This window comes from Globicatella sulfidifaciens DSM 15739, assembly GCF_900167405.1.
Classification (GTDB): domain Bacteria; phylum Bacillota; class Bacilli; order Lactobacillales; family Aerococcaceae; genus Globicatella; species Globicatella sulfidifaciens.
Genome location: NZ_FUWO01000012.1, coordinates 1 through 50516, shown reverse-complemented (window position 1 = coordinate 50516; position 50516 = coordinate 1). Strand labels below are relative to the sequence as shown.

At 35.0% G+C, this 50516-nt stretch carries 37 protein-coding genes, 1 pseudogene and 1 riboswitch; of the genes and pseudogenes, 27 read left to right on the top strand and 11 right to left on the bottom strand.

Going from position 1 to position 50516, the window contains the following annotated elements; genetic code table 11:
* The 4 genes and pseudogenes from B5D12_RS10200 to B5D12_RS10655 all read left to right on the top strand — a co-directional run.
* Positions 1-255: LPXTG cell wall anchor domain-containing protein (locus B5D12_RS10200; protein ID WP_159443888.1), on the top strand; the 255-nt coding region annotated here is incomplete at its 5' end.
* A gap of 185 nt (positions 256-440) precedes the next feature.
* A complete protein-coding gene (locus tag B5D12_RS07140) occupies positions 441-1106 on the top strand; it encodes a DNA alkylation repair protein (protein WP_078756175.1) in 666 nt (221 codons plus the stop codon).
* A 210-nt stretch (positions 1107-1316) separates the two neighbouring features.
* Positions 1317-1484, top strand: a complete 168-nt coding sequence (locus tag B5D12_RS10280; protein WP_200803010.1) for a VOC family protein — start codon at positions 1317-1319, stop codon at positions 1482-1484.
* Between the two features lie 24 nt (positions 1485-1508).
* Positions 1509-1613: pseudogene (locus B5D12_RS10655) on the top strand (VOC family protein); the annotation flags it as partial.
* Positions 1614-1990: 377 nt separating this feature from the next.
* On the opposite strand, the gene B5D12_RS07130 reads toward B5D12_RS10655, so the two are convergent.
* On the bottom strand, positions 1991-2908 hold the full coding sequence (locus tag B5D12_RS07130) for a cation diffusion facilitator family transporter (protein ID WP_078756174.1): 918 nt from the start codon (positions 2906-2908) through the stop codon (positions 1991-1993).
* 158 nt (positions 2909-3066) lie between these two features.
* On the opposite strand from B5D12_RS07130, the gene B5D12_RS07125 reads away from it, so the two are divergent.
* The 4 genes from B5D12_RS07125 to B5D12_RS07110 all read left to right on the top strand — a co-directional run bounded on the left by B5D12_RS07125 (position 3067) and on the right by B5D12_RS07110 (position 7243).
* Positions 3067-3957 (top strand): CorA family divalent cation transporter, encoded by an 891-nt coding sequence (locus tag B5D12_RS07125; RefSeq protein WP_159443887.1) that lies wholly within the window; start codon positions 3067-3069, stop codon positions 3955-3957.
* A gap of 185 nt (positions 3958-4142) precedes the next feature.
* Positions 4143-5333: a coenzyme F420-0:L-glutamate ligase gene (locus B5D12_RS07120; RefSeq protein ID WP_078756172.1), complete on the top strand. Its 1191-nt coding sequence runs from the start codon at positions 4143-4145 to the stop codon at positions 5331-5333.
* A gap of 185 nt (positions 5334-5518) precedes the next feature.
* Complete coding sequence (locus tag B5D12_RS07115; RefSeq protein ID WP_078756171.1) at positions 5519-6178, top strand: MmcQ/YjbR family DNA-binding protein; 660 nt, start codon at positions 5519-5521, stop codon at positions 6176-6178.
* A gap of 195 nt (positions 6179-6373) precedes the next feature.
* Positions 6374-7243 (top strand): PPK2 family polyphosphate kinase, encoded by an 870-nt coding sequence (locus tag B5D12_RS07110; RefSeq protein ID WP_078756170.1) that lies wholly within the window; start codon positions 6374-6376, stop codon positions 7241-7243.
* 119 nt (positions 7244-7362) lie between these two features.
* Here B5D12_RS07110 and B5D12_RS07105 read toward each other — a convergent pair whose 3' ends face one another.
* The 3 genes from B5D12_RS07105 to B5D12_RS07095 all read right to left on the bottom strand — a co-directional run bounded on the left by B5D12_RS07105 (position 7363) and on the right by B5D12_RS07095 (position 12396).
* On the bottom strand, positions 7363-8355 hold the full coding sequence (locus B5D12_RS07105; protein ID WP_078756169.1) for a hypothetical protein: 993 nt from the start codon (positions 8353-8355) through the stop codon (positions 7363-7365).
* 232 nt (positions 8356-8587) lie between these two features.
* Entirely contained in the window at positions 8588-10567 is a 1980-nt protein-coding gene (locus tag B5D12_RS07100) for a purple acid phosphatase family protein (protein ID WP_234982934.1), read from the bottom strand.
* A 635-nt stretch (positions 10568-11202) separates the two neighbouring features.
* Positions 11203-12396 carry a cation:proton antiporter gene (locus B5D12_RS07095; RefSeq protein WP_078756168.1) on the bottom strand — a complete coding sequence of 398 codons (1194 nt, stop codon included), beginning with the start codon at positions 12394-12396 and terminating at the stop codon, positions 11203-11205.
* Positions 12397-12474: 78 nt separating this feature from the next.
* Positions 12475-12550: riboswitch (Fluoride riboswitch) on the bottom strand.
* Positions 12551-12811: 261 nt separating this feature from the next.
* Here B5D12_RS07095 and B5D12_RS07090 point away from each other — a divergent pair.
* Positions 12812-13795 carry a YhdH/YhfP family quinone oxidoreductase gene (locus B5D12_RS07090; RefSeq protein WP_078756167.1) on the top strand — a complete coding sequence of 328 codons (984 nt, stop codon included), beginning with the start codon at positions 12812-12814 and terminating at the stop codon, positions 13793-13795.
* Between the two features lie 214 nt (positions 13796-14009).
* On the top strand, positions 14010-14531 hold the full coding sequence (locus B5D12_RS07085; RefSeq protein WP_078756166.1) for a methylated-DNA--[protein]-cysteine S-methyltransferase: 522 nt from the start codon (positions 14010-14012) through the stop codon (positions 14529-14531).
* A 409-nt stretch (positions 14532-14940) separates the two neighbouring features.
* Here the strand turns inward: B5D12_RS07085 and B5D12_RS07080 are convergent, their stop codons facing one another.
* Positions 14941-15171 (bottom strand): hypothetical protein, encoded by a 231-nt coding sequence (locus B5D12_RS07080; RefSeq protein ID WP_078756165.1) that lies wholly within the window; start codon positions 15169-15171, stop codon positions 14941-14943.
* Between the two features lie 324 nt (positions 15172-15495).
* Positions 15496-16497, bottom strand: a complete 1002-nt coding sequence (locus B5D12_RS07075; protein ID WP_078756164.1) for a LacI family DNA-binding transcriptional regulator — start codon at positions 16495-16497, stop codon at positions 15496-15498.
* Between the two features lie 207 nt (positions 16498-16704).
* Between B5D12_RS07075 and B5D12_RS07070 the strand changes: the two genes are divergently transcribed.
* From B5D12_RS07070 to B5D12_RS07050, 5 genes are all read left to right on the top strand, one after another.
* Positions 16705-17979: a galactooligosaccharide ABC transporter substrate-binding protein GanS gene (locus B5D12_RS07070; protein ID WP_078756163.1), complete on the top strand. Its 1275-nt coding sequence runs from the start codon at positions 16705-16707 to the stop codon at positions 17977-17979.
* A gap of 61 nt (positions 17980-18040) precedes the next feature.
* Positions 18041-19324, top strand: a complete 1284-nt coding sequence (locus tag B5D12_RS07065; protein ID WP_078756162.1) for a galactooligosaccharide ABC transporter permease GanP — start codon at positions 18041-18043, stop codon at positions 19322-19324.
* Positions 19324-20181: a galactooligosaccharide ABC transporter permease GanQ gene (locus B5D12_RS07060; RefSeq protein ID WP_078756161.1), complete on the top strand. Its 858-nt coding sequence runs from the start codon at positions 19324-19326 to the stop codon at positions 20179-20181. The genes B5D12_RS07065 and B5D12_RS07060 overlap by 1 nt, the downstream gene beginning before the upstream one ends.
* A gap of 9 nt (positions 20182-20190) precedes the next feature.
* On the top strand, positions 20191-22233 hold the full coding sequence (locus tag B5D12_RS07055) for a beta-galactosidase (protein ID WP_078756160.1): 2043 nt from the start codon (positions 20191-20193) through the stop codon (positions 22231-22233).
* A 258-nt stretch (positions 22234-22491) separates the two neighbouring features.
* The gene (locus tag B5D12_RS07050; RefSeq protein WP_234982933.1) at positions 22492-25050 is read left to right on the top strand and encodes a glycoside hydrolase family 53 protein; all 2559 of its coding nucleotides are present in this window, start codon (positions 22492-22494) and stop codon (positions 25048-25050) included.
* Positions 25051-25526: 476 nt separating this feature from the next.
* On the opposite strand, the gene guaC is transcribed toward B5D12_RS07050, so the two are convergent.
* Together guaC and B5D12_RS07040 are read right to left on the bottom strand one after the other, a co-directional pair.
* A complete protein-coding gene (gene guaC, locus B5D12_RS07045; RefSeq protein ID WP_078756159.1) occupies positions 25527-26501 on the bottom strand; it encodes a GMP reductase in 975 nt (324 codons plus the stop codon).
* Positions 26502-26537: 36 nt separating this feature from the next.
* Complete coding sequence (locus tag B5D12_RS07040) at positions 26538-28169, bottom strand: ABC-F family ATP-binding cassette domain-containing protein (protein ID WP_078756158.1); 1632 nt, start codon at positions 28167-28169, stop codon at positions 26538-26540.
* A 185-nt stretch (positions 28170-28354) separates the two neighbouring features.
* On the opposite strand from B5D12_RS07040, the gene B5D12_RS07035 reads away from it, so the two are divergent.
* Together B5D12_RS07035 and B5D12_RS07030 are read left to right on the top strand one after the other, a co-directional pair.
* On the top strand, positions 28355-30091 hold the full coding sequence (locus B5D12_RS07035) for an LPXTG cell wall anchor domain-containing protein (protein WP_078756157.1): 1737 nt from the start codon (positions 28355-28357) through the stop codon (positions 30089-30091).
* Positions 30092-30417: 326 nt separating this feature from the next.
* The gene (locus tag B5D12_RS07030; protein ID WP_200803009.1) at positions 30418-31440 is read left to right on the top strand and encodes a glycosyltransferase family 4 protein; all 1023 of its coding nucleotides are present in this window, start codon (positions 30418-30420) and stop codon (positions 31438-31440) included.
* Positions 31441-31781: 341 nt separating this feature from the next.
* On the opposite strand, the gene B5D12_RS07025 is transcribed toward B5D12_RS07030, so the two are convergent.
* From B5D12_RS07025 to B5D12_RS07015, 3 genes are read right to left on the bottom strand one after another with little or no spacing between them, the layout of a single operon-like run.
* Positions 31782-34271: a heavy metal translocating P-type ATPase gene (locus B5D12_RS07025; protein ID WP_078756155.1), complete on the bottom strand. Its 2490-nt coding sequence runs from the start codon at positions 34269-34271 to the stop codon at positions 31782-31784.
* Positions 34272-34303: 32 nt separating this feature from the next.
* Positions 34304-34510, bottom strand: coding sequence for a heavy-metal-associated domain-containing protein (locus tag B5D12_RS07020; protein ID WP_078756154.1), 207 nt, complete (start codon positions 34508-34510; stop codon positions 34304-34306).
* A gap of 18 nt (positions 34511-34528) precedes the next feature.
* Positions 34529-34975: a CopY/TcrY family copper transport repressor gene (locus tag B5D12_RS07015; protein ID WP_078756153.1), complete on the bottom strand. Its 447-nt coding sequence runs from the start codon at positions 34973-34975 to the stop codon at positions 34529-34531.
* Between the two features lie 162 nt (positions 34976-35137).
* Here B5D12_RS07015 and B5D12_RS07010 point away from each other — a divergent pair, with 162 nt between their 5' ends.
* From B5D12_RS07010 to B5D12_RS06965, 10 genes are all read left to right on the top strand, one after another.
* Positions 35138-35599, top strand: a complete 462-nt coding sequence (locus B5D12_RS07010; RefSeq protein WP_078756152.1) for an NUDIX domain-containing protein — start codon at positions 35138-35140, stop codon at positions 35597-35599.
* A 98-nt stretch (positions 35600-35697) separates the two neighbouring features.
* Positions 35698-36081, top strand: a complete 384-nt coding sequence (gene nrdI, locus B5D12_RS07005; RefSeq protein WP_066123539.1) for a class Ib ribonucleoside-diphosphate reductase assembly flavoprotein NrdI — start codon at positions 35698-35700, stop codon at positions 36079-36081.
* Positions 36056-38233, top strand: a complete 2178-nt coding sequence (gene nrdE, locus B5D12_RS07000) for a class 1b ribonucleoside-diphosphate reductase subunit alpha (RefSeq protein ID WP_234982932.1) — start codon at positions 36056-36058, stop codon at positions 38231-38233. Before nrdI ends, nrdE begins: the two co-directional genes overlap by 26 nt.
* Before the next feature lie 100 nt (positions 38234-38333).
* A complete protein-coding gene (gene nrdF, locus B5D12_RS06995; protein ID WP_078756150.1) occupies positions 38334-39305 on the top strand; it encodes a class 1b ribonucleoside-diphosphate reductase subunit beta in 972 nt (323 codons plus the stop codon).
* Between the two features lie 355 nt (positions 39306-39660).
* Positions 39661-40809 (top strand): glycosyltransferase family 4 protein, encoded by a 1149-nt coding sequence (locus B5D12_RS06990; protein WP_078756149.1) that lies wholly within the window; start codon positions 39661-39663, stop codon positions 40807-40809.
* A 238-nt stretch (positions 40810-41047) separates the two neighbouring features.
* On the top strand, positions 41048-41743 hold the full coding sequence (locus B5D12_RS06985) for an alpha/beta family hydrolase (protein WP_078756148.1): 696 nt from the start codon (positions 41048-41050) through the stop codon (positions 41741-41743).
* 928 nt (positions 41744-42671) lie between these two features.
* Positions 42672-43724 (top strand): LysM peptidoglycan-binding domain-containing protein, encoded by a 1053-nt coding sequence (locus tag B5D12_RS06980; protein ID WP_078756147.1) that lies wholly within the window; start codon positions 42672-42674, stop codon positions 43722-43724.
* Between the two features lie 155 nt (positions 43725-43879).
* The gene (locus B5D12_RS06975) at positions 43880-46771 is read left to right on the top strand and encodes an insulinase family protein (RefSeq protein ID WP_078756146.1); all 2892 of its coding nucleotides are present in this window, start codon (positions 43880-43882) and stop codon (positions 46769-46771) included.
* A gap of 236 nt (positions 46772-47007) precedes the next feature.
* Positions 47008-48138, top strand: a complete 1131-nt coding sequence (locus tag B5D12_RS06970) for an AI-2E family transporter (RefSeq protein WP_078756145.1) — start codon at positions 47008-47010, stop codon at positions 48136-48138.
* A 159-nt stretch (positions 48139-48297) separates the two neighbouring features.
* Positions 48298-49605 (top strand): HdeD family acid-resistance protein, encoded by a 1308-nt coding sequence (locus B5D12_RS06965; RefSeq protein ID WP_078756144.1) that lies wholly within the window; start codon positions 48298-48300, stop codon positions 49603-49605.
* Positions 49606-50516: the final 911 nt, after the last annotated feature.

Sequence of the window (50516 nt, the reverse complement as noted above, 5' to 3'; positions counted from 1 at the left end):
GATCCAGAAGAACCAACTGATCCAGAAGAACCAACGGATCCAGAAGAACCAACGGATCCAGAGGAACCGACCGATCCAGAAGAGCCAGTGGACCCAGAAGAGCCAAATAACACAGATGCAGCAAATGTTACTGTAGAACCTAAAGATCAAGTTTTACCTCCAACAGGGGAAGCAAGTACAACAATAACTAGTGTTTTAGGAGCACTAGCCCTATCTATTGGTTCTGCTTTAGTTTTCAGAAAGAAAAGGAAATAGTATTTAATTGAATTTTAAGGAAGGGTCAACGTGAGTTTAAAATACGTTGACTCTTCTTTATTGTTAAAATAAAGTAAAAGAAATAGCTGAAGCAGATAAGGAAACCGTAACGATTCAATTGCGATTAAAAACCGCAGTCACAACTGATACGGGCATGCTTATCATAAATAGAAGAGGGAATGAAAATGGAAAACAAAAAATCGTTATCTAAAAATGCACAAATTATTTTAAAGTCATTCGATGATTCCACAAAATTAGGGGATTTACGTAAGATTGCTAAAGAGATAAAAAAAGATCATTTATTAGCAATGGAATTATGGTCAACGGCTTTATTTAAACCGAGACAATTAGCCATTTTAATTATGGATAATAAAGAGTTAGATAAAGCAAAAGTAAATTCTTTAGTTGAGGATATGGCGATTCATGATGAAAATGAACAAACTCAATTAATGGATTGGCTATTTGCTAATCAATTAACGAAATCAAAAAAATTAGTCCAATTGATTGAATCATGGCGTGAGAGCAAATTGCCTCTTCAACGACGCACCTATTGGTATTTTGAGGGGAGACGTCGTTGGAAAGGGAAAACTCCACCTGAAAATTCAGGCGAGCTTCTTTCGATTATTGAGCAAGCAATTATGGATGAAGAAGCTGTGGTGCAATGGGCCATGAATTTTGTTGCGGGTTGGATTGGTGTTTATGAAGATCAATACCGAGCACGATGTGTTCAACTTGGTGAAGAGACTGAACTTTATAAAGGGATGAAGGTATCAAAAGGTTGTACGCCTAATTACTTACCTGAATTTATTGAAATTGAGTATAACAAGCGACTTGCAAAGGAACCAAAATAAATTTTACAAACTACCATTCTAACTTATTTTTGAATGCTATAATGAGTTGACGTTAAGTCAACTTTAGAAAAAAGGGTAATCCCTATTGTAAAAGTAGTACCGTATTTAAATTTTAAACACTCATTAGAAGCATTAGCATTTTATGAAAAATTAGGCGCAACTGATATTCAAATTGTTAAAGCATCGGATCCGAGTTTTGCTGACTCACCAATGGCTGGAGAAGCGAATCCAGACTTCGTGATGAATGCGCAATTCAATATGTTAGGTGAACGTATTGACTGTTCAGACACTTGGGGCAATATGCCAATTGATATGTCTGGTCAAAATATTTCAATTGTATTTGATTTAAATAATGAAGATGAAGTGAATGCCGTTTAAGAATTAGAAGCTAAAGCGAAAGAATTAGGTTGCACGATTACTCTACCATTAGGAAAAACAGAATGGACTGAACTATTTGGTATGTTCGATGATCCATTTGGAGTTTCGTGGTTATTAAACGGGGAATAATTAATAAAACAGTTTAGCCTTAGATCGGAGGATATAATCCCTTGGTCTAAGATTTTTTATTTGGAAATAATTATTGTTGCTAATATTCTTATTAAAAAGCATCATAAGGCAATTCGTTTCTTTCATGCTATAAAAGATATGCCCAAAATTTTGCCATACTCACAAATAAAAGGGGATAAGTTTATCGAAGATGAATCTAGGTGAATTATAAATAACAAAAAAGAGAGGGAGTGGGCAAGAAGTAGAAAATTAAATAATCATCACTTCTCGCCAACTCTCTCTTTATTATGAGGTATTAAAAGAGTTTAATAGATTTTAAGTTGTTTCAATTATGAGGGATAATGTGCTCTTATTTTCTAAATAACTGAGCTTAAAACTTAGTGGTGGTGATGATGCCCATGGCTATGAGTATGGCCCTTGCGATTAGCGAATATTTTTTCTATATCACGTTTATGTAAATCGTGTGCTTCACAAGAAGAATCAATTTCAATCGTGACATTATAAACTTGATGGTGTTCCAATAAATCACGAATGTCATGTTTTGTTTCTTCTATCAATTGAGTATCATCGACACAAATATGTAAAGTGGCATTGTTTTCAAGACCATCCATCGACCAAAGATTTATTTGATTTATGGATCGGATATTATCGTGTTGAGCTATTTCATTTTCTAATGTTTTTAAGCAGATATCTTCAGGAACAGCATCAAGAAATATTTTCAAATTGGTCCAAAATTGTGGCAATGCTCGGCTTAAAATAAAGATTGAAATCATGAGTGAAAGCAAAGGGTCTAAGAAATACCAATTAGTAAAACGTAAGATAATTGAAACTGCCATAATAGCTAACCAGCCTAATATATCTTCTAGGAAATGTAAACTAAGAATGGCTTCATTTTTGGTTTGTCCACGGCTGACGACATAACTAGCGATAAAATTGATGATAATGGCAATGATACCTAAAATTAACATTCCGTTATAATTGACGGGTTCAGGATGAATTAATTTAGGGATATTATTAAGGGTAACAAAAAAAGAACCGATAATTAAAATAAGGGCTGTAATCATCGCACCCAGTAAACTGAATCGTTTATAACCGAGAGAAAATTTATGATCTTCCTTACGATTAGAAAAATTTTCTAAGAAAGCCGCAATCCCAATCGCTACTGCATCACCAGTATCGTGCACAGCGTCCGCTAGTATAGCACTAGAATTAAAAATCCCTCCATAGATAAATTCAATTATTGCAAAGCTCAAATTCAAAATAAAGGCAATCAGTGTATTAATATTTGATTTCATCGTGAATCCTCCTAGTCAACTGATATTTATATAAATAGTGTAAACCATCCCTTAATAGGATAGTCAAGACTTTTGTTTATCATCTCGGTTTAATTCAGTATAATAGATAATAACCATTATCACTCAAACATTATCAAACAGTAGAAATGAGGAGAATCATGGAAGGACTACCAAAACAGTTAAGCGATGTTAGCGTTGAAATAATCACCCTAAAAGAATTTCACGATAAGTATCGCCATCTTATGGAAGATAATCATTTTTTTGACTTAAGCAAGCCGGTTAAGCATACCAAAATATATTATATGTCTCATTATGCGTATGGAGCACTTTTTTTACCAAAGATTCAACAGCGCAGCGAACAATCTTGTTATTTTTATTTAGATGATGCGAAATTCATTATTATTGAAGAGCATGATTGGATGAAAGGGTTGCTTAATCAAATAGCTAATGAAATAAATAATATTGAGCTTACGAAACCGATTCAAGTATTATTAATGATTATTGAAAAAATGATATATTCACAAGAAAAGTATTTGTATGAAATTGAAGAAAAGTTAGATCAGCAAGAAGAATCTATGTTAAATAATGATGGTGAATATCAGCCTGATTTAGATCATGAATTTCATAAATATGGCAGAGATTTATTAGCATTTAAACGTTATTACCAACAATTATCTGAATTTTGCGATTTGTTAGATGAGTATTTTCAAGAAATTGTGAAGCCAATCAGTCGAAAAAAATTACAATATTTAAGCCTGTATGCGAAAAGATTAAAAGATGATGCATTGGATTTAAGAGAGTATGTAATGCAATTGCGTGAAATCTATAACGCAGATGTTTCTAATAAGCAAAATCGGACAATGCAAATATTGACAGTGGTGACGACGGTTTTTGCACCGTTAACCTTATTGACAGGATGGTATGGCATGAATTTTAAACACATCCCTGAATTAGAACCTCCTATATCCTATCCGATACTCATTATGGTCGTCATTGGAATCGTTATATTTGAAGTGTATATGATTAAGAAGAAGAAATGGCTCAATTAATTCGCTAAAACACGAATTATCAATAGCGTTTTCATAGGTGTTTTTCTAAATTTTTCTAAATATAAAAGATTTTCTTTTCTATCTTTCGTTTTTAGTGTATGATGTATCTGGACAATGAATAAGAGAACAAATGTTATAATCGTTCTATCAACGTCTAAATTCATAATGGAAAGTGTGAAAAGCTTATGGCAAGAAATGTTGGAACAGTTGCTCGTGGTATCCGTTGCCCGATTATTCGACAAGGAGACGATTTAGCAAAAATCGTTGTAGATAGTGTATTAGAGGCAGCTGCTAGTGATCATTTTGAAATTGGTGATCGTGATGTCATCGCAATGACTGAATCTATCGTTGCACGCAGTCAAGGTAATTACGCATCAGTTGAAGCAATTAGTAAAGATGTCCGTCAAAAATTAGGTGGCGAAACAGTTGGGGTTATTTTCCCAATTCTTTCACGTAACCGTTTTTCAATGATTTTAAAAGGAATTGCATTAGGTGCTAAAAAAGTTGTTTTAATGTTATCTTATCCAAGAGATGAAGTAGGAAACCAATTATTAACGGAAGATCAATTAGAAGAACATAATATTGATCCTTATGCTACCGTAATGAATTTAGAAGAATATCGTCGTTTATTTGGCGAAAACTTGCATCCATTCACTGGTGTAGATTATGTAGAGTATTATGCAGAAATTGTGACAGCAGCTGGAGCAGAGGTAGAATTTGTATTTGCGAATCATGCGAAAGAAATTTTGAACTATACTAATAAAGTTATTAACTGTGATGTGCATACCCGTCAACGCACTAAGCGTATTTTAAAAGCACAAGGTGCAACCGTTTATGGATTGGATGATTTATTAACCGAATCCATTGATGGTAGTGGTTATAACGCTGAATTTGGCTTATTAGGATCAAATAAAAGTACAGATGATAGTGTCAAGCTATTCCCACATGAATGTACCGATTTAGTTAAAGATGTTCAAGCACAAATCCTTGATAAATTAGGTAAACATGTAGAAGTGATGGTTTACGGTGATGGTGCCTTTAAAGATCCAGTAGGACAAATCTGGGAACTAGCTGATCCGGTTGTTTCACCAGCATTTACCGATGGTTTAGAAGGTACGCCAAATGAATTAAAATTAAAATATTTAGCTGATAATGAATTCAGTGAATTAACAGGTCAAGATTTAAAAGATGCGATTGCGTCGCGTATCAAAGAAAAGGATCAAAGTCTAGTAGGTCAAATGGATTCAGAAGGAACAACACCTCGTCGCATTACTGACTTATTAGGTTCTTTATGTGATTTAACGAGTGGTTCAGGCGACAAAGGAACACCGATTGTATTAGTTCAAGGATATTTTGATAATTATACACATGATTAATTGTTTTATTCTTAAATAAGAGATTAAAAGGCTCGAAAGACCCAATGGTTTTACGAGTCTTTTTTTGCGTAATAGAGCCATATTTGAAGAACCACGGATTAAATATTCCTGATAGATAACTTTATTTTTTTAGTTTTCACAATAGATGATTTATAATAGTTTAAGAAAGATTGTGGGGTGGTAACATGCGATATTTAGATAGTCTCGTACAAAAACAATTTACTCCTTCTTTAGCACTTAAGTTTGGTTTTAAAAAAACAGGACCTGAAACGTTTGAAATCAATCATCCTTTAAAAACGCCCGATTTTGAGGTTCAAATTATTATCGATCATAATGAGATAAAGTTAAAAGTGTTTGAATTACCAGAAAGATTAGAGTATTTACCTTTCAATTTAAACGAGGATGAGGGAGGTAGTTTTGTTAATCAAATTCGTTCTGATGTGGATGAAGTGGTGTATCAAGTTATTGAATCGTGTTATCAACTAAAGGATTATCGAGAAAGAGTATTTGATTTTGTTAGGGCTGAATTTAGTACAAAGTTAGAGACGCCTTGGGCTAAGCATCCAGAATTTTATGTAATGAAGACAGCTAATCGTCAAAAATGGTATGGATTGATGATGCGTATTCCATATCAATTATTGGATCCACAGCAGTCAGGTATAGTAGATGTATTAAATCTTAAAGCCCCGCCTTTGAAAATCGTTGATTTAATAGATTATCAGACTTTTTATCCAGCATATCATATGAATAAGAAGCATTGGGTGAGTGTGGTAGTGGATGAAAAGATTAATCTAGAGCAATTACAGGCATTAATCCGACAAAGTTATCAATTGGTGGAAGGTTGAGTAAATATAACTAAAAATATTATGAATCCGTTTGAAAATAGGTCGGATTTGTGTTGATACAACAGAAGCGGATAACTTACCGACCAATAGGCAGTGCTATCATATTTTCTTATGTTGATAAGGTGATATTTTTGTTAATAAGGCATTATATATTTATAATAAAAGGTAGAACGTTAATACAGAGGAGAATCTAAGATGCTAAAACAATATAAGTTTGACGGTAGCGAAAAATTAAATATAAAAAAGATTCCAACCAATGCGGTAGAGGATAAAGTAGAACGCGAAGAAATTGAGGCGAAATTTTCCGAAAATTTATTGAAAATGGAAGGACTCCAAGAAAAATTATATGCGGATGGACGTGAAGGTGTCATTGTGGTGATTCAGGCTTTAGACGCTGCCGGTAAAGATTCAACCATTAAACATGTGATGACGGGGTTTAACCCACAAGGCGTTTACGTGGAAAGTTTTAAAGTTCCGAGTGAAGAAGAAGCAGCTCATGATTTCTTATGGCGTATTCACCGACATGTGCCGGAGCGTGGCGATATTGTAATCTTCAATCGAAGCCATTATGAAGAGGTCTTAACTGTGCAAATTAATGATATTCATAAAGGCTATCGTTTAGCTGAACGTGTGAAAAATGATAGTGATCAGGAATTCTTCAAAAAACGTTATCGTCAAATTCGAGATTTTGAAGAATATTTATATGAAAATAGCTATCGAATCGTCAAAATTTACTTAAATGTTTCAAAATCAGAGCAAAAAGAACGCTTTTTAGAACGGATTGAACGCCAAGAGAAGAACTGGAAGTTTAATGCAGGTGATTTAGATGTGCGTGATCAATTTGATACTTATTTAGAAACTTATGAAAAGGTGATAAATGAAACAGCTACAAAACATAGCCCATGGTATGTTATTCCCGCCGATCAAAAGTGGTATACGCGTTACTTAGTGTCTGAAATTATGCTCGATTTATTAAAAGAAATAGATCCACAATTTCCAGAGGTGTCAAAAGAACAAATTGAAGCCATGGAAGAAAGTAAAAAACTTTTATTAGAAGAAAAATAAAGAGAATAATTGTTACCCAAAATAGAAGAGGGGGTAGGCCTACGAAGCGAAAATTATTCAATTTCCTACTTCTGGTCTACTCCCAACTGTGCGGGGTGGGCAGACTAAGCGAAAATTATTTAATTTTCTACTTCTTGTCCACTCCCATAAGCTAAACCGATACTGATGCCATTATAAGCATAATAATAATAGACTTCTTTAGCAGCCGATGTTTCTGATGTTGAAAACCATGCATTGGTGATGATGCCTGATTTTGAGTCATAGTTGATGCTATGAGGCTGGCCAAGAATGCTGAGAATTTCTTGGTGATTGAGTCCGGCTTCATGAGCCAAACGGTCCAATTGTTTTTTTGTTTGTTCAATGGGTTGCTTCATTGATGCTTGATCACCCGATAAGTAATTGATGTCCGTAATAATGTTTTCTTTAACTGTCACAGCATATTTATCATGGTTTTCACCGGGAAATTGATAGACAATGGCATCAAAAATATAAGAGACTGATTTTGGTGACTCCAAGTAGTCTGCCAATACTTCAACTTTTGTATGTTGTTTATCTTGATAATTTTCTCTTAAAAGGGATGCGAGTTCATCGAATTTATCAAATGTGACGGGCGGGGTGTCTAATTCAAATGATTGTTCACCCAGTCCTTCAAAGTAAGTCTTTTTTTCTAAATCATAAGCTAATTTCAACGCAATTTTACGTCCGCCATCTTCTAGCGTAAAAAGATGCTGTTTGATTTGGTCATTCATTTCAAACACTTCATCTGGTTCACCTAATAGTACTTGAATTTGCTCTTCGGTAATACTATTTTCAGTGTTAGCGTTAAGATAAATCGTTGAAACAATTGTATGAGCCTTTTCTTCTAAACTTAACTCGGCCCATTGTTCGTTAGTAGGGAGTGTGGTGCTAGTTGGAACAATAAACTCAGTTTCATGAGCTTGTGACGTGATTTCAGTTTCATCAGATTGAAAAGATAGTCTAGACTCATCAGCATAAGATATTTGTTGGGACGCGTTAATCGTGGTGTTTCCTGCTTCCACTAAAAGTGAATTCATTTGTGAGATTGTGATTATTATAAACAGTGCACATAATATTTTATTTACGAATTTCATTTTAAACCTTCCTCTATATAAAGCAAGGGAGTGGGCAAGAAGTTGAAAATCGGATGATTTTCGCTTCGTCTGCCCACCCCACACAGTCTCCAGTAGGTATCCAACTAGTGATTAAGACACGTTTTGATACCACTCAACCGTTGCGCGATAAATTAAATAAATAGGATCTAAAAGAGTACGAAAAGTTTTTCCCAGGTTTTGTCCTTTTTTCTTCTAGTATAGATAGGAAAGATTATTGGGCAGATGTTTCTTCAACAGTTGTTTCTTCCTCTTTAGGTTCAGTTGAATCTTCAGCAGAAGTTTCATCTTCTTTTGACTCAGCTGATTCCTCAGCAGAAGTTTCTTCTTTTGTAGATTCAGTTGATTCTTCAGCAGAAGTTTCTTCTTCTTTTGATTCAGCTGATTCTTCAGCAGAAGTTTCTTCTTTATTTGCTTCAGTTGTCTCTTCTTCAGTGTTTTCTGCTGCATCTTTCGTGATACCGAATTCGTAAACTAATTCTACTTTACGTTCTTCACCAGCTAGAATATCACCAGAAACTTGATAAATTTTAACGTGTAATGAATTCCCTTCAACAGTATAGGTTGCGAAGTTTTGAACAGAGCTATCACGCCAGTTAGAGTGAGACTCTGCAAAAGCTTCCGTTTCTTGTGGTTGGTTACCGAATGCGAATAAGCTGTTATAATAATCAACATCTTCGGCTGTCATCCAATCTAAAGCTGGACGAACTTTATGAACATGGTCGACACCTTTAGAGTAAATATCATCATATGCTTTAGTACCACCAGTATTAGGTAATACAAAAACTGTTGCTTTAGGATCTACATAGTAGTCAACACCATCTTTTTCGATTGTTTCAGCATCAGCGATGACACCATTCGAGAAGTTTTCTTCAGTTGGTGCGAAATTTAATGGATAGGTCGCTGATAATACATGGTCATGTCCTTGTAAAGCTAAATCAACATCCAATTCATCAATTTGTTGCATGAATTCTTCACGAACGGCTTGAACGTCACTATCTTGAAGTGAATGATACGATTTAGAGAAGATAGGTTTATGATAAGCTAAAATTACCCATTTGGCACCATTTGCACGTGCTTCTTCAATATCTTTACGAGCCCATTCTAATTGAGCTTTACCAAAAGCTTTTTCATCGGGATTGTCTGTATCGTCTGCTTTATTATCATTCGAATTTAATACTGTAAAATGAACACCATTGTAATCAAATGAGTAGTATGAACCGCCACTAATCGCATCATTGGCTGAGTTCACATTAACGTGCTCATTAAATTGAGTAATATCTGGATCAGGGTATTCACCAAACTGTTTCATTGTGTATTCATCGTGGTTACCAGAAGCTGAAACGAAGGCGTAATTTAAATGAGTAGCTTTTGATTGTTCCATCAGGTCTACCCACTCATCTTCTACTTCAGCTGTTTCAACAAAGTCACCTGTATGTAAAATGAAATCTACATTATCAGTACCCACTTCTTCAACGGCGCGAGCAATAGTATCGGCAGCAAATGTTGCTTCGTTACGAACGTTTTCGTTCCAGTAAGCATTTTGGGTATCGGTATATTGAATAAAAGTGAATGATTCATCCGCTTTGCCAGCTGTTTTGAATTTTCCGACCTCGGACATTTCGCCTGAAGCTGAACCCACTTGGTAGTAATAAGTTGTGCCCGGTTCTAAATCGGTAGCTTCTGCTTTATAAGCATGTTCAACAACATCAACAAGCCCCGCTTGACCTACTTTGTCACCTGAAGTCCATTCTGGTCCAGATTGATTTTCATCGGTGAAGTAACCATTAATTTTTGGTTCGCCATTTTCATCTTTTTCAATATTTCCATCTTCATCATAAGCAACGTCAGCAAAGATTAAGAAGCCATCTTCATCACGCTCTAAATAGCGATTAGTTACTTCTGTCGCTTCCGCAGTGAATTCCATCGGTTCGCTCATATCTTCAGATTTTGAAACTACTACTTTAGCATCATCAAACTTCGAAGTAGTGAACCAGTTAAAGGCCATTGAAGTTGATGGATCATTTTTAATAGTTGTAATGATACGGTTAGGAACATCATTTGACTTAACTTCAGCAACAACCGGTTTTTCTGCTAAAAGTTCCATGCCTTCTGCAAATGCAGCCATTGGAGCTAATAATTGAGTAGCAGCAAGTAACGATACAACGAATTTACTAGACTTAGATTTAAGCAATTTTACTCCTCCTAAAAAATATCAATATGCTTTACGCACTTTTTATTATGGCAAAGCAATATCAATTTTCTGTAAATATTAAGTAAAAATCTAATCAATTATATTTTAAAATAGATTTTGACAGGCAAATGCATAATCTTTGAATTTCACTATGAGTTTTTTGGTGCAATTACATCTCATAAAAAATTTAACAGATACCTTTTAAGGAGGTTAGGTCTTTTGAGTAAAAAGCGTAATGTTCGTCTAAGTCGTTAGATGATTATTTAGTATTTCTAATGCGAATAAGTAATAATCGTGCTTGCCCCAAGCAGAGAGAGAGTTGCTTTCATTTATATTTTCAAAATAAAAGGAGAGTGAACAAAAAGTGGAAAATTAGATAATTTTCACTTCGTAGGCCTACCCCCGCACAGTTGGGAGTAGACCAGAAGTAGAAAATTGAATAATTTTCGCTTCGTCTGCCCACCCCCGCACTGTTGAGTAGGCCTCAAATAAGTCGTTAAGACGCAGTTTGAGACCACTCAACCACTGCGATATAAATTAACGAACACAACGTGATTGAATTTATAAAGTTTATGCCTATCCTTGATGCCCACTCGCCAATTGTTTAATAAAGCATTGATTAACGCAATTAAAAATTAGTTTTTCTCTAATAATGAATGTTGCGTGCGATCAATTAATAATGCGCCGAGAGGTGCGGTAATGGTGATACCAATGACCGCCACAGATAAGATTAGGGGTCCTGTATTTAAGCCGACGGCTAAAGGGATAGCACCAATGGCTGCTTGCACTGTTGCTTTTGGTAAATAGGCAAAAATACAAAACACTTTTTCTTTAGCCGACAGTTTAGTGCCAAGTAAACTAAGGTAAACGCCTAAACTTCTAAAGATTAAGGCTAATAAAATAGTTAGTACAGCTTTAAATCCAGCAATACTTAAATAACGAATATCAACAGCTGCGCCCACTAACACAAATAACAATAATTCTGAGGCAATCCATATATTACCAAATTGTTTAGATAACTTTGTCGATTGAGGTATCGGACCACGCATTTTTATAACGCTCGCCATACTCATCACGGCCAGAAGACCCGAAATCGCAATCGTATTAGCTAGCCAATTTTCAAGCACTACGAGTATAAATGAAATGCCAAGAATTATAATGACTTTTTGAATCTCAGTTAAGCCAATGTGTGCATGAGCCCATTTGAAGAAAAGAAGTAACAGCCAACCTGTTAAAACACCTAAGCCAACGCCGGCGATAATTGAGATAGGAATATTAAAGAAATCTTGATAATGGATGGCGCCACCTTGTGCCATACTTAAAAAAGCAGTAAATAATATAATCACCACAATGTCATCGCATGAAGCACCCGCTAAAATGAGTTGAGGAATTTTCTGATTCGTACCGATTTTTTGTTCAATCAAATGTATCATTCTAGGTACGACCACGGCAGGAGATACAGCTGCCATGACAGCGCCCATGACAGCTGCATCAATAAGAGAAATATCTAATAACCAAGGGGCTATCAGTAAATAGCCAATAATTTCAATTGTTGCAGGCAAGAAACTCATCAGAACGGCAGGGCGTCCGACTTGTTTTAAGTCCGATAAATCTAAGGTGAGCCCAGCTTTCAGTAAAATAATGATTAATGCCATTTTTCTTAAATCTGCTGAATTTTCGAGCAAAGCAGGTTCAAAGGCGTTCAGTAGATAAGGTCCGAGTAAGACACCGGCAAGTAACATACCAATAATACGCGGCAAACCAATTTTATCAGCAATCGTTGCCATTAATAAGCCGCCTAGAAAGACGAAAGCTAAAGATGTTAACATAAATTAAGCTCCTTCATTTATAAATTTGTTTCACGAAGATATCCATAAAAAAGATGACCCCCGTGACATGCCAAATAAAGCGTCACAGAAGTCATCAGCAAATAACTGCGGTTTAGGTAACTTACCTAGGGAGAACCTCATTCCCTTTTGTTAATTAAGTATAGCAAAATCACGGTGGATGTCAATATCGGGTATCGTATAATGAATGCTCATTAAAAGCTAGACGATGATAATGAAAAAACAAGCTTTCAACGGACCAGAGTATATAAGATAGCTTTTTTAGAGGAATAGGAAACATTTTTTAAAAATAGAAAGCGAAATATTATAAAGCTATTTATTGTAAGGGATTACACTTGCTATTGTATGGGGGATTTGATATCTTTTTCTTGAATGGAAAACTTTAGGGAGGTTTATCATGGAAAAGTTTAAAGCATATGTGGTTAGAGAAACAAATGGCGAGGTTACCTATAAAGTAGAGGAACTGAACCGTCAATTTTTATATCAAGGCAATACCTTAATTAAGGCGGAATATTCTTCATTAAATTATAAGGATATGTTGGGTTTTAAAACTAAGGGAGGCGTTATTCGGCATTATCCAATGATACCTGGGATAGATGTAGCGGGTGAAATAGTCGAAGATCAATCGGGGAAATATCAAAAAGGTGATAAAGTCATCGTGATGGGAAGTAATATGGGAGTATCGACGACCGGTGGTTATTCAGAATATGTATCAGTTGATAGTGATTGGGCGGTGAAAGTACCAGAGGGCATGACGACTAAAGAGGCCATGATTTATGGAACAGCTGGCTTTACTGCTGCTTATGCCTTGTTGTCACTGATTAACCATGGGATGGATGTGAATAAACAACCTCATATTTTAGTCACGGGAGCGACAGGCGGAGTGGGCTCCGTTTCTTTAGCAATCTTGAAAAAGTTAGGTTTTGACAAGGTAACAGCTCTAGTAAGGAAAGATTATCAAGAAGAAATTGCCTTAAAATTAGGAGCCACTGAAGTAATTTGGTCAGAAGATTTAGGAACTGTTAAACCTTTAGCTTCAGCAAAATGGGATTATGTTGTAGATAATGTAGGGGGTGAACCGGCAGCAATTGCTTTAACTCAAATTGCCAATAATGGTGCGATGTCGATGTGTGGCAATGCGGCAGGTATTCAATTTAACACATCTGTTTTACCGATGATTTTAAGAGGAGTAACGATATTTGGAATTGATTCACTAGCAAGACCGGTGGCATTACGTAATCAAATTTGGGAGTTGTTAGCGAATGAATGGAATGTCATTGACTCATTATTAGTCAATGAAGTGCCGTTTGATAAGTTAGACGAACCTTTATCGAAAATACGTGAGGGACAGCATTTAGGACGAACCTTAGTTGCGTTTTAAAACTTAGGAAAAATGACTCATAGCTTTCCGTAATGATACGTACTTAAAAAGTAGGTTATAGTATAGGTCATAGCAAAAATTTTTTTGTCGAAGCTATAGGTTTCAAAGGGTGTTTGATAAAATTCCATACAGTTTTTTTCTACTTTTTAGATAGACAATATACGGAGCTGATATATAATATATGTACCTATTATTTTAGACAGGATGATCGTAAATGAGTTATTTATATAAAAGTACCTTTGAGACGCCCATTGGTACCATGACTAGTTTGGTGGCAGAAGACGGAATCTACTTTTTGCAGTTCGCTGATAGCCTGACATCAAAACAAATCAAGCGAGTTCAAAAGCATTTTCAACGGAAGATTATTGAAAAAGATCATTCGATGAATTTGAAAGTAAAACAAGAGCTATGCGAATACCTAGAAGGAACAAGAACTGAGTTTACAATTCCGACTATCATGAAGGGGACGGTTTTTCAAACAAAGGTATGGCAAGCATTAAAAAATATTCCTTACGGTACAACCTTAGATTATCAAGGGTTAGGTAAAGAAAATGGATATCCAAATGCTAGCAGAGCCATTGGTAATGCCAATAGTAGTAACCTTATTATGATTCTCATTCCTTGCCACCGTGTAATAAGGTCCGATGGCTCAATAGGCGGATATGCCGGTGGAGTGAGTAGGAAGCAATACTTATTAACTTTAGAAGAAAACTATATCGTATCAAAGAACCATTAGCCATTATAAAGTAAATTAAATAAAGAGGACAATAGTAACACCGGTTGGTGATTGACTATTGTCCTTTTTGACTGTAGACAAAACTCATTTCATTCACTTGAGGATTTCGTTCCTGAGGAGCTTCCTTTAAGAAAAATTGAGACATTGTTTATGAATTATGACTGTATTTAGATGAAAACAATAGGTCTATCATTGACAACAACGAATTGCAAGGGGGGTACCAAGAGGGTAGAGAATCAAATGAAGAAAGAAACGAGTATAAGGGATGATGAATTTTAACACTTTTCAAGATAAGTTTAATTAATTTATTAAAAAAACTTCTTATATTATATTAAAGATACCTGCATAATGATTTTTATAACTAATATGGCTTGTGTTACTAGTGTGTCATAAGGTATTACAGATGAAATTAGTCCGATTCATGTTTATTTCCTTTTTGAAAAAGTATATTATTTTCAGTAGAATCTATGTTAAACAAATTATTTAATATTTTATTCCAAGGTATAAATCTAAGGATTATAAAGACAAGGTATGGGAATAAAATGTTACCAAAAGTTAAGTTTCTAAATTTAAAAAATAGAAAGTCAAGAGTATCGATAACACCAATAGTTAAAAAAAAGTATGCAATTTTATTTTTCATAATTTGGTACCCTCCTGTTCTTTAATGAAATAATTATAACAAAAAGAGTAAGCGTTTGCAAACGTCTATTTCTTAATATATTTTAAATTATAAAATTAAGTTAGACTTTTTATCCTAAACACAACAAAGCTTTTTTCTTACTTAAACATAAAGACACAGGCAAATATGTTGGTGTTGAGCAGCTAGAAAGGCTTCGTCTTATATTATCAGGGATGTTTAATAAAAATAAAGAGCCTATTTGTTTGAAGTTAACTTAAATTGGTTTGTATTCAATTTAAGAGGACAATAGTAACACCGGTTGGTGATTGACTATTGTCCTTTTAACTATTTTTTTGGAACAAAACTTTTGCGAATGATTAATTCAGAATTAAGTAAAACGGTTTTAGTTGTTTTTCGGTTATAGACAATTTGATCAACTAACATATCAATAGTAGTCTTTGCTATCTCTTCAGCCTCGATTCTGAAAGTAGTTAATGGGGGGGAGACAAATTTTGAGATATCATTATCGTTAATGCTAATGATTTCAATATTATCCGGAATATTGATTTGCAATTCATTAAAAGCTTGCAAACAGCCGATTGCAATCGTATCAGATGCAATAAAAATCGCTTCGGGTAGATCATCTTTCCATTTTGAAATATTATTTTTTACTAGATTATAACCTTGTTCTACAGAAAAGCGTCCTTCGCTCAAAATATATTTTTCATTAAGTAGTCCCAAAGTTGAAAGATAATGACGAAAAGTTACCTCACGACTATCCATGTCAATCGTATCATTAAAATGATTGTAATAATTTCCACCGATAAAACCAATTTTTTGATAGCCTTTTTCTCTAAAATAATCAATCGCTTTGACTGTCATCCGATCGGTATCGGGCTTCACAGTATCAAAATAATCGGGTTCGGGATTAATTTCTAAAAAGACGCCATTAGTATAGCTATTTTTTAATTTTTGTATTTCTTTTTCAGAAAAAGAACCCAAAGCAATAAAACCAGAAATATTTTTGGGAATAGAATCTAGACCTTTGTCTTGCTTGATTGTAAATATTTCCATATTATTTAATTTTGCATATTTCTCTAAATTAATTTTCAGATTGCGAAAATAAACGTCTTGCAATTCTTCCTCATCACTTAACCAAGATAGTACTGCAATTTTTTCAAGTGTCGTTTTAATCTTAGAGCGATCATATCCTAAAGTTAGGGCAGTATGGATTATTTTTTGTCTGGTCTCTTCGGTTATGGATAAGTTTTCGTCTCCTTTAAGTAGGCGAGAGACTGTCGCTGAAGAATACCCAGAATGGTATGCTATATCCTTAATTGTTGTCATTTGTTACCTCAATAAAAATTATTTTTATATTAGTTAGTAAAACTATTTATTAGAATTATAACGTTTTTATCATGGTTGTGCAACTATATCCACGATAATTGGTAAAAATATTTACTAAATAAATTAAATTCTTTAAATAAAACTATTTACAAATGAAACGTTTTCTTATATACTTAGGATAATAATAGTAATAAAGGAGCCAGACAGATGAAAAAAATATCAAGTTTATTGCTTAGCAGTTTAGTCGTTTTAGGGTTAGCAGGATGTGGACCAAAAGAGAATGATGCAACAGTAACTTCAAACGATCTAAGTACAACAGAAAATTCTGAACCAACAGAACTTTTAGTTTGGGAAGATCAAGCCAAAGGTGTAGGGATTGAAGATGCAATTAAAAAATTTGAAGAAGAAAATAATGTAAAAATCACGATGGTAGAAAAATCTTACGCAGACCATATAGAGGATTTACGTTTGGACGGACCAGCAGGAACAGGCCCAGATGTGATTACTATTCCGAGTGATCAAGTAGGGACTGCTGTGACAGAAGGATTACTGAAAGAATTAACCGTAGATGATGAATTAAAAGGAATTTATACTGAAGCAGCTATGCAATCGCAAACTGTTGATGGAAAAGTATACGGACTGCCAAAAGCGGTAGAAACACAAATTTTATTTTACAATAAAGACTTAATTTCAGAAGAAGAACTACCGAATACTACTGACGAATGGTTTGAGTTTTCTAAAAACTATTCTGATGGTGAAAAATATGGTTTATTAGCACTATGGGATACACTTTACTATGCTCAAGGGGTAATGGGAGGATTTGGATCTTATGTATTCGGCGAGAAGGACGGAGAGCTTAACCCAGAAGATTTAGGTCTTGCTAACGAGGGTGCTATCGAAGGAGCTGAATATATCAAAAAGTTCTATGACGAAAAAGTATTCCCATCAGGAATTATCGGCGAACAAGGTATCAATGTGTTAGATTCATTATTTACTGAAGGAAAAGCTGTAGCGGTAATCTCTGGTCCTTGGAACGTTGAACCTTATAAAGAAGCAGGCATTAATTATGGAGTTAAAGAATTACCAATGTTACCTAATGGCGAACATATGGGCTCATTCATTGGTGTCAAAAGTTATAATGTAAGTAGTTATACAAAACACCCAGAATTAGCAGAAGCATTTGTTAAATTTATTGCGAATGAAGAAAATTCAAAAGTTCGCTATGAAAAAACAAAAGAAGTTCCAGCTGTGCTAGCGCTAGCTGAAGACCCAAGTGTTCAAGAAAGTGAAGCGGCAGCCGCGATTGCTTTACAATCACAATATGCTGAATTGATGCCAGGTATCACTGCAATGAACTCTGTATGGATACCAATTGATCAAGCACTTCAAACAATTGCAACAGGAAAAGCTGAGCCAAAAGATGCATTAGAGCAAGCAGTAGAACAAATTGCTAACGATATAGAAGCAACGACTCAACAATAATTAGAGAAATTCATGGGCGACGAATCTTTCGTCGCCTTTAATAAAGGTAGGTGTAATGATTATGAGTGATCAATCTTACTCATCAAAAAATGCAAAAAATGCCACAATTCTATCAGTAGTTCCTGGATTGGGGCAGATTTATAATCGACAATATATTAAAGGGCTTATTTTTCTCGTTATTACAGTTTCTTACTTCTTTGTATTCAAAGATTTATTGAATATGGGTATTTGGGGATTATTTACCTTAGGAACAGAGTTACCTCGTGATAATTCAATTTTCCTTTTAGCTGAAGGTTTGGTTGCGTTGATAGTCCTAATATTCGGTTTAGGATTTTATTATTTAAATTTAAAAGATGCTTTTCGTAATGGACGCAAGATAGATGAAGGCAATGCGGTGAATAACATTGTGGAGAGTTACCAGGCATTATTAAGTGAGGGATATCCTTATTTAATGAGTAGTCCCGCTTTTTTCTTATTAGTATTTTCTGTTATTTTTCCAATTTTATTTAGTATTGCATTGGCTTTTACTAATTACGATTTATATCATTCAGCGCCAGCGAATCTAGCTGATTGGGTGGGGCTTGAAACATTTGCTAAAATCTTTACTGTTGATATTTGGCGAGAGACATTTTTTAATGTATTGGGTTGGACGGTTATATGGACTTTAGTCGCTTCAACTTTACAAGTTTCAATTGGTATTTTGTTAGCCATTGTCGTTCACCAAAAGGACTTAAAATTTAAAAAATTATTCCGAACCATACTTGTTTTACCATGGGCTGTTCCAGGTTTTGTAACGATTATGGTGTTTTCCGGAATGTTTAATGATACTTTTGGAGCGATTAATAATTCCATTTTAAGTTTAATTGGAGTTTCCCCAATCCCATGGTTGATCGATGCAAATTGGACTAAAATTGCATTATTAATGATACAAGGATGGTTAGGATTTCCATATATCTTCATTGTGACGACCGGAACGTTACAATCTATTCCAAACGATTTGTATGAAGCTGCCACCATCGATGGAGCAAATGGTTTTCAAAAATTTAGAAAAATTACCTTACCATTAATTTTATATTCGATGGCACCAATCATTATTACGCAGTATACTTTTAATTTTAATAACTTTAATATTATTTATCTATTTAATTCTGGAGGACCAGCTGTTCCAGGATCAACAGCTGGTGGTACCGATATCCTTGTATCGTGGATTTATAAATTAACGATGCAAAAGAGTCAGTATGCGTTGGCAGCAGCTTTAACTATTTTACTCTCAATCTTTGTAATTGCGATTGCTTTATGGCAATTTAGAAGAACGAATTCATTTAAAGAAGGAGGTAGATCGTAGTGGAAAAAACACATTCCTTAACAAAACAACGTCGTACACGACTTCTGTCAACTTATTTATTATTAATCATTGTTTGTGTGGTTATTATTTATCCATTATTATGGACTGTTGGTGCTAGCTTTAACCCAGGAAATAGTTTAATCTCAACGAGTTTAATACCTAAAAATGCTTCATTAACCCATTATAAAAGATTGTTTGCTAATGAAGGAACTCTTTTATATAGTCGTTGGTATTTGAATTCTTTGAAAATAAGTTTCTTTACAATGATTTTGTCGTTAATTTTTGTTTCAATGACTGCGTATTCTTTTTCGAGATTTCGTTTTAAAGGTAGAAAAAATGGATTAATGCTCTTTTTACTATTACAAATGATACCCCAATTCTCAGCCCTAATTGCTATCTTTGTTTTAGCACAAATGTTAGGGTTAATAAACAGTCATTGGTTATTGATACTAATTTATGTAGGTGGACAAATTCCTATGAATACCTATTTAATGAAAGGCTATTTTGATTCGATACCAATCGATTTAGATGAGAGTGCAAAAATTGATGGCGCTAAAAATACGCGAATATTTTTACAGATTTTATTACCATTATCGCGTCCGATGTTAGCAGTAGTAGCGATGAATGGCTTTACTGGACCATTAGGTGATTTCGCATTATCATCGGTTTTACTAAGACAACCAGAATATTATACCTTACCAATAGGCTTATATAAATTGGTTACTGATAAGATGGGAGCAAGTTATACAACTTTTGCTGCTGGAGCTATTTTGATTAGTATTCCAATCGCATTAGTGTTCTTGTCATTACAAAAACATTTTGTTTCTGGGTTAACAACTGGAGGAACAAAAGGATAGGAGAATGAAATGAATAAATATATGAGTGAGAAAAGGTTTTTACATGGTGGAGACTACAATCCCGATCAATGGTTAAATTATCCAGAGATATTAGAAAAAGATATTGAATTGATGCAAAAAGCGAATACCAATACATTTTCGATAGGAATGTTTTCATGGGCGACACTTGAGCCTGAAGAAGGTCAATTTAATTTTGAATGGTTAGATAAGATTATGGATGATATTGCGGGAATAGGTGGCAATGTTATTTTATCAACTCCTAGTGGGGCTAGACCAGCTTGGATGTCGCATAAATATCCTGAGGTGTTGCGTACAAATGAACGACGTGAAAAAATGTTACATGGTGGACGTCATAATCATTGCTTTTCTTCACCGGTATATCGAGAAAAAATAGCGATTATCAATAAACTTCTAGCAGAGCGATATAAGAACCATCCGGCTCTATTAATGTGGCATATTTCAAATGAATATTCTGGTGAGTGTCACTGTGATTATTGTCAAGCGAATTTTAGACAATGGGTTAAAGATAAGTATAAAACTTTAGATGAAGTTAATTATGCTTGGTGGGGACCGTTTTGGAGTCATACAATAACAGATTGGGATCAAATAGAGTCTCCTTCACCTATTGGTGAGAATGCAGTGCATGGTTTAAATTTAGACTGGAAAAGATTTGTGACCGATCAAACAATTGATTTCTATGAACATGAGATTAAAGATATTCGTCAGATTACCCCGGATATTCCGATTACCACTAATTTTATGGCGGATACAGATGATCTTATTCCTTTCCAAAGTCTAGATTATGCTAAATTTTCTCAGCATGTCGATATTATCAGTTGGGATTGTTATCCAGCTTGGCATAATGATTGGGGAACTACTGCAGATTTAGCAAGTAAAGTTGGTTTTATTAATGATCAATATCGCAGTTTGAAACAAAAACCTTTCTTAATTATGGAGTCAACTCCAAGCGGTGTTAATTGGCATAAAGTTAATAAAACAAAGAGACCGGGAATGCATTTGTTGTCCTCTTTACAATTTATTGCACATGGGTCTGATAGTAATCTTTATTTCCAATGGCGTAAATCGCGCGGTTCAAGTGAAAAATTTCATGGCGCAGTCGTCGATCATGATAATTCTGAAAATAATCGTGTGTTCCGAGAAGTCAGTCTTGTAGGCGAAGTGCTTGAAAAAATACAAGAGGTTAAGACAAGTGATAAGCATGCAAAAGTTGCGATGATTTATGATTGGGAAAACAAATGGGCATTAGATGATGCACAAGGTTTTGGATTAGAAACAAAACGCTATCCACATACATTACAAGATCATTATCGCTATTTCTGGGATCGTGATATTGAAGTGGATGTTGTGACTAAAGAACACGATTTATCGAAATATAAGTTGGTAATCATACCAATGCTATATATGATAGATGAAAGTACTATGATCAAGTTGCAAGAATATGTGCATTCGGGCGGTATTTTAGTTTCTACTTACTTGACAGGATTAGTAAATGAATCGGATTTAACTTATTTAGGTGGTTGGCCTGAACCTTTACAAGAATTATTTGGCATTTCTGTTCTTGAAACGGATACGTATTATCCAAGTCAATATAATCAAATAACATTTTTAGATGGAACCACTGTTGAGACTAAAGACTATCAATCAGTGATTGACTTATTATCAGCTAAGACTTTGGCAAGTTATGAAAAAGATTTCTATGCAGGTACTCCAGCTGTTACTGTAAATACATTTGGAAAAGGTCAAGCGTACTTCATCGGGGCGAGAACGGAAGTATCATCTTTAAATACTATCTATGATGCGATCATCGAGGAGTTTGATTTAAGTAATCCCTTTGTTGTTAATGGAAATCCAGTTGTATCTGTTCAATCTAGAACAAAAAATAATCAAGATTATTACTTTGTGATGAACTTTTCTGAACACCCACAATCTATTACCGTAAAGGAGGAGACAGTGGATATTATTTCTGGTGAAACCCAAGGTAAAAATATTTCACTACCAGTCTATGGAGTTAAGGTCTTAAAAAGACGTTAAACACAAAGAAATCATAACAGTCTGAGCAAAAATATTAAAAATTCAATCAAGTTATGGCTCATTAATTATACGCGCAGTGGTTGAGTGGTCTCAAACAGTGCAGGAGTGGGTAGACGAAGCGAAAATCATTCGATTTTCTACTTCCTGCCCACCTACTATTCGAATAAAATGTAAGCGTTAACTCAATGTGAAAGGAGCGTGAAATATTAATTTTGAGGTAATCGCAATGACAAAAATAAGAAGGAGGCCGATGAAATAATGAGAATGAATGCAAAAAAGCTTTTATTCATGTTAGGAACATCTTTAATGATTGCAATGCCAAATGCGACGGTTTCTGCGCAAGAGGTTGATAGTAACAATCAAGTTATCTCAAGTGAATTAATTAATTTAGAATCTAGGACAAGTATAGAACTAGCAATGAAAGAGAAAGTTGATGAGGATAGTAAGGAAGTGGTAAGGGAAACTAATCATGAGGAAGCTATCGTTAGTACTCTACTAGAAAATATGCCCCCTGCAGAACAAACTGAAGACAAGAAAAATGAAGAGGTTATTGAGGAACTTACAGAAAACTCTATGAATGAAGTAGATAATATTGAAAATAATGGAGTTGAGGATGAAGATATGGCAAGTAGTTCTACAAAAGTAGTTAATGAAAGCAGTTTGGCTGAGGAAAAAATCACCGAAAATACTTTAATTGAAACAACAGTAAATGAGACACCTGATGGTGAAGAGTCAGGAGAAACGAAAGAGACCGACTTAGAAAAAGATAATAACGAAACGACTCCAGCAGTTACTATGAATGATGAACAAATTTCAGACGAACTAAATGATGTTTTACCAACTGATTTTTATGTTGAAAAGGTAGAAGACTTACCGGATGATTTCATAAAGGGAGTTGATATATCAACTTTGATAGCTCAAGAGCAAAGTGGTGTAAAATATTATGACTTAAATGGAAAAGAAGTGGATTTGATTGATTATTTAGCACAAAACAGTGTCAATTATATTCGGATAAGAGTATGGAATAATCCTTATGATAGTGATGGTAACGGTTATGGTGGAGGCAATAATGATTTAGATAAAGCGATTGAAATTGGAAAACGTGCAACTGAGGCAGGGTTAAATGTTTTAGTTGATTTTCATTACTCAGATTTTTGGGCGGATCCAGGACGTCAGTTGGCTCCAAAGGCTTGGCAAGAGATGACCGTTGATGAAAAAGCCACGGCTCTTTATGAATATACTAAGGATAGTTTGTTGGAGCTAAAAAAAGCGGGTGTCAATGTGACGATGGTGCAAGTAGGAAATGAAACGACAGGTAGTGGTATTGCGGGTGAAAAAGGTATTGAAAAATATCAATTATTCAAAGAAGGCTCAAGAGCCATTCGAGAAATTGATCCAGGAATCCAAATTGCCCTTCATTTTACTAATCCTGAGAAAACAGACACTATACTTAATTTTGCTAAAGGATTGTCTGATTATGCTATTGATTATGATGTATTTGCGACAAGTTATTATTCATATTGGCACGGAAAACTAGAAAATTTAACGAATGTTTTACAACAAATTAGTCAAGATTATAATAAGAAAACATTAATTGCAGAAACGAGTTATGCTTATACTCTTGAAGACGGTGATGGTCACGGGAATGTTATCGGGTCTACGTCAGATACTGATTTGGGAGGCTATGAAGCAACGGTTCAGGGCCAAACCAATAATATTCGAGACGTCATTGATGCAGCGAATAAAGCTGGTGCGTTGGGGATTTTTTATTGGGAACCAGCTTGGGTCCCCGTAGGCAAACCAAATTGGGAACAGAATCTTCCTGTTTGGGAAAAATATGGGTCAGGATGGGCTTCTTCTCATGCGATAGAATATGATTCGAATGTAACAGAATCAACGTATGGTGGTTCTGCTTGGGATAACCAAGCGCTATTTGATTTCAATGGTAAAGCACTACCTTCTATAAAAGTCTTTGAATTAGTAAATAATGGCTATGGTGAGGTACCAGAAAGAGAAATAATAGAAGAACCAAAAGAACAATTTGAGAGTTTATTAGATAACCCTAGCTTTGAGGAAGAAAATCTTAATAGTTATACAATTAGTGAAGGATATGTTTCGCGTCTTAATGATACACCAAAAGATGGCGAATATGCTCTGCACTTTTGGTCGGATCAAACGATTGATTTTGATGTTGAACAAAAAGTATTTTTAGCACCGGGAATGTATCAGTTTAATTTATTGATGCAAGGAGATCAAACGGGGCAGAGTGAAAATATTTATGCATTCATTAAATATCCTGATGGTATGTTGTTAACTTCAACGATTAATTTAAAAGGCTATGCGAATTGGCAGGAAGCTAATATTGAGTTTACACTTAAAGAATCAACTGAACTAATTTTTGGATTACACGTGACTGCTGATGCTGAAGCCTGGGGAACGACTGATAATTGGTTATTAAAGAAAACAGGCGATATTGTTCAAGAACCTTCTGAAAAGGACAACGAAGAAAGTCCAATTGATGAAAACTCAGCTAAAGAGGAACCGAATGAAGAAAATCCAAGCGAGGAAAACTCAATTGAGAATGAAATAACAACCGATAATGAGAATGTTGAAATAGAACAAGAGTCATCAGAAAATGACTTTAATTCAGAAAGAACCGTAGATTCTACTTTAAAACCAGACTTATCAGCCAATGATTTAATCTATTCTAGTATGTTACCTAGTACCGGGTCGAAAAAAACTGTTTACTTGATGTTATTGGGCTATATGCTATTAATATTAGGAACATTTTTGGTTTTTAACAAAAAAAGTTCCTAAAAATAGTTTTGGTAAATTGAGAATGTCAAAGGAAGAGCAAATTGATAAAAAAGTGTCCATCAATTATATTGATGCAGTGGTTAGGAGACGAAAATTAGATGCATTTCGCTTTGTTTCCCCCTACCTTTGCGAAAGTATCAAATTAGTCTTAAAATATAGATTGATGTCTCTCAATCACTGATCTAACCATCATCGAGCAATCACTTGACTGAATTAATCATGTTTAGCCCCATTTCCATTAAAACATTAATAGAAGTCATGTAGAAATATTCCATTTTTACTTGACTTCTTTTTAATTTGCGTAAACGTTATGAGAGAATTAGAAAAATTACTTCTAAAATTTGATTGTAATTATCATCAATCCTATATAATAGATAAGAGAATGAATTGAAACGTTTAAGCAGAATAATGAATATAGTAAAAAAGCGGGCGAGTAGCAAATCAAATAATTTACTACTTGCCCGCCTGTTATTATGTTATCTATCTCCGTTATATACGGTGTTACGAACAATTACATAATCCACTTTACGGATAGAATCTAAATCTTTACCCCCAGCGTAAGAGATAGAAGATTGTAAGTCTTGTTGCATTTCAATTAAGGTGTCAGATAAGTGTCCACGTGTTGGGATTAATTCAATTTTTCCTTCGACGTTTTTACGTTCACCTTTTTGGAATTCAGAAGCACTTCCGAAATATTCTTTAAAGATTTTACCATCAATTTTACGAGTTAAACCAGGACTTTCTTCGTGAGCGGCTAATAACGAGCCAATCATTACCATGCTTGCACCGAAACGTACTGATTTAGCAATATCGCCATTATGACGAATTCCACCATCAGCAATAATAGGTTTGCGCGCTGCTTTAGCACATAAACGAATTGCTGCTAATTGCCAACCACCCGTTCCAAATCCTGTTTTTAATTTAGTAATACATACACGACCAGGACCTACACCCACTTTAGTAGCATCGGCACCTGCTAATTCTAATTCACGAACACCTTCTGGCGTTGCGACATTACCTGCAATTAAGAATGTATCAGGCATTTCTTTTTTGATGAATTGAATCATTTTAATGACATCGTCAGAATGCCCATGAGCAACGTCGATAGTAGTATATTCTGGAATTAAGTTTTCAGCAACTAATTCGCGTACGAAATCATACTCATATGGTTTAATACCAACACTGATAGAAGCAAATAAGCCCTTATCATGCATCATTTTGATAAAAGGTTTACGACCTTCTTCATCAAAACGGTGCATGATGTAGAAATAATCATTTTCAGCAAACCAAATCGCTAATTCTTCATTGATTACGGTTTGCATATTAGCAGGAACTACAGGGATTTTGAATGTGCGCGGTCCAAATTTTATGGAGGTATCACATTCTGAACGGCTACTTACAATACATCTATTAGGGATTAACTGAATATCTTCGTAGTCAAAAACTTCCATTTTATTTAAATAACTCCTTTTAATTTAATCTTACGATTATTTTGTTGGGTACATTGCTGCAACACGTTGTTGTAAATCTTTATCTTCAACGTATTCTTCGTATTTTGTATTAATACGGTCAAAGGCGCCAGTTGGTGTTAATTCAATTACTCGGTTACAAGTCGTATTTAATACTTCATAGTCATGAGAAGCAATTAAAATTGCGCCCTTAAATTTAATTAAACCTTCGTTTAATGCGGTAATAGACTCTAAGTCTAAGTGGTTCGTCGGTTGGTCCATAACTAAAACATTTGCTTTAGATAACATCATTTTCGATAATAGACAACGAACTTTCTCACCACCAGAAAGCACATTAACAGGTTTCATTACGTCTTCACCTGAGAAAAGCATACGGCCTAAGAAGCTGCGTAAGAAAGTATTATCTTGTTCTTCTTTAGCTGCATACTGTCTTAACCAGTCTACAATATTTAGATTTACTCCGTCAAATTCATCTCCAGAATTACGAGGTAAATATGTTTGAGAAGTGGTGACACCCCATTCAAATGTACCGGAATCGGGTTCATCAACCCCCATAAGAATATTAAAGAATGCAGTGACAGCATTATCATTACGACTTACAAAGGCTACTTTATCATCACGTTGAAGTGTAAAAGTGACGTTATCTAATACTTTCTCACCATCAATAGTTTTTGATAATCCTTCGACACGTAGTAAATCATTACCAATTTCACGTTCAGGGGTAAATCCAACAAAAGGATAGCGACGTGAAGAAGGTTGAATATCATCTAAGGTAATTTTATCTAATAATTTTTTACGCGATGTGGCTTGTTTTGATTTAGAGGCGTTCGCAGAGAAGCGCGCTATAAATGCTTGTAATTCTTTGATTTGTTCTTCTTTTTTCGCGTTTTGGTCTGCAGCCATTTTTGCAGCTAATTGACTTGATTGTAACCAGAAATCATAGTTACCCACATAAATTTTAATTTTACCAAAGTCCACATCGGCCATATGTGTACACACAGTATTTAAGAAGTGGCGGTCGTGAGAAACGACAATCACAGTATTCGGGAAGTCAAGGATAAAATCACTTAACCAATCAATAGCTTGAGCATCTAAACCGTTGGTCGGCTCGTCTAAAAGTAAATTATCAGGTTTGCCGAATAAAGCTTGGGCTAGTAAGACTTTAATTTTATCTGCTTCAATTAATTCACTCATTTTTGAGTAGTGCATTTCAGTAGGGATACCAAGACCTTGTAGCATATTGCTCGCTTCTGATTCAGCTTCCCAGCCACCCATTTCAGCAAATAAACCTTCTAGTTCACCCGCTCTAATACCATCTTCATCAGAAAAATCTTCTTTCATATAGATAGCATCTTTTTCTTTCATTACATCATAGAGCTCTTTGTGTCCCATCATGACTGTTTCAATGACATTATATTCTTCGAAACCATAGTGGTTTTGGCTTAATACCGCTAAACGCTCATTAGGGTCCATCGTAACAGAACCTGTCGTCGGTGTAACCTCACCAGATAAAATTTTTAAAAATGTTGATTTTCCAGCACCATTTGCACCGATAACACCATAGCAGTTGCCAGGGTTAAATGTAATGTTTACTTCATCAAACAATTTACGATCCGGAAATTGTAAGCTGACATTAGAAACATTGATCATTCAGATATTTCCTCCTTTATGGTTCATGTGTTTTGAGCAAACCCAAAACATCCAAAGATATCATACCATAAATTATTCATAAAGCGAGTAAAAGAAACTAAAACTTTATACAATTTAGCTTGATTTTTTCTCAGAAACTTCACAAATATTTTTTATACTTAAAATACTAAGAGGAGGGATTTTAAATGAAACTGAAAAAAATGGTAATAGTATCATTAAGTACAATGGTTTTTGGTAGTTTTTTTCCTAGTTTTGTAAATGTCATTGGTCATACCGAAAATGGGTATAGTGTATTCGCACAAGAGGATAAATTAGCCCTATTAGCTAAGATAAAAACAAGCCTCTTGACACAAGAACCCATCGTAGAGACACAGTTAGCAAAAGTAGATAATGAAGATCTTTTAAAATTTTATGAATCGGCATCTAATGCAACTCCATGGCAAGATATTTATCATTCCATTGCAAGTCACTATTCGCAATTAGGATTGATTTCAGATTCAGTAGAAATAGCAAAATTTAAGAGTATATTAGCGGAAATTATCAGTACGACTGGTAAGTCAGCAGAAGAGTTAAAAAATGTTGATCCAAAAGCATTAATTTCTGAGTATGATAGTGCGAAACAAGCCTATCCAGATGATGCGACAAAAGCCATACAAGAGGTTTTGGCAAATGTGGATCTTAATTATGGAAAATTATCAGAGGGTGAACGCGCTGCAGTCAAATCGGCTGAAAATGCCTTGGTAGAAACCACGACGGTTGCACCAGATACAACAGTAACTGAAGCTGAAACAACACCAACAACCGAAGTCGAAACCATAGCGGATACAATCATGGAAGATCCAGAGACAACCTTATCCGAGGATATATCCGACGAATCATCTGAAACTACCAACGTGGAAAGTTCTTCAGTTGAAGCAACAGAAGAAACGGTAACGGAATCAACTACTGTCGAAATGAGTCAAGAAAGTACAATAGAAGAGACAGAAGACACAACCGTTGAAGAGACTATTAGCGATACGAGTTCCGTCGAAACATCTGAAGAAAGTGTAGTGGATGAAACAACCGTCGAAGAAACGGTAGCTGAAGAAACAACTACAATTGAAACAACTTTAACATCAGAAACTACCTCAGTTTCCCAAGAAATCGAAGAAGAACAGTTTAGACAAAAGCTACTTGAAAGAACCGATATTTCAGCCGAACAACTATCAAGTATTACGTCACAAGAATTAAGTAAGATTAGTGAAATTACAGGATTGCCACTCACTGCTACCGATGATAATTATCTAAAAGTGTTCAGAAGAGCGTTTGTGACGTATTATCCTGAAAGATTCACTACCCAACAAATTTTCGATGTGGCGAATACATTACGTGAATTTGCGATTACCCATACACCAATGACACAAGCTATTGCAAGTCAAATTCCAGATGAAGACTTCCTTCAATGGAGTCGAGAAGTCCATCTACAAGGTAATGATGTCACATATCCATTTAAACAAGCTTATAATAATTATCCTCATTTATTTGATCAATTACTTGAGAGTACTATAAATAATTTAACCACTAAGACAGCTCTGACACTAGAACAATTAAAACATATTGATTCTTTACTGATGATGTTATTAAATTGGGAAGCGTCAGCCAACATATCGACTTATGATGCAGTTGAAAAAATATTATTGGAAAATTACCAAAGTAATCAAACTGATACCACAACCGTTCAGAGCGACACCACCGAAACAACGCATGAAATGTCAACAACATCAGAACCAACCACTACTCAAGCATTACAAGTGAGTAAAACAAAACAAGTTCAAAAAGGTTTATTACCACAAACGGGTGAACAAGACTCTTTATGGATTGTTATCGTAGCACTCATATTAGCCGGAGGAGGGTTTATTCTTATTAAGAATAAGCGAAAATAGACATTAAATAATTTTGGTGTTTGAGATATAGACTTTCTCTGTTCAAAGTCAATCTTTGTCTACCTGTTAGTTATAATATGACTCATTTTTAATAAAAACCAAAATAATAAGAGTTAACTCAAACTGCGTTTAATGACTCATTTATGACCTAATAAACTTTGGGGTGGGCAGACGAAGCGGAAATCAATCGATTTTCTACTTCCTGCGCACTCCTATTCGTTTTTTTAAGTTTAATCATAATTTAATATTAACTAACTCTACAAAACGGGAAAAATTTTGTATAATTGAATTTAGTAAAGAGAACTCAAGCAAAGGAGTCGTATAGATTGATAATAAACATGATCTCTAAAGGAGAGGAAGTCAAAGGGCAAGGTGTCGGAAGTGCCTACTTTGAGTTAATCAAACTAATTGAATTAAAATTATCCGATAAAATAAAGCTAACTTATAATAATGCGAAAGAGGCTGATTTTAATCATATTCATACGATTCATCCCAAATGTTTTTGGCAAATGAAAATATCGAAAAAGCCATCATGCATGCATGTCCATTTTTTACCTGAAACAGTAGAAGGTAGCATCAAATTGCCTAAAATTGTTCAATCTTTTTTTTATCACTACTTCATTCATTTTTACAAAGATGCAGAAGAGTTAATCGTGGTGAATCCTATTTTTATCGAACCTTTAAAGCAATATGGTATCGATAAAGACCGAATAACATATATCCCCAATGTAGTAGCGACGAAAGATTTCTATCCAAAAGAGATTAATGAACCGAGTGAGCTCTTTAAAAAACACAATTTATCATTAGATAAATTTACAGTCATAAGTGTAGGGCAAGTACAAACCCGTAAAGGAGTACTTGACTTTATTGAAATAGCTAAACAGTTACCAGAAGTGCAGTTTATTTGGGCAGGTGGGTTTAGTTTTGGAAAGATTACCGACGGCTATGATCAATTAACGGCTGTTATTAAAAATCCGCCTTCCAATGTAAAATTTGTCGGGATTGTAGACCGTGAGCAAATGAATGAGTTATACAATGCGTGTGATCTTTTACTAACGACATCTTATAATGAACTGTTTCCTGTCTCAATTTTAGAAGCAGTTAATAGCGGATTGCCGATTTTAGTGAGAGATTTAGATTTGTATGAAAAAATTTACTTTACTGATTATTTAAGAGCGAATAATAATGAAGCATTTGTTGACTATATTAAAGAATTGATGACCAAGCCTGAAACAATGGCTAAAGCGAAAGCAGCATCAAATAAAATCGCCACCGATTATTCTGAAGAGAATGTTGCACAACTTTGGGATGATTATTACACTCGATTTTATAAACGATGGGTAGAATAATTTAAAACATAATAAAAGGAATCTGCAGAATTAAGTGTGTTCAACACGTCTTAAATGCAGATTCCTATTTTTATTTTATGATTGAATGATGATAGGCATAAACTCGATTAAATCAATCAGGTTATTGTTTGTTCATTAAATGTGCGGCGGTTGAGTGGTGGGCAGACAACGTCTTAAATACTTGTTTAATACCTATTCAATTATGCCAGCGGTTTCAGGGGAGGCAAAAATCATTTAATATTCTCCTTTTGGTCCACTCCCAATGGTGACTTGGTATGGCAGACGAAGCGAAAAACCTCTCATCTTCTTCGGCTGGCCAAGTCTCATAAGTGTTGTAGTTTCTATTTATCAGGCTGGTAAAAGCGTAAACGTAAAGCATTCAATAGGACAGTAATTGAACTAAAACTCATTGCTAAAGCTGCGACCATTGGATTGAGTAAAGGACCATCAAAGAGTCCAAAAATAATCCCCATTGCTACCGGGATGCCAATGACATTGTAAGCGAAAGCCCAGAAAAGATTTTGTTTAATATTACGTAGGGTTTGGTGACTTAAATCAATAGCGGTAATCACGTCACTTAATTCATTGTTCATTAAGATAGTGTCGGCTGATTCAATAGCGATATCCGTTCCTGAACCAATCGCTATCCCGATATCAGCAATGGCTAAAGCAGGCGCATCGTTGATTCCGTCACCTACCATAATGACTTTATGATTTCTTGATTGAATTTTCTTTACGACATTACTTTTATCTTCGGGAAGCACTTCACTAAACACTTGATCAATCCCGACTTGTTGCGCAATCGCATTAGCCGTGTGGTGGTTATCTCCGGTTACCATATAGACTTGTAATTTCATGTGTTGTAGTTGTTTAATCGCTTGTTGACTATGCTTTTTAATTGGGTCCGCGACAGCGATAATTCCAGCGTATTGCTGATTGATAGCAACATACATCGGGGTACGACCTTGTGAAGCCATCTTTTTGGCTTGTTGTAAAGCCTCTTGGGGGATTTCGACTTTGCCTTCAAATAAACTTTGATTGCCAATTAATACCACTTGCTTATCAACGGTGGCTTTGACACCTTGTCCAGTGAAGCTGTTGAAATCAGAAACTGTTAGATTAGTGTGGTAGCCTTTATCTTTGGCGTAACGGACAATCGCTTCTCCTAATGGATGTTCCGAACTGGCTTCGACTGCTGAAACCAGTTGAACAAATTGTTCTGCACTAATAGTATCGGTGGTTACGATGTCGGTTACGGTTGGGATTCCTTCCGTAATAGTTCCAGTTTTATCTAATAAAATGGCGTCTGCTTTGTGCAATGATTCTAGAGCCGCACCGTTTTTAAATAAAATACCATTTTGAGCCGCTTTTCCTGTTCCTACCATAATGGCGGTTGGTGTCGCTAAGCCTAATGCACAGGGACAAGCAATAATAAGGACACTAATAAAAATTTTAAGGGCAAAATCAAGACTTGAACCTAGAACGAAATACCAAGTTAAGCCGCTTAAGATGGCGATTAAGATGACGGTAGGTACAAAATAAAGCGAGATGGTATCGGCTAAGCGAGCAATTTCTGCTTTTGAACCTTGAGCTTCTTGTACGAGCCGCACGATTTGTGAAATTAAGGTATCTTGTCCGATTTTAGTAACTTCATAGGTGAACGAACCATTTTTGTTGATGCTTCCACCCGTTACAGTATCTCCAACCTTTTTATTGATTGGTATACTTTCACCTGTAATCATCGATTCATCAACCGCTGATTCGCCTTTAATAATGTGACCGTCCACTCCTAAACTTTCACCTGGACGCACGAGTAAGTGATCACCGATTTTGACCATCGAAAGTGGGATAGTTTCGATTTGTCCATCTGATTTTACACGACGAGCTTCTTCTGGTGCTAAATCCATTAAGTTTTTGACGGCAGCACTCGTTTTGCCTTTGGCGATGTCTTCAAGGTACTTTCCAAGTGTCATTAATGTTAAGATCACCGCGGCTGATTCGAAGTAAAGTTCTAAATGACCTTCGCTATGAAGGCGGTTGGTTAATATAAGAAAAGTCATGACAACTCCTTGGATAAAAGCTGCACTCGTTCCGACTGCAATTAAAGAATCCATATTGGGAGCTAAATGCCATAGTGCTTTGAAACCGCGAATAAGGATGTGGCGACCTAACCATAAAACCGGTGCAGTTAACAACAATTGAGTGATAACATTGGCATTAGGATGCTGGTGCGCTTCTAAAAAAGATGGAATAGGCAATCCCACCATCGGCGCCATCGTCAAATAAAAGAGTGGCAGGGTAAATAGCGACATTTGAATTAAAAGTCGTTTCTTCTGTTTCATTTCGGTTTCTTTTTTGGCTAGATTTTCTAAATATTGGTCTTCTGCGGATAAGATAGGTTCTGCAGAGTAGCCAAGATTATTTACCGTATTTTTAATTAAGGATTCGTTAAACTGCTCTTTCCAGATGACGGTCATTTGTTCAGTAGCTAAATTAACGCTCGCTTCTTGTACTTCATCCAATTGATTAATTTTTCTTTCAATCTTACTCGCACAAGCAGCGCAAGTCATCCCGCTAATTTGATAGTTTTGAACGTTTGAATGGTTAGGGACTGTAGCAGTGGTGTTTTGGTAAAGTTCATATCCTAAATCCGCGACGTTTTTTTGCATGGTGTCAAAATCAATTTTTTGTTCGTCAAAGTCAACAGATGCTTTTTCGGTCACTAAATTGACAACAGCTTCATGTACTCCCTCTAGCTTATTGAGTTTTCTTTCAATTTTACTAGCGCAAGCAGCACAAGTCATTCCATTTACACTATAAGTAGCTTTCATGTCTTCCTCCTTTTGATTTAATTGTTTAGGTCTTAGACTATTAAATCATATCCAGCTTCGTCAACAGTCGCTTGCAAATCTTTTTCAGTTAGTAAACTTTCATCGTATTCAATAACTGCATTGTTCTTTTCAAGTGATACATCTACATGATGAACCCCTGCTAATTCCGTTAAAGCTTTTTCAATTGAATGAACGCAATGTTGGCAACCCATTCCTTCGATAGCAAATTCTTTTTTCATAATACATTCCTCTTTCTATTATTCAATGATGGCTGTGTGATGTTGGCAAGTACATTGTCCCGGAGGACATTGACATTTTATAATTTCAGGTGCATTTTTCATTTTTTCTTCAATTAATTGGATGAGCATTTGACATTGTTCTTGAGATAATGTTTCGTGCTGAATGAGCTGCTCAATATGAAGTCCACGATCTTTGGTGCAACTTCGGTCCATAATCTCGCCTAAGTCAGTTTGTAAGGCTTGGTTGGCGCTAATCGTTGCTTGATAAAGCATTGGCTTAACAGATGAGTCTTGTTTAAGATAGCCTTTTTGAACGAGGCGATTCAGTAAAGATTTGATCGTCCCTTCTTTCCAGTCCAAAATATTTGTTAAAGTATCAATAATTTCACGACTAGTTAAAGTACTTTTGGCCCAAACGACGCGCATTACTTCCCATTCTGCTGATGTGATAGTGGTGTGTTCCATTATTTCACCTCCTGGTTACGTTTGTAATCTACAAATATAGTTTACATTTGTAACCTTTGTTTTGCAAGTTTTATGCTTAAAATTTTTTAAATAAGCATTAAAGTTAGTTTTGGAGTATGATAGTGGGGGAAGGTAGTTGATTAGGAAGGAGTAAACTAAAAGATGAAGGAACGTTATTTAACTAAAAGTGCAGTTTTTTTAATAATCCAGCGACCAGATGGTAAGTATTTATTTCAACGACGTCAAAATACCGGCTATCAAGATGGCATGCTAGATTTAGGCGCTTCAGGTCATGTAGAGGCGGGTGAAACGGCCAAAGAGGCAGCAAAGAGAGAACTGATGGAAGAGACAGGATTAAATATCGAATTAAAACGTCTAAAATTTAAGTCGATCAATCATCGTAATACCGATGGTCAAGTTTATTATGATTTTTATTTTTTGGTTCAGATAAATGATACTGAAAGCAATCAAGTGAAAATTATGGAGCCGCATAAAAATAGCCAGATGTTGTGGTTAGCAAAAGAGGATTTTACGGACCAAATTATCGATTACAATCGCGTCGTTATTGATAATTTAGACCAAGGCATTTACTATCAAGAAATCGGATGGGAACACAACATATAGTGTTAGATAATTCTATTTAATACTAAATATGGTAATCTTATGTTTACTTTTACTAGACTAGGTGTTATCATAGTTAAGTACAAAAGGAGGAATCAAAGGTGCTTGTGGTGTATATGTCATTAACGGGACAGACTAGAAAATTTGTAAAAAAATTAGACTGGCCAAGTATCGAATTGACTCCTGATATGCCCATAGTCGAAGTAGACGAGCCTTATATTATTGTCGCACCCACTTATGAAAAAGAAGTGACAGATATATTATGGGAATTCGTTGAGACTGGAAACAATCAGTCTTATCTTCAAGGCGTGGCAGGTAGCGGTAATTTAAACTTTAATTCACTTTATTGTTTTACGGCGAAAGATCTCAGTCATGATTTTAATGTTCCGATATTATTGTTATTTGAGTTTCAAGGACGTCCAAGTGATGTTCAAAAATTAAAAGATGAGGTGGAGAAACTTGGAAAAACCAGTATTAGCGACTAAGCCGAAAGAAATAACTTATTTTAAATTAAATAATGAGTTGAATCGTCCGGTTAATAATCAAATTCCATTACATAAAGATAGAGAAGCAGTTCGTGCTTATTTCCTAGAACACGTTAATCCTAATACCGTCTTTTTCTATACTTTAGATGAAAAATTAGAGTATTTAGTGGATAATGACTATCTTGAAAGTGAATTTTTAGAAAAATATTCGCGTGAGTTTGTTAAGCAAATGATGAAAGACACTTATGCGATGAAATTCCGTTTCAAATCTTTCATGTCTGCGTTTAAATTTTATACACAGTATGCCTTAAAAACCAATGATGGGCAGCGTTATTTAGAGCGTTATGAAGATCGTATTGTTTTTGCATCATTATATTTAGCGGATGGCGATGAAGAATTAGCTAAAACTTTACGTGATGAAATGATTGCTCAACGTTATCAGCCAGCAACGCCTACTTTCTTAAACGCTGGGCGTAAACGTCGTGGAGAATTAGTTTCATGCTTTTTAATCCAACTGAGTGACGATATGAATAGTATTGGTCGTGGGATTAACTCAGCTTTACAACTGTCACGTATTGGTGGTGGGGTTGGTGTTAACTTATCGAATTTACGTGCAGCAGGGGACCCAATTAAGAAAATTGAAAATGCTTCTAGCGGTGTTGTACCGGTCATGAAATTATTAGAAGATAGCTTTAGCTATTCTAATCAATTAGGGCAACGTAATGGTGCAGGCGCCGTCTATTTAAATGTTTTCCATCCGGATATCGTATCATTCTTATCAACTAAAAAAGAAAATGCGGATGAAAAAATTCGTGTTAAGACCTTATCATTAGGTTTAGTCGTACCGGATAAATTTTATGAATTAGCAGCGAATGATGACCCGATGTACTTATTCAGTCCTTACGATATTGAACGTATTTATGGTAAACCATTCTCATATGTTGACATCACAGAGGAATACGACAATATCGTTAATAACCCTGAAATTCGTAAATCGAAAATTTCGGCTCGTGAATTAGAAAATGAAATTAGTAAATTACAACAAGAATCAGGTTATCCATATATTATTAATATTGATACTGCTAACCGTAGTAACCCAATTGATGGGATGATTACGATGAGTAACTTATGTTCTGAAATTTTACAAGTCCAACAACCTTCTCTTATTAATGATAAGCAAGAGTACGAAATTTTAGGAACAGATATTAGTTGTAATCTTGGTTCAACCAATATTCCAAACATGGTAAATTCTCCTGATTTTGAAAAATCAGTCGATGCGGCCGTGCGTGCTTTAACATTTGTGACGGATAATTCAAGTATTGAAGCTGTTCCGACGATAAAAAATGGAAATGATAAGGCTCATACGATTGGTTTAGGTGGTATGGGGTTACATACATTATTTGCCTTAAATCAAATGCATTATGGTTCTCCAGAATCGATTGAATTAACCGAAGCGTATTTTTATGCTTTGAACTACTTTACCTTGGTTGCAAGTAATAAAATTGCGACTGAGCGTGGTGAAGTATTCTATAATTTTGAAAAATCTCAATATGCTACTGGCGAATATTTCGATCGTTATATTGAAAAACCATTTACGATTCAAACTGACAAAGTGGCTCAAATTATGAAAAATGTACCGATGCCAACCGCTGAAGATTGGGCTCAATTAAAAGCGAAGGTTCAAGAAACTGGTTTATACCATCAAAATAGAATGGCGATTGCGCCAACTGGCTCTATCAGTTATGTCAATGAGACGAGTGCATCACTCCATCCTATCACTCGTTTAATCGAAGAGCGACAAGAGAAGAAAACGGGTAAAACTTATTATCCAGCTCCTCAATTATCAAACGACACGCTACCATTTTACAAATCGGCTTACGATATTGATATGCGTAAAGTAATTGATGTCTATGCCGCAGCACAAAAACATATTGACCAAGGAATGTCATTGACTTTATTTATGCGTAGTGAGATTCCAGAAGGATTGTATGAATGGAAAAATGGTCGAACGAATAAAATGACCACGCGTGACTTAAATATATTACGTCACTATGCATGGAATAAAGGCATTAAATCCATTTACTATATCCGTACCTTTACAGATGATGGCGAAGAGTTAGGAAGTAATGCATGTGAATCTTGTTCGATTTAATCTTTTAATGAATATTGACTGCTGCAGTAAAAATTTCTGCCACTTGCGTAAGCTTAATTAAATTGAACGGTATTTTTGATAAAGCATTAAGGAGGACATTATGGCATTAGAAAATAATAACTATATCGCAATCAACTGGAATCAGATTGAAGATATGGTAGATAAATTAACATGGGAAAAGTTAACCGAACAATTCTGGTTAGACACACGGATCCCATTGTCTAATGATTTAGACGATTGGCGGACACTATCTGCTGCTGAAAAAGATATGATAGGCAAAGTTTTTGGCGGACTAACTTTACTTGATACTTTACAATCAGAAGATGCAATTGAGCGACTACGTCAATCAATTCGTACTCAACATGAGGAAGCGGTCTTAAATAATATTCAGTTTATGGAAAGTGTCCACGCAAAAAGTTATTCTTCAATCTTTAGTACATTGAATACTAAAGCTGAAATTGAATCGATTTTTAATTGGACAAATTCCAATGAAGTTTTACAATATAAAGCTGCTAAAATTAATGATGCTTATAAAAATGGAACGGATTTACAAGCGAAAGCAGCCAGTGTATTATTAGAATCATTTTTATTCTATTCAGGATTTTTTGCACCATTGTATTATTTAGGTAACAATAAGTTAGCAAACGTAGCGGAAATCATTAAATTAATTATTCGTGATGAATCCGTTCATGGGACTTATATCGGCTATAAATTCCAATTAGGATTTGATCAATTATCCGAAGCAGAACAAGAAGAATTAAAAGGATGGGTTTATCAATTAACTTACGATTTATATCAAAACGAAGTGAAATTCACTCAAATGATTTATGATGCGATTGGATGGACAGAAAAAGTTAAAACTTTTGTGCGATATAATGCAAACAAAGCGTTACAGAATTTAGGGTTTGATCCACTATTCCCTGATACAGCAGAAGATGTGGATCCAATTGTGATGAATGGTATTTCTACAGGAACCAGTAATCATGACTTCTTCTCTCAAGTTGGAAACGGTTATTTATTAGGAACCGTTGAAGCGATGGAAGACAATGATTATCATCAATGGATGAAGTAAAATATTTAATATAGTAATCAACGCCATTAGTGACTCGGATGTATTTTGAGTACTAATGGTGTTTTTTTAGATAAAGAGCATTAGGGCATAAGACGGTAGTATTCCTACAGACGATGTCGGTCAAGTTGAAGGTAGGTAGAACAGCAAACTTCCAATTTTCAACATCTAGATCATCTCACTGAAATTGGCGTACAATTTACTTTCCTATAATAAAATCATGTAAAGTTAATGGGAATTCCAAAAATATTATGGAAAAAATACTATCTTTACTTAAATTTTACGACTTTTTTTCTTAGTTTAAATAGAGGGAATGTAAACTGAGAGTATCGATCAAAGTATTCAAGGAGTGTGAAGTATGCGTATTGCTTTAGTCACTGAGACTTTTTTTCCAGCAACCGATGGGATTTGTACCCGATTGGGACAAATGGTTCGGATCATGAAACAATTAGGCCATGAAATATTAATTGTATCCCCAGATTTGGGAGTAGATAATTATGATGGAATCCCCATCACTAAAATAGAAAGTGTGACGGTACCTTTTTACCCATCTAGACCATGGGCGCTACCTTCTAGAAAAATACGAGAAGTTCTTTTACAGTTTAATCCGGACATCGTTCATGCGGTGAATCCATTTTTGATGGTAACATCTGCGGTGTATTATGCTAAAAAATTACAGATTCCACTATTGACTTCTTACCATACGCATATTCCTCAGTACCTGGATCATTACAATTTACCATTATTAAAGCCTGCTGTATGGGAATATATTAAATTATGGCATACTGGCTCTGATATCAATTTGACTGTCTCAACATCACTACAAGTCGAATTACGAGAGCAAGGTATTCCCGTTGATGGCACGATGCCGAGTGGTGTGGACCTTTCAATGCGTAGTCCCAAATATTTTGATGAAGCATTATATCAAAAGTTAACTTTTGGTTTGAAAGACCAAAAATTATTGGTTTATGTCGGCCGCTTAGCAGCAGAAAAAAGTCTCGATCAATTAAGAGAAATTTTTAATTATCGAGATGATGTTTGTTTATCTATCGTTGGTGATGGTCCCGAACGCGAAAATTTAGAAAAACTATTTGCAGGGACTAAGACGACATTTAACGGTTTTAAACAAGGTGAAGAACTGGCGACATATTTTGCAACGGGAGATGCCTTTATATTCCCATCGACCTCGGAAACATTTGGTTTAGTTATCTCAGAAGCGATGGCTAGTGGCTTACCAGTCATCGCAGCTAGTAGTGGTCCAACTTTAGAGCAAATAGAAGATAATGTTTCAGGTTTGGTTTATGAACCTGGAAATATTCAGAGCCTTCTTGAAAAAATAAATGTATTAGATTTACCATTACAAGTTAGAAGAATTAAAGTAACGGCATTAAGAGTTGCTGAAGAAAAGACATGGCTTAAAGCAAGTCATCTATTATTAGATTCCTATCGTCAGGCGATTGAATTGTCAGATGTTAAGTATGGCCGTATGCAGAAATTATCAAATTAGATCGAGATATTAAGTGAATTAAAGGCGATTGAACAGAGTGTTATGCAAACATACATCCTTTGTTTGATGAATTTAAATTGATTCGAAAAATTGTTGATTGTTAAACGATTACTACTTTTTATTTTGCGATGTAAAAAACATCTGTCTTGTGAATAGATAGTACTTAATAGCAAATTCTATCGGTTAAAACGCTATGAGTGTTATAATGATAGAAATTAAATAAAAGTAGGTTGAAACGATGAAAAAATTTTTAAAAATTCTAGGTATTATCTTTGTGGGATTAATACTCACCATTATTTTGGGGTATTACAATTTTAGATATACTGCTGAAGATGTAGTTGTCAAAAATAATATGACACAGGATGAATATGGTTGGTTTGTTGATGTACCCAATGAACAAGCCACCATAATCATGTATCAAGGAGCTTTAGTTGATGCAAAAGCATATTTACCATTAGCAGCCTCAATTGCGGAAAAAGGGTTTGATATTTATATAATGGATAGTTGGTTTGATTTACCTATTTTTGGTATCAATCAGGCACAAAACATCATAGATCGCGAACAATTACAAAATGTTATCTTAATGGGACACTCTTTGGGTGGTGTCGTCGGGAGTCAAGTGGCATTGTCTAACTCCAATATTGAAGGCGTAGTCTTATTAGCCAGTTATCCAGCAGAAGGGACAGACTTATCTAATAGCACCATGAAGGTCTTGTCTATCGTAGGCAATCAGGATCAGGTGATTAATCGAGAAAATTATGATAATAGCGAAATACGTCTACCAGCTACGACCCAGAAGGTGGTCATTGATGGGGGAAATCACAGTCAATTTGGGGATTATGGCTTTCAAAAAGGAGATGGCATCGCCACCATTAGTAAAGAAGCTCAATGGCAACAAGTTGCGGACGAAGTTTGTCAAATGTTTTCTAAATAAAATGAGTGAAGTAGATGATGGCAGAAGTTAAACAATATTTTGAACAATAAACGGATGAAGCGTGACAAAAATTATTGCAGTATCGTGAAAGGATACTAGAAGCTGTGCCAGATTGAGAAGGACGCGTCGCTTATGAAATGTCAATATATCAGAAAGGAAAGAACTTGATTCATTTGGCTGCATTTAAACATCATTTAGGAATTTACCAGGGAGAAAAGCGATGGGTCAATTTGAAGAAGATTTGAAAAAGTTTAAAACTTCTAAGGGCACCATATAAGTACCAATGGATCAAGTAGATTTGATGTTGAAAGAATTGTTACCAGCCGTTGTCATTGGATGTCGCTCAATTTTAAACGAGCAAAAATAGAAGTTTATATTTCACTCATGATGTAAAAATGTCGTAAGTAGCTAATCTGGGATATTAGAAAGTCCCGTTAACCTGTTTATTTTGAACGGGTTTTTTCGATTTTCAAAAAATAAAATTTTTTGGACTGATTTTCGCCAAAATTTTCGAAAAAAAGTAAAAAAAGTATCAGTTTTGAACAGGTATCCAAGAGGTGACAATTCAAATACAAAAAAAGCACAGTAGAAATTTAAGATATTACCGAACAAATTGTGTGCATGCTAGTCAAACTTATGAATAAAAATATGACAATAAAAACATGGGTTTTGTAAAATTGAGGCTATTTTCAGGACATATTTCAAGGTGTTTGTAAATTTTAAGTGGATTTAATGTTACAGAATGATTACAGAATGGCAAAATGAGCTGTTTTTTATTACACTTCAATAACAATAACAGACAGTAACGTTAAAGATGGCTTACAGTTTGCCTTATTTCCTGATATTCTCCTAATCTTATTGTAGAATAATACTGTGATAAGATTTTTGGGATTTTAATGCCCAATTTCTATAAAAGGAGAATTTATATATGAAGAAATCATTAAGAATAGCTGCGGCGACGATGTTAGCATCGACTTTAGCGTTTAACTTAAATACAGTAGGAGCACAAACTTGGACACATCGTTCAGTTAATCAAGTAAAAGAAACATTAGCAAATAATGAAGATGGCTTATATGTTATCCAATGGGGTGACACTTTAAGTACAATTGCTGAAGCAACAGGTCATTCAGTTGATCAATTAGCAAACTTTAATGCAATTGCGGATGCAGACTTTATCACAGCAGGATCTGTATTATATTTTGATGATGCAAACCAAACAGTAACCTATGTAGATAATGCAACAGATCAAGCTTATACTTATGATTTAGTAGAAGAAACACAAGTTGTAGCTGAAGTGACTGAAGCACCCGTTGTGGAAGAAACCGTAGCAACAGAACCAACTTATTATGTTGATGAAACCCCTGAATGGGTTGAAACACCGGCAGTTGAAACAACAGAAGCAGTTGTTGAAGAAACAACTGTAGCGCCCGTTGTAGAAGAGACAGAAGCGTTAGTTGAAGAAACAACCGCAGCGCCCGTTGTAGAAGAGACAGAAGCGTTAGTCGAAGAAACAACCGCAGCGCCCGTTGTGGAAGAAACCGAAGCAGTTGTTGAAGAAACAACCGCAGCACCCGTTGTAGAAGAAACAGAAGCGTTAGTTGAAGAAACGACCGCAGCGCCCGTTGTGGAAGAAACCGAAGCAGTTGTTGAAGAAACAACCGCAGCACCCGTTGTAGAAGAAACAGAAGCAGTCGTCGAAGAAACAACAACAGCGCCTGTAACGAGTGGTGGCCAATACAACGAATATGGTGGTATTATCTCTGATGCTAAAGAGTGGATTGCCATGCGTGAGTCAGGTGGACAATATGAAATTTGGAACCCAACTCAAACTTATTATGGACGTTACCAATTAACAGCATCATACTTAAATGGTGATTTTTCACGTGAAAATCAAGAGCGTGTAGCGGATGAATATGTCTTAAATCGTTACGGATCATGGGAAGCAGCATTAGCATTCTGGCAAGCAAATGGTTGGTACTAAGCGTATTTACCTAAAAAATTAATTTTAATAAAATCTGGTAGGATGATTGAGTTTTTATACTGATTATCCTACCTTTTTTGCTAGCTAAATTAGTTTACTAAAGATTCAGAAAAGGCTACAATAGACTGTAAGTATAAAAGGAGCGAAAAGAGTATATGACATTTAAATTAATAGAAACAAGATCATTAACTGATATACAATCAACCGGTAAATTGTATCAACATGAGGAAACCGGAGCCCAAGTATTACGTATTGAAAATGATGACCCTAACCGAGCATTTACCATTGGGTTTAAGACACCGCCTTATAATGACAATGGGATTGCGCATATTTTAGAGCATTCGGTTTTAAATGGCTCAAAAAAATATCCGTCGAAAGAACCTTTTGTAGAATTAATCAAAGGTTCATTGAACACCTTTGTTAATGCAATGACCTTCTCAGATAAAACCATCTATCCTATTGCTTCGACGAATCAACAAGATTTTGAAAATTTAATGAGTGTTTATTTAGACGCTGTTTTTCAACCGAAATTATATACCGATAATCAAATATTACAACAAGAAGGTTGGCATTATCATTTAGAAAAACCTGAAGATGATTTAATCTATAAAGGGGTTGTCTACAATGAAATGAAAGGTGCAACGGCTTCAGCCGAGCAACGTCTTTACTTTGAAATTGTGAAAGCTTTATATCCAAATACTTTATACGCTTACGAGTCAGGAGGTTTGCCAAGTGCCATTCCTTCATTAACACAAGAAGAGTTTATTGAATTCCATCAAAAATACTATCATCCAAGTCAATCAATGACGGTTTTATATGGGGATTTAGATGATGACAAAGCGTTTAGTATGTTAGAAGAATATTTCGAAGGAGCAGGTAGAGACGCAGAACAAGTTGACCTAGCCATTGATGTACCTTTTGTCAAAAATGCTAATATTGAAACAACGTATTCAATTACTGATGGTGAAGATCCGACTGATAAAGATTATTTAGCTCTTGCTTGGCATTCGAATGTAGCGGAAGATATTTTAGAAGGCTTTGCTTTAGATGTCGTGATGGATGTGTTATTTGGAAATAATCAAGCGCCTGTAAAAAAAGCTTTATTAGAAGCGGGAATTGCTGGGGATATTAGTGCTGATCGTGATCAAATTGGCTATTTTAGCATGATTAATATTGTCGCTAAATATACCTCTGTTGATAAACTAAAAGAATTTGAAAACATCGTGATGAGTGCTTTACAAAAGGTAGTAGACGAAGGTGTAGAAAAAGAATTAATTGAAGCGGCTTTAAATCAAATCGCATTTCGTCAAAAAGAGTTAGTTATCTCAGAAAGTAATCCGCGTGGTGTTTTATATGCGATGACAGCATTCCAAACCTGGTTATATGATTTTAATCCGATGGATAATTTAGAATTTGATCGTTACTTGAGTGTATTACGTGAAAAATTTGAAAATGGTTATTTTGAAGAACTGGTTCAAATCTATTTATTAGAAAATGATCATCGCGCGACCATTTCATTAAAAGCCGATCCAGGATTAAATGATAGACAAGAACAAGCTTTACATGAATCCTTACAAGCGTATAAAGCAAGTTTATCTGAAGCTGAAATTAGTGAATTAGTAGCGACTACGCAAGCTTTAATTGAACGTCAAAGTACGCCCGATACCGCTGAAGATTTAGCGAAGATACCGGCTCTAGCTAAAGAGGATTTAACGACTGAAACGGAAGAATATCCTTTAGAAGTAGCGACTTTATCTAATGGCAATCAGTTCTATCATGCACCACAATTTACCGCCGGGATTGACTATTTAGATATATTGTTCAATATTGAAGATTTTACTGCAGATGATTTTATTTGGTTAAACCTTTTATCACGTTTATTAGGTAAATTACCAACTAAACACTATTCAAGTAAAGAATTATTAACTAAAATTGATTTATACACCGGTGGTGTGGGTGGTGCTGTGCAAGTTTATGAACAAGAGGGCGACAATAAAGCTTATTTTGTTGTTCGTGGTAAAGCTTTAGAAGAGATGGATAATCATTTGATTGAGTTAATGCATGAATTGACCCTTCATACACAATTTGATGATGTTGAAGAAATTATTAAAATTGTACAGCGAGCGATTTCAGGTTTTGAGAATAAAATTGATTATCAAGCCCACGCTTTAGCTTCGCAGCGTGCCTTAAGTCAAGTGAATGCAACAGCAAAATTAGCGGAAATAATAGGGGGTATTGATCAATACCGTTTCTTGAAAGATATTTTGAAACAACTTAAATCTGAAAATGCTCATCAAGTTGTAGAAAAATTAGTTTCTTTATACCGTCGCATTGGCAATCAAACACGTCTAAATGTCTTTTATATTGGGGATGAAGAACGTAAAGTTCATTTAGCTAATAAAATTGAAACAACATTCGCTGACCTTCCAACTGAAGCCATAGGAGCTAAACAAACGTATCAACCTGGTATTCAACAAAAAGAAGCCTTTGTGACAGCTCAAGATGTTAATTATGTTGGATTAGCAGCGGTCTTACCGGAAGCGTTCAAGTTATCAGGAGAATACCATGTATTAGGCAAAGCCTTGCGTTATGATTATTTATGGAATAATATTCGTGTAAAAGGTGGCGCTTATGGAGCGATGTATAATTTAAGACGTAATGGTTCGTTGACATTAGCAAGTTATCGTGATCCTAATATTACTCAAACGCTTAATGTTTATCATGATATTCCGCGTTTTATTGAACAGTTGGAAATTAATGAGATGGATTTATTAAAGTACATGATTGGTACGATGAGTGATTTAAATCAACCGATGTCAGCAGCTGACAAAGGGAACATGGCATTTGTTTATTATCATATTGGTGTCGATCAAGCTGAGCGTAAACAAATTAAAGAAGAGGTATTAGCGACTACTGTAGATAAACTTCATCGTTTACGAGCAACTTATCAAACCTTATTACAAAATCCTGCGATAGCGGTGATTGGTAATAAAGCACAAATTGAAGCAGTGAAAGAACAGTTTGATGTTATTCACGAATTATATTGATGATTAAATAAATTGAATAGTCAACAACTTGCTTTATATTAAGCTTGAAGGATTTGTGACTGTTTAGCACATCTAGTAAATTAAGTAAGTTAATAGAGAGCTCTTTGGGAGTGGCAAGTGAATTTTCTCTTGCCCACTCTTTTTTATTAGGGCGATTGTAAAATTAAATGAAACATACTTGCTTACTATTTACATCTTTAGCTATAATGAAATAGAAGACAAGTGAAGGAGTTATTATGAAAATCAATCGACAGAAAGTTTTAGTTTGGGGCTTAATTTTAGCTTCTATTTATGTTGTGTATCGTTATTGGGGAGTAGCTGAAGAAATATTAATGACGGTATTTGATGCTTCAAAACCATTTTTTGTGGGTGCGATGATTTCTTATATTGTCAATATCCTAATGGATGGTTATGAAAATTTGATAACGCGTTTTGTATCATTTCAACCAGTCTTAAAAATGAAACGGAATTTGAGTCTGTTGTTAGCTTATTTGACCTTTGCAATCGCTATTATCGTCATTTTGGGGATTGTCATTCCGGAGTTAATTCGAGCGGTTCAATCATTACTTTCAATTGATCCCAAAACGATTCAACAAATTTTTAAATCAATGGAAGATAATGGAATCATTAAACAAATCATTGGTTTAATCCAAGGTGATACGAGTGGGAATGTTGATATTGTTTCAACAATTACCGGGTATGTGCAACAAATTCTAAGCTCTATTGGCAATTTACTGTTAGGCATCTTAACATCAGCAACTGGTATATTCTCGACAGTTATTAATGTGTTTATGAGTATTGTTTTCTCTATTTATGTTTTAATTAGTAAGGATAAACTATCGGTTCAATTTACCAATGTATTAAAAGCGTATGTACCGGATTGGTATCAAACGATAGAAGCGACTATCGATGTGTTTAATCAATCTTTTAGAGGGTTCATCGTCAGTCAAACAATCGAAGCGGTAATATTAGGTAGTTTGTGTTTTGTTGGCATGTTAGTTTTAAGATTACCGTATGCGTCAACGGTGAGTATTATGATAGGGAGTACTTCTTTGATTCCGCTGGTTGGGGCGTTTATTGGCGCCATCATTGGGGTGGTTTTAATTTTAACTCAATCGGTTTCACAAGCCTTTATCTTTGTGATTTTCATTATTGTCTTACAACAGGTTGAATCGAATTTGATTTATCCTCGTGTAGTAGGCGGTTCGGTTGGTTTACCTCCGATGTGGGTATTGGTTGCTATTTCAATTGGGGGTGCTATTGCGAATATATTCGGGATGTTTGTTGCGGTCCCAATAGCAGCAGCGCTGTATAAATTGTTCCGTGATGATTTACGTAAGCGACTAGCAAACCAAACACTGACTTAATCTATATAGAATAAAAAGGACTTTCATCAAAGTGATAAGCTAGCTGAAAAGCAAATACTGGCAAAAGTTACTACAGCAGTATTGTCGATTCAAAAAGCATCTTACCAATGGTGAAAGTCTTTTTTGTAATTTTGGAAAATTTTAAGGGAGGGGATTAAAGTGAAACAAGTTGAGAAATATAGTTATCTTATATCCGGTTTATTATGGATTATTGTGGGGCTTTTTTTAATTATCGAAAAGCAATTATTTGTGGTGAACATCTCAATTTTATTTTCTAGTGTGTTGCTTATCATCGGGATTGGCCGATTGGTCAAAGTAGTTGTGCCTAAGCGTGAACGCAATTTTGAACAAAGGCTTGTTTTATTAATTACCGGTGCGAGTGATTGGGTGCTTGCCTTTTTGATTTATTTTTTTCGATTAAGTTGGCCAGCATTTTTATCAAAAGCTATCGGTTATTATCAACTTTTCATAGGGGTTTCGCTATTTATTAGTTGGTTATTATTGAGGCGTGATCGCGTGTCGGGACGAGTTAGCATTCTTTTGGCCAGTGTGATTACTTTAATTTGGGGAGTGGCCAGTATTGCGATAAAAAGTAGTGAGACAGTTGACGGCGTCGTAGCTAGATTAGGTTTTTATTTAGTTTTCATTGGGTTGACAATCTTGATGGATGCTCGGGACTATTATTTTTCTCAACGAACAAAAACAAGAGTAAAACGGCGAATTCGTGTTCCGCTACCGGTTATTTTTACAATCCTTTTACCTAAAAAAATGTTGGATAAGATTAATCACTTTATTCAAGAGGAATTATCGATGAATGAGTGGATCAGCCCAGAATTGAAGGAAACTGATAGGCAGCCCGTTTTGAAAGTATTTATTCATGTGGGGGAAGACGGTTTTAATCAGATGGGGCATGTTGATTTAAGTTATAAAGGGTGCGTCTATGCCTATGGCAATTATGATATCGACTCTGAGAGATTATTAGGTGCAATTGGTGATGGTGTATTATTTAGCTTAGATGATCAAGATTATATCGACTATTGTTTACAGGATAATAAAACGCTATTTGAATATCGAGTCGTATTAACTGCTGCTCAAGAAGTTGAGTTTGAAAAGAATTTAAATGATATTTTAAAGAATACTCAAGCCTGGGTACCTACTTCATCCACACAATTAGCGAGTTATCTGGGTAAAATGACCCAAAAATATAAAGTAGAAACTTTTAAATTTAAAAGCTCTCGCTATAAAACGTATTTTGTTTTAGGGACGAATTGTGTGTTGTTGGCCGACCAATTGATTGGGGCCAGCGGTTTGGATTTATTAGCCATGGTGGGGATTTTAGCCCCAGGAACCTATTATGATTATTTTGAAAAAGAATTTCAAAAAACTAATTCTATTGTAGTCGGGAAAACCATTCACAACCCGGTTTTAAAAGACTCAATGTTGCTATTATCAAATGAAATACTTTAATCATATTTTAAGAAGTACTTTTTTAAAACCTTAATATAACAGTGCATATAAGAGGTAAATGAAAAAATACATCATGAATATATCAAGAAAACGGATCGCTTAATTTTGTTGAATTGTCAAATTCAGCTAGAAATTTTTACCTAACACATAATACGATTGCTTTTTGTTTTATTGATATTTAAATAGGTTGTTCGAAAGTTATAAACAAGGCTGGCCTAAGTTAGAAATCGACTATCAATCCAAGTTTTTTACAAAAATTGATAAAAACTTCAATTGGTGTTTTATAACCTAATGATTTTCGTGGAATTTCATTGCGAAAATGAGCTGTTTGGCTGAGTGTTTCTTGCGATATATCGGTAAAGTCCATTCCTTTTGACAACTTATCTCTTCGAAGAAGTCCATTAGGGTGTTCATTTAAACCACGTTGTGACGGATAACCGGGATCAGCAAAGCAAATGTTGATGTCACTGATGTTTGCAATGGCCTGTCAATCATAAAATTCTTTGCCACAATCAAACGTAAAGGATTTAAATAGATTTCTCGTCAAATGTTGGAACCAGTTAGTCATTGCGACGCGAACATCATTTGATTTCCGACCGCTAATTATTATCGGAATGATGAATTTACTGATTATTTATCGTGATTTATTATATTTATACTGATCTTAATATTCCTGAATACTGCCATCGTTTGTAAGAAAATTGACGAAGTTATAATTGGTTTGGATTGCTCAATTTAATTTTCTAGCTTAATTTTACTATCCAAGAATTATAATAAATTTGGAGAATTCATAATATAAGTGCTTAATTTTAGAACCTTAGTGTAAAATAACTGTTGGTCAGCTAAAAGCAAAAAAGATAATCCTCTGCTATACTGTAAGTAGTCTAAACACACAGAAAGGTAGAGGATTA

What these genes read in the sequence shown, in the direction of transcription:
- B5D12_RS07140 (WP_078756175.1), top strand. Translation starts at nt 441, where the DNA reads ATGGAAAACAAAAAATCGTTATCTAAAAATGCACAAATTATTTTAAAG.
- B5D12_RS10280 (WP_200803010.1), top strand. Translation starts at nt 1,317, where the DNA reads ATGGCTGGAGAAGCGAATCCAGACTTCGTGATGAATGCGCAATTCAAT.
- B5D12_RS07130 (WP_078756174.1), bottom strand. Translation starts at nt 2,908, where the DNA reads ATGAAATCAAATATTAATACACTGATTGCCTTTATTTTGAATTTGAGC.
- B5D12_RS07125 (WP_159443887.1), top strand. Translation starts at nt 3,067, where the DNA reads ATGGAAGGACTACCAAAACAGTTAAGCGATGTTAGCGTTGAAATAATC.
- B5D12_RS07120 (WP_078756172.1), top strand. Translation starts at nt 4,143, where the DNA reads ATGGCAAGAAATGTTGGAACAGTTGCTCGTGGTATCCGTTGCCCGATT.
- B5D12_RS07115 (WP_078756171.1), top strand. Translation starts at nt 5,519, where the DNA reads ATGCGATATTTAGATAGTCTCGTACAAAAACAATTTACTCCTTCTTTA.
- B5D12_RS07110 (WP_078756170.1), top strand. Translation starts at nt 6,374, where the DNA reads ATGCTAAAACAATATAAGTTTGACGGTAGCGAAAAATTAAATATAAAA.
- B5D12_RS07105 (WP_078756169.1), bottom strand. Translation starts at nt 8,355, where the DNA reads ATGAAATTCGTAAATAAAATATTATGTGCACTGTTTATAATAATCACA.
- B5D12_RS07095 (WP_078756168.1), bottom strand. Translation starts at nt 12,396, where the DNA reads ATGTTAACATCTTTAGCTTTCGTCTTTCTAGGCGGCTTATTAATGGCA.
- B5D12_RS07090 (WP_078756167.1), top strand. Translation starts at nt 12,812, where the DNA reads ATGGAAAAGTTTAAAGCATATGTGGTTAGAGAAACAAATGGCGAGGTT.
- B5D12_RS07085 (WP_078756166.1), top strand. Translation starts at nt 14,010, where the DNA reads ATGAGTTATTTATATAAAAGTACCTTTGAGACGCCCATTGGTACCATG.
- B5D12_RS07080 (WP_078756165.1), bottom strand. Translation starts at nt 15,171, where the DNA reads ATGAAAAATAAAATTGCATACTTTTTTTTAACTATTGGTGTTATCGAT.
- B5D12_RS07075 (WP_078756164.1), bottom strand. Translation starts at nt 16,497, where the DNA reads ATGACAACAATTAAGGATATAGCATACCATTCTGGGTATTCTTCAGCG.
- B5D12_RS07070 (WP_078756163.1), top strand. Translation starts at nt 16,705, where the DNA reads ATGAAAAAAATATCAAGTTTATTGCTTAGCAGTTTAGTCGTTTTAGGG.
- B5D12_RS07065 (WP_078756162.1), top strand. Translation starts at nt 18,041, where the DNA reads ATGAGTGATCAATCTTACTCATCAAAAAATGCAAAAAATGCCACAATT.
- B5D12_RS07055 (WP_078756160.1), top strand. Translation starts at nt 20,191, where the DNA reads ATGAATAAATATATGAGTGAGAAAAGGTTTTTACATGGTGGAGACTAC.
- B5D12_RS07050 (WP_234982933.1), top strand. Translation starts at nt 22,492, where the DNA reads ATGAGAATGAATGCAAAAAAGCTTTTATTCATGTTAGGAACATCTTTA.
- guaC (WP_078756159.1), bottom strand. Translation starts at nt 26,501, where the DNA reads ATGGAAGTTTTTGACTACGAAGATATTCAGTTAATCCCTAATAGATGT.
- B5D12_RS07040 (WP_078756158.1), bottom strand. Translation starts at nt 28,169, where the DNA reads ATGATCAATGTTTCTAATGTCAGCTTACAATTTCCGGATCGTAAATTG.
- B5D12_RS07035 (WP_078756157.1), top strand. Translation starts at nt 28,355, where the DNA reads ATGAAACTGAAAAAAATGGTAATAGTATCATTAAGTACAATGGTTTTT.
- B5D12_RS07025 (WP_078756155.1), bottom strand. Translation starts at nt 34,271, where the DNA reads ATGAAAGCTACTTATAGTGTAAATGGAATGACTTGTGCTGCTTGCGCT.
- B5D12_RS07020 (WP_078756154.1), bottom strand. Translation starts at nt 34,510, where the DNA reads ATGAAAAAAGAATTTGCTATCGAAGGAATGGGTTGCCAACATTGCGTT.
- B5D12_RS07015 (WP_078756153.1), bottom strand. Translation starts at nt 34,975, where the DNA reads ATGGAACACACCACTATCACATCAGCAGAATGGGAAGTAATGCGCGTC.
- B5D12_RS07010 (WP_078756152.1), top strand. Translation starts at nt 35,138, where the DNA reads ATGAAGGAACGTTATTTAACTAAAAGTGCAGTTTTTTTAATAATCCAG.
- nrdF (WP_078756150.1), top strand. Translation starts at nt 38,334, where the DNA reads ATGGCATTAGAAAATAATAACTATATCGCAATCAACTGGAATCAGATT.
- B5D12_RS06990 (WP_078756149.1), top strand. Translation starts at nt 39,661, where the DNA reads ATGCGTATTGCTTTAGTCACTGAGACTTTTTTTCCAGCAACCGATGGG.
- B5D12_RS06985 (WP_078756148.1), top strand. Translation starts at nt 41,048, where the DNA reads ATGAAAAAATTTTTAAAAATTCTAGGTATTATCTTTGTGGGATTAATA.
- B5D12_RS06980 (WP_078756147.1), top strand. Translation starts at nt 42,672, where the DNA reads ATGAAGAAATCATTAAGAATAGCTGCGGCGACGATGTTAGCATCGACT.
- B5D12_RS06975 (WP_078756146.1), top strand. Translation starts at nt 43,880, where the DNA reads ATGACATTTAAATTAATAGAAACAAGATCATTAACTGATATACAATCA.
- B5D12_RS06970 (WP_078756145.1), top strand. Translation starts at nt 47,008, where the DNA reads ATGAAAATCAATCGACAGAAAGTTTTAGTTTGGGGCTTAATTTTAGCT.